The organism is Cyclonatronum sp. (assembly GCF_022565315.1).
Taxonomy (GTDB): Bacteria; Bacteroidota; Rhodothermia; order Balneolales; family Cyclonatronaceae; genus Cyclonatronum.
In genome coordinates this window covers 1-57,671 of the sequence record NZ_JAIUMX010000003.1, presented here as the reverse complement: position 1 = coordinate 57,671, position 57,671 = coordinate 1, and the positions used below count along the sequence as shown (strand labels likewise).

The 57,671-nt window shown below is 54.4% G+C and carries 41 protein-coding genes (1 of these 41 running past the window's edge); 19 read left to right on the top strand and 22 right to left on the bottom strand.

Annotated features, from left to right (window positions below; all coding sequences use genetic code 11):
- On the bottom strand, positions 1–534 hold the 5' portion of the coding sequence (gene pyrR / locus LAT75_RS01335; protein ID WP_363320498.1) for a bifunctional pyr operon transcriptional regulator/uracil phosphoribosyltransferase PyrR. Its footprint begins 27 nt before the window's first position; 534 of the gene's 561 nt are visible here — the first part of the coding sequence; its start codon is at positions 532–534; the stop codon falls past the left edge of the window.
- Between the two features lie 218 nt (positions 535–752).
- Here pyrR and LAT75_RS01330 point away from each other — a divergent pair, with 218 nt between their 5' ends.
- Positions 753–1,391, top strand: coding sequence for a chromophore lyase CpcT/CpeT (locus LAT75_RS01330; protein ID WP_291480813.1), 639 nt, complete (start codon positions 753–755; stop codon positions 1,389–1,391).
- A gap of 25 nt (positions 1,392–1,416) precedes the next feature.
- On the opposite strand, the gene LAT75_RS01325 is transcribed toward LAT75_RS01330, so the two are convergent.
- The 5 genes from LAT75_RS01325 to porQ form a co-directional block, all read right to left on the bottom strand.
- Complete coding sequence (locus tag LAT75_RS01325; protein WP_291480812.1) at positions 1,417–2,184, bottom strand: CPBP family glutamic-type intramembrane protease; 768 nt, start codon at positions 2,182–2,184, stop codon at positions 1,417–1,419.
- On the bottom strand, positions 2,181–3,437 hold the full coding sequence (locus LAT75_RS01320; protein WP_291480811.1) for a LysM peptidoglycan-binding domain-containing protein: 1,257 nt from the start codon (positions 3,435–3,437) through the stop codon (positions 2,181–2,183). Before LAT75_RS01320 ends, LAT75_RS01325 begins: the two co-directional genes overlap by 4 nt.
- A gap of 154 nt (positions 3,438–3,591) precedes the next feature.
- Positions 3,592–3,927 carry a tetratricopeptide repeat protein gene (locus tag LAT75_RS01315; protein ID WP_291480810.1) on the bottom strand — a complete coding sequence of 112 codons (336 nt, stop codon included), beginning with the start codon at positions 3,925–3,927 and terminating at the stop codon, positions 3,592–3,594.
- 17 nt (positions 3,928–3,944) lie between these two features.
- Complete coding sequence (gene aroC, locus LAT75_RS01310) at positions 3,945–5,141, bottom strand: chorismate synthase (protein ID WP_291480809.1); 1,197 nt, start codon at positions 5,139–5,141, stop codon at positions 3,945–3,947.
- Positions 5,142–5,356: 215 nt separating this feature from the next.
- Positions 5,357–6,361, bottom strand: a complete 1,005-nt coding sequence (gene porQ, locus LAT75_RS01305; protein WP_291480808.1) for a type IX secretion system protein PorQ — start codon at positions 6,359–6,361, stop codon at positions 5,357–5,359.
- Between the two features lie 149 nt (positions 6,362–6,510).
- Between porQ and LAT75_RS01300 the strand changes: the two genes are divergently transcribed.
- The 8 genes from LAT75_RS01300 (at position 6,511) to LAT75_RS01265 (ending at position 15,487) form a co-directional block, all read left to right on the top strand.
- The gene (locus tag LAT75_RS01300; protein ID WP_291480807.1) at positions 6,511–7,248 is read left to right on the top strand and encodes an ABC transporter permease; all 738 of its coding nucleotides are present in this window, start codon (positions 6,511–6,513) and stop codon (positions 7,246–7,248) included.
- 1 nt (position 7,249) lies between these two features.
- Positions 7,250–7,984: an ABC transporter ATP-binding protein gene (locus LAT75_RS01295; RefSeq protein ID WP_291480806.1), complete on the top strand. Its 735-nt coding sequence runs from the start codon at positions 7,250–7,252 to the stop codon at positions 7,982–7,984.
- A gap of 32 nt (positions 7,985–8,016) precedes the next feature.
- Positions 8,017–8,940, top strand: a complete 924-nt coding sequence (locus LAT75_RS01290) for an MlaD family protein (protein ID WP_291480805.1) — start codon at positions 8,017–8,019, stop codon at positions 8,938–8,940.
- A 278-nt stretch (positions 8,941–9,218) separates the two neighbouring features.
- Positions 9,219–10,979 (top strand): SurA N-terminal domain-containing protein, encoded by a 1,761-nt coding sequence (locus tag LAT75_RS01285; protein WP_291480804.1) that lies wholly within the window; start codon positions 9,219–9,221, stop codon positions 10,977–10,979.
- Between the two features lie 136 nt (positions 10,980–11,115).
- A complete protein-coding gene (ribD, locus tag LAT75_RS01280) occupies positions 11,116–12,237 on the top strand; it encodes a bifunctional diaminohydroxyphosphoribosylaminopyrimidine deaminase/5-amino-6-(5-phosphoribosylamino)uracil reductase RibD (RefSeq protein WP_291480803.1) in 1,122 nt (373 codons plus the stop codon).
- A 151-nt stretch (positions 12,238–12,388) separates the two neighbouring features.
- Entirely contained in the window at positions 12,389–13,003 is a 615-nt protein-coding gene (locus LAT75_RS01275) for a riboflavin synthase (protein ID WP_291480802.1), read from the top strand.
- Positions 13,004–13,066: 63 nt separating this feature from the next.
- Positions 13,067–13,525 (top strand): hypothetical protein, encoded by a 459-nt coding sequence (locus LAT75_RS01270; protein WP_291480801.1) that lies wholly within the window; start codon positions 13,067–13,069, stop codon positions 13,523–13,525.
- 102 nt (positions 13,526–13,627) lie between these two features.
- The gene (locus LAT75_RS01265) at positions 13,628–15,487 is read left to right on the top strand and encodes an ATP-binding protein (protein ID WP_363320497.1); all 1,860 of its coding nucleotides are present in this window, start codon (positions 13,628–13,630) and stop codon (positions 15,485–15,487) included.
- 97 nt (positions 15,488–15,584) lie between these two features.
- Here LAT75_RS01265 and LAT75_RS01260 read toward each other — a convergent pair whose 3' ends face one another.
- Complete coding sequence (locus tag LAT75_RS01260) at positions 15,585–17,123, bottom strand: T9SS type A sorting domain-containing protein (protein ID WP_291480799.1); 1,539 nt, start codon at positions 17,121–17,123, stop codon at positions 15,585–15,587.
- Positions 17,124–17,215: 92 nt separating this feature from the next.
- The gene (locus LAT75_RS01255; protein WP_291480798.1) at positions 17,216–22,414 is read right to left on the bottom strand and encodes a T9SS type A sorting domain-containing protein; all 5,199 of its coding nucleotides are present in this window, start codon (positions 22,412–22,414) and stop codon (positions 17,216–17,218) included.
- Positions 22,415–22,722: 308 nt separating this feature from the next.
- Here LAT75_RS01255 and LAT75_RS01250 point away from each other — a divergent pair, with 308 nt between their 5' ends.
- On the top strand, positions 22,723–23,490 hold the full coding sequence (locus tag LAT75_RS01250; protein ID WP_291480797.1) for a hypothetical protein: 768 nt from the start codon (positions 22,723–22,725) through the stop codon (positions 23,488–23,490).
- Positions 23,491–23,514: 24 nt separating this feature from the next.
- On the opposite strand, the gene LAT75_RS01245 is transcribed toward LAT75_RS01250, so the two are convergent.
- Both LAT75_RS01245 and LAT75_RS01240 read right to left on the bottom strand, forming a co-directional pair.
- Entirely contained in the window at positions 23,515–25,095 is a 1,581-nt protein-coding gene (locus LAT75_RS01245; protein ID WP_291480796.1) for a T9SS type A sorting domain-containing protein, read from the bottom strand.
- Positions 25,096–25,357: 262 nt separating this feature from the next.
- Positions 25,358–26,425 carry an LLM class flavin-dependent oxidoreductase gene (locus LAT75_RS01240; protein ID WP_291480795.1) on the bottom strand — a complete coding sequence of 356 codons (1,068 nt, stop codon included), beginning with the start codon at positions 26,423–26,425 and terminating at the stop codon, positions 25,358–25,360.
- A gap of 375 nt (positions 26,426–26,800) precedes the next feature.
- On the opposite strand from LAT75_RS01240, the gene LAT75_RS01235 reads away from it, so the two are divergent.
- A complete protein-coding gene (locus LAT75_RS01235) occupies positions 26,801–29,692 on the top strand; it encodes a hypothetical protein (RefSeq protein WP_291480794.1) in 2,892 nt (963 codons plus the stop codon).
- 185 nt (positions 29,693–29,877) lie between these two features.
- Complete coding sequence (locus LAT75_RS01230) at positions 29,878–31,200, top strand: alpha/beta hydrolase-fold protein (RefSeq protein WP_291480793.1); 1,323 nt, start codon at positions 29,878–29,880, stop codon at positions 31,198–31,200.
- A gap of 317 nt (positions 31,201–31,517) precedes the next feature.
- Here LAT75_RS01230 and LAT75_RS01225 read toward each other — a convergent pair whose 3' ends face one another.
- The 3 genes from LAT75_RS01225 to LAT75_RS01215 all read right to left on the bottom strand — a co-directional run bounded on the left by LAT75_RS01225 (position 31,518) and on the right by LAT75_RS01215 (position 35,413).
- Positions 31,518–32,936: a hypothetical protein gene (locus LAT75_RS01225; protein WP_291480792.1), complete on the bottom strand. Its 1,419-nt coding sequence runs from the start codon at positions 32,934–32,936 to the stop codon at positions 31,518–31,520.
- Entirely contained in the window at positions 32,918–33,559 is a 642-nt protein-coding gene (locus LAT75_RS01220; RefSeq protein WP_291480791.1) for a thiamine diphosphokinase, read from the bottom strand. The genes LAT75_RS01225 and LAT75_RS01220 overlap by 19 nt, the downstream gene beginning before the upstream one ends.
- A gap of 90 nt (positions 33,560–33,649) precedes the next feature.
- On the bottom strand, positions 33,650–35,413 hold the full coding sequence (locus LAT75_RS01215) for an AarF/UbiB family protein (RefSeq protein ID WP_291480790.1): 1,764 nt from the start codon (positions 35,411–35,413) through the stop codon (positions 33,650–33,652).
- 250 nt (positions 35,414–35,663) lie between these two features.
- On the opposite strand from LAT75_RS01215, the gene LAT75_RS01210 reads away from it, so the two are divergent.
- The 3 genes from LAT75_RS01210 to LAT75_RS01200 all read left to right on the top strand — a co-directional run bounded on the left by LAT75_RS01210 (position 35,664) and on the right by LAT75_RS01200 (position 44,059).
- Positions 35,664–35,924 carry a hypothetical protein gene (locus tag LAT75_RS01210; protein ID WP_291480789.1) on the top strand — a complete coding sequence of 87 codons (261 nt, stop codon included), beginning with the start codon at positions 35,664–35,666 and terminating at the stop codon, positions 35,922–35,924.
- 286 nt (positions 35,925–36,210) lie between these two features.
- A complete protein-coding gene (locus tag LAT75_RS01205) occupies positions 36,211–37,782 on the top strand; it encodes an AbgT family transporter (protein WP_291480788.1) in 1,572 nt (523 codons plus the stop codon).
- A 244-nt stretch (positions 37,783–38,026) separates the two neighbouring features.
- The gene (locus LAT75_RS01200; protein WP_291480787.1) at positions 38,027–44,059 is read left to right on the top strand and encodes a PAS domain S-box protein; all 6,033 of its coding nucleotides are present in this window, start codon (positions 38,027–38,029) and stop codon (positions 44,057–44,059) included.
- Positions 44,060–44,089: 30 nt separating this feature from the next.
- On the opposite strand, the gene LAT75_RS01195 is transcribed toward LAT75_RS01200, so the two are convergent.
- From LAT75_RS01195 to LAT75_RS01160, 8 genes are all read right to left on the bottom strand, one after another.
- A complete protein-coding gene (locus LAT75_RS01195) occupies positions 44,090–45,319 on the bottom strand; it encodes a tetratricopeptide repeat protein (RefSeq protein ID WP_291480786.1) in 1,230 nt (409 codons plus the stop codon).
- Positions 45,320–45,396: 77 nt separating this feature from the next.
- Entirely contained in the window at positions 45,397–46,281 is an 885-nt protein-coding gene (locus LAT75_RS01190) for an alpha/beta fold hydrolase (protein ID WP_291480785.1), read from the bottom strand.
- Complete coding sequence (locus LAT75_RS01185) at positions 46,278–47,255, bottom strand: pseudouridine synthase (RefSeq protein WP_291480784.1); 978 nt, start codon at positions 47,253–47,255, stop codon at positions 46,278–46,280. The genes LAT75_RS01190 and LAT75_RS01185 overlap by 4 nt, the downstream gene beginning before the upstream one ends.
- 59 nt (positions 47,256–47,314) lie before the next feature.
- Positions 47,315–47,941 (bottom strand): SMC-Scp complex subunit ScpB, encoded by a 627-nt coding sequence (scpB, locus tag LAT75_RS01180; protein WP_291480783.1) that lies wholly within the window; start codon positions 47,939–47,941, stop codon positions 47,315–47,317.
- Positions 47,942–47,947: 6 nt separating this feature from the next.
- The gene (locus tag LAT75_RS01175; RefSeq protein WP_291480782.1) at positions 47,948–48,685 is read right to left on the bottom strand and encodes a peptidylprolyl isomerase; all 738 of its coding nucleotides are present in this window, start codon (positions 48,683–48,685) and stop codon (positions 47,948–47,950) included.
- A 112-nt stretch (positions 48,686–48,797) separates the two neighbouring features.
- Complete coding sequence (gene priA, locus LAT75_RS01170; protein ID WP_291480781.1) at positions 48,798–51,275, bottom strand: primosomal protein N'; 2,478 nt, start codon at positions 51,273–51,275, stop codon at positions 48,798–48,800.
- Between the two features lie 139 nt (positions 51,276–51,414).
- A complete protein-coding gene (locus tag LAT75_RS01165; protein ID WP_291480780.1) occupies positions 51,415–51,975 on the bottom strand; it encodes a hypothetical protein in 561 nt (186 codons plus the stop codon).
- Positions 51,976–52,117: 142 nt separating this feature from the next.
- Positions 52,118–53,974 (bottom strand): SLBB domain-containing protein, encoded by a 1,857-nt coding sequence (locus LAT75_RS01160; protein ID WP_291480779.1) that lies wholly within the window; start codon positions 53,972–53,974, stop codon positions 52,118–52,120.
- Between the two features lie 439 nt (positions 53,975–54,413).
- Between LAT75_RS01160 and LAT75_RS01155 the strand changes: the two genes are divergently transcribed.
- From LAT75_RS01155 to LAT75_RS01140, 4 genes are all read left to right on the top strand, one after another.
- On the top strand, positions 54,414–55,292 hold the full coding sequence (locus LAT75_RS01155; protein ID WP_291480778.1) for an NAD(+)/NADH kinase: 879 nt from the start codon (positions 54,414–54,416) through the stop codon (positions 55,290–55,292).
- A gap of 71 nt (positions 55,293–55,363) precedes the next feature.
- Entirely contained in the window at positions 55,364–56,323 is a 960-nt protein-coding gene (gene mdh / locus LAT75_RS01150; RefSeq protein WP_291480777.1) for a malate dehydrogenase, read from the top strand.
- Positions 56,324–56,551: 228 nt separating this feature from the next.
- Positions 56,552–57,022, top strand: coding sequence for a type II toxin-antitoxin system VapC family toxin (locus LAT75_RS01145; RefSeq protein ID WP_291480776.1), 471 nt, complete (start codon positions 56,552–56,554; stop codon positions 57,020–57,022).
- 3 nt (positions 57,023–57,025) lie between these two features.
- Positions 57,026–57,232 (top strand): hypothetical protein, encoded by a 207-nt coding sequence (locus LAT75_RS01140; RefSeq protein ID WP_291480775.1) that lies wholly within the window; start codon positions 57,026–57,028, stop codon positions 57,230–57,232.
- A gap of 202 nt (positions 57,233–57,434) precedes the next feature.
- Here LAT75_RS01140 and LAT75_RS01135 read toward each other — a convergent pair.
- On the bottom strand, positions 57,435–57,671 hold a 237-nt coding region (locus tag LAT75_RS01135; protein WP_291480774.1), incomplete at its 5' end, for a DoxX family protein.

Here is a 57,671-nt window from a genome sequence, read left to right as displayed (position 1 = left end):
ACGTTTTACGATGTACACCGAATCTTCGTTGTCGATTTCGGAGAGCATCACCTGAACTTCTTCCGTTGTGTGCGTTGGCACGTACATGCCGGTGTAGTCCGGCGCAAGAGGCAGCTCGCGGTGCCCGCGGTCGATGAGGCAGCAAAACCGGATGCTTGCCGGGCGCCCGAAGCTCATGAGGGCTTCAAGGGCGGCGCGAACCGTACGGCCGGTGTAGAGCACGTCATCAACCAGTACAATGTGGCGGCCGTACAGGTCGAACGGAATATCAGTAATCTGCACCTCCGGCATCTTCATAGCGGTGCGGAAGTCGTCGCGGTAGAAGGTTACATCGAGCACGCCAAACGGTATTTCGGTGCCCAGCTTTTCCTGAATGATGCGCCGCACCCGCTGCGCTATAAATACGCCCCGGCGCTGCATGCCGATGATCGCAATCTGCGCTGGGTCGTCGTACGGCTCGGTGAACTGAAAGGCAAAGCGCTCAAAAATACGCCTGAGCTCGGTTTCGCCCAGTAGCTTGGAAGTTTTGTCCATAGTAATACGGTGGTGGAAGGCTGAGGTGGCTTGGCTGCAAGTTAAGGAATCCCGACCTCAAATTGGGGGCGCTTTGATGATTTGCAGGTCAGCCGCTGATTGCGTTATTTTAGCAGATATACCATGCCTCCGATACATTTAACGGTGCACCTGCCAAAACACGCCTTATTAAATTGCCTGCACCACAATCCTGCCTCAAAAAATCAAATTGCGCTAATATGAGAAAATTGCTGCCCCTTTTTCTGGCCGTGGCGGCCTTTGCCGCTGTCACGTTCTCTTCATCGTGCAGCACAGAAAGCGGTGAAGCGGAAGATGCCGGGCTCAATGAGCTCTTCGGTTTTATGCAGGGCACCTTCAGCTCTGAGGCACAGGCTGAAGCCGACGAAGCTTTTTTCCCCATCATCCTGCACATGGCGCAGATATGGGAAGATCGCGGCCGCTGGCTTTATGTGGAGCAGGCCATGATCGGGCGCGAAAATGAGCCCTACCGGCAGCGCGTGTATCACGTTTTCAGGGATGATGAAGGCCGGCTTGTGAGCGATGTCTTCACCCTGATTAACGAGCAGGATTTTGTAGGTGCGCACTTAAGCCCGGAGCTGTTTGATGCCTTTGATGCTGATATCCTGAGCTACCGCAGCGGCTGTGCCGTTTATCTCGAGGCTGCCGGACCCGGCGAATTTCGCGGCAGCACCCTCGAAGATCAGTGCCCGAGCAGCCTTCAGGGGGCGAGCTTTGCCACAAGCGAGGTCACGATTACCGAAGCCGGCATGGAAACCTGGGACCGCGGCTTCAGCGCAGAGGGCGAGCAGGTTTGGGGCTCCGTTAGCGGGGGCTACGTTTTCCTGCGGATTAACTGAATGCGTTTTTTAGGGTGATGTGATCTCAGCCCTGCCAGAAAAACATCACCAGAATAACATCATACATGGAGTGCGTCCATGCGGTGATGCCGAAGCCCCGGAACAAAAGCAGCCCGTTCAGCGCAAGCCCGAACAGCATGCGGAACATAAACGAGGGCAGGGTGAAGGGATCGCCGAAAGTGCCCACATAGTGCACCAGGCTGAAGAGTGCGGCGCCGAGCAAAATGGCAGCCGCAAAGGCCCCGTTCCTGCTCATGAACTTCGAAAAAATCCACAGCAGGCTGTACACGAGTACCACGCGGAAAATCAGCTCCTCATAAAGTCCGGCACCGATAGAGAGGGCGAGCATCTGCAGCCGGGTGAAGCTTCCCGGGCCGGTCGCATCGGCGGCAAGGAGCGTATGCATCCCAAACAGTTCCCCGTCCGCTGATACGGCTGCCATCCCGAACATCACCCCGACGAGTTGGGAAACCAGCATCCAAAGCAACAGTGCCCAGATAACCGACTCAGCGACCATCCCCAGAAAATAACTTTGTTTGAGGGTGTACTTCTTGTTTCGCTCGAGGTAGAAAATAACCCCGCCCAACACGAGGGTTAGGGCAAGAGTAAGCAGCAGGGTGTTTTCGCCAAAGAGCAGCAGCAGGCTGCGAATCCAGATATCGGCCGAGAGCCGGACCATAGCTTCCGAGTCCGGCTGAGAGATAAAAATCAGCAGCTCATACAGCGCAAGCAGCGGCAGGCAGGCAATGAAGCTGTAGGTGAGCGAGGCGGTGTATTTGTGGTAGGTTTTCACGAATCAGCATCGGTGCGGGTATCGATAAGCACACGCGGGGATTCGCTCTCGGCAAGGCGCAGGGCACGGAAAGCGGCATCGCTGAGCCGGATTCGGCTGTCGGTGGTTCGGTCGTTGATCAGCACGAAGATGCCCAGATTTTTATCGGGGTTGTGCAGGTGTACCACGCTGCCCAGCGGCAGCGACGGATGTGCGGCCGTGAGGTGGGCCGGATTGTAAAGCTCGCCGCTTGTGGTAACCATGCCCCGCATGGAGGTGCTGTACACGGTAGCAGGCATGGCATCCCGGGTGCCGTTGCCGTTGGCAGCTGTATCGCGCAGGCGGTACGGGTTACGGTGCGTTACCGTGGGCGGAGCAAGCAGCACGAGCTCGAGTCCGGTGCGGATATCCTGCGCACCAAGCCCCGGATTCAGCGCCTGAAAATCCTTTTCATCCATTTGATGCACCCGCAGAATGGCGGCGAGGGTTTCGTTTCGCTGCACCGTGTAGGTATAAAAACGGCCCTGCGCGGTTGATTCAACCCCGAGACCGGTTACGCGCGGGGCGCTTACCTCCCGCCCGACAACCAGCCGCTGCCCGATGGAGATCACATCGCCGCGGATGTTGTTCAGGTTTCGGAGCTCTGTGAGGGAGATGCCGTGCTGACGGGCAATACCGCTGAGGGTGTCGCCAGAGCGCACCGTGTGGTAGGTGTAGCGCGGACCTTCACGATCAAGTTCCAGCTGTGTACCTGAAGAATCGGACTCCTGCGGGGCGGACTCCTGCGGGGCGGACTCCTGCGGACGCGGCTGTGCAGGAGGCGCTGCAGGGGCTGAGCGGGGGGCTTCCACAAAAAGCTGCTGACCAATACGCAGATCGGGCGCGGCCAGGCTGTTCCACTCCTGAAGCTCGCTTACGCTTACTCCGTACTGCCGCGAGATGCTGAACATGGTTTGGCCCTGCGCAACGGTATGAACCCGGCGGCCTTCATTTGTGCCGGAACTTGCTGCGGGTGCGGTTTCCGGCCTGATCTGCGGGGCCGTCGGTGAAGTTTCCAAAGGCGGTTCCACAAAAAGCTGCTGACCTTCGCGCAGGGCATCGGTCTGCAGGTCATTCCAGTCGCGCAGGTTTTGTACGGTAACTTCATAACGGCGGGCAATTCCGAAGAGGGTCTCCCTTGCCTGCACGGTATGGGTGCGGCGATCTGCGTTTTGAACCGCCGAAACTTCGGCGGGCAGGGCACTGAGCTGCATTACGGGCTGATAAGACGGCATCACCCCAAAAGATAACACAGCCAGCAAGGCTGTAGCGGGGTTGCAAAACTTCAGCTTCGGGAACATAAACTCAACCATATAATGTGGATAAACCGGCGGATAACAGATAATGAACAGGATTTTTGCACTACTGAGAAGCGGAAAGGGCCGGGTGTTACTCTTCGTCGCCGAGTTCGAGCAGCAGCGCTGCACGGGCCTCGCGGAGCTCTTTTAAGGCGTGAAGCTCTCTGAGCTGTTCACACACCCGGATGCCTTCACCGAACGCAGCCAGAGCTTTTTCGGTATCTCCTGTGTGAAGATACAGCTTGCCGAGATGGTAGTACAAACCCGCATAGCCGGGCTCTTTTTCACGGATTTCCAGAAAAAGGGTGAGGGCATTTTCGGTATCGCCGGTTTTGAGGTATTCAAGGGCGAGGGCGAAGCGGGAGAACATGTCGCGTTCGTCGGCTTCCACAAAAGATTTCAGCTGCGCTATGCGATGGTTGCTCATGTATTCAGAAATTTGTGCTAAAAAAGCTGTTTAAAGCGTGGAAGGATTTCCGCCATGGAGTCGCCGCCGGTTTTCTCGAGAATGGCGTTGGCGATCACGGGCGCAATTACGCTTTCGGCTACGACAACTGCCCGGGGCAGGGCACACACGTCGGAGCGCTCGTAGCGGGTCGGGGCGGGTTCGAGGGTTGCAATATCAACCGTGCCGAGGGGGTCGAGCATGGTAGGGATGGGCTTCATTACGCCTTGGATAAGCAGGGGTTGCCCGGTTGTCATGCCGCCCTCGATGCCGCCGGCGCGGTTGGTTTTCCGGCCAAAACCGCCGGGTGTTGCCGCATCTTTGGTGATGGCGTCGTGAACGCGCCGCCCGTCGCGTTTGCCGGCTTCGAAGCCCATGCCGATCTGCACGCCCTTCATGGCCTGCGTACTCATGATGGCCTGTGCCAGGAGTCCGTCGAGTTTGCGGTCCCACTGCACGTAGCTGCCGAGGCCCGGCGGCAGGCCTGTAACCACAATTTCGTAGATGCCGCCAAGGGAGGAGCCGGCTTTTCGGTACTTTTTGATTTCATCCACCATTTTAGCGCTCAGCTCCGGGTGCAGGCAGCGCACTTCAGATTCGTCAGCGGTTTCAAAGAGGGCCTCAGCACCGTTTCGGCTCGCGGCATCGGCTACCTCGCGAATCTGATCCCAGCCTTCATAGCCGTGCTCCCCGATCTGAAGCACGTGTCCGCCGATTTCCACGCCCAAGGCTTTCAGGAAAAGGCGGGCTGTGCCGCAGCAGGCAACGCGCATGGCGGTTTCGCGGGCACTTGAGCGTTCGATCACGGGGCGGATGTCGTCGAAGCGGTATTTCTGCGTGCCTACGAGATCGGCATGACCGGGGCGCGGCAGGGTAATTTTTTCGATGTCGGATTCATTTTCGACCGGGCCCAGGCTCATGGTTACGGGCCAGTTGGCGGCGTCTTTCTCCCAGGCGCGGTTGGCCAGGCTCATGGTTACGGGGCTTCCCATGGCTTTTCCGAAACGGAGCCCTGAGCTGAAGCGAACGAGGTCTTTTTCCCAGGCCATGCGTCCGCCGCGCCCGTAGCCCTGCTGACGGCGGGCAAGGTGCAGGGATACCCCTTCGGCTGTTATTTCGAGACCGGCCGGAAGGCCTTCAACAATACCTGTAAGTTCCGGGCCGTGTGACTCGCCCGCTGTTAAATATCTGATCATGCTTTGATTTTGTCAGTTTAGAAATGGTGCCCGCTAAAATAAATTAAAAAAGCGGACAAGCCGCTTGTAACTCGTGAGAAACCAAATTATAAAGGTTTCAATTCAGCAAAAAAACGATTTACCTCCGCCCTCTTTGAAGCAGGAAAGATGAGTAATGAAGATGCCGGGCAGGGCCGGGTACCATCACCCGAAAAACAAACCCCGCTGTGCTACTGCTAAAGCCAGGTCTGAATACCGATTCGGGTAACGCCGCCGAGTTCTGAAAAGCTGCTGCGGCTGAAATCAAACACAAAGCCCCTGAACTGAATGCCCGCGCCGAAGCTGAAGCCGGCCGTATCGAGGCGGGTGTTTACCTTGAGGTCTTCGTTAGTGAAGTGATCGTAGCCGAGCCTCACCTGGAAATTTTCAGAAAACAGGATTTCGGCTCCAAAAATCATGTGCCGCAGCAGGTTAGTTGAAAAACCCGGGGTTTCGCCTTCATCGAGCGCGAGCGGCATTTCCCAGCGGTCGAGCGAGTGCAGGGTGAGGTTAAGGCGGATGGGCACGTACTCCAGCCGGCGGTTGAACCCCAGCCGGATATCGAGAGGCAGGTTTTCTGTGCGCCCGTCGAACGAGGAAAGCTGCGTACCAAGATTAGCAACAACGGCGCCGATATGCAGGCGGGCGCTTTCCCAATAATAATAGATGCCCGCATTTACGGCCACCGCTGAGGAGGAAAAAGTATCATAGCCGGAATGGATAAAGGAGGCGGCAGCTCCGGCCCGAAGATTCGGGGCAAGCGTACGACCGAGGCCGGCCGTAAACGCGAGGTCATTTGCGGAAAATGAGCCGAGGTCCTGACCGGTATCGCTGGTACGGCGGATGTCGCCGTAATTAATAAAACGGACGCCCATCGCAATGGTGCCGACCGGCTCATAGTGCCATGCCGTGCTTGCCACGCCCATATTTACATCGCTGATGTGATTGAGCCAGCTCAGCGACAGATTGCCGCTGTTTTGCGCATTCAGGTAGGCGGGATTTGCCAGAAACAGGGCGGCATCGGCATCCGGCAGGGCTGCGTGATTACCGCCCAGAGCTGCTGTTCGTGCGGAACCCGGCAGCAGCAGAAAGCGGTACACTGCATCACCGCCTGCGTTTTGCGCAAAGCCCGGACTTGCTGCCGGCAGCAGCAAAAGTGCCGCTGCAAAGAGCAGCAGAACCTGTTTTAGTGGAAACGACAAGCATTTCAGCAAATAGACAAACATCAAAAAAAGCGCTAATAGGCATTAAAACAACAAGCCGGCAAGGTATGCGGCCAAAAAACAATAGCCTTCAAATTACAAGTATTCCCTGTATATTACCACTCACAGAACGAACTCAACCCCACAAGATGCAGGTATTTTACGATTTCGGACGCTACTGTCAGCTGCTCTATCAGGCTATTCGGTCATCATCGGAGTTTAAGTCATATTATCGGAATTTTGTTTCAGAGATGATCAAAACCGGCTATGACTCACTACCCATCGTGATTCTTGCAGGCGCATTTACAGGAGCTGTTCTAACCATTCAAACCTCATATCAGCTCGTTTCGGCTTTTATTCCGAAATCAACCATTGGGGCAATTGTTACACAGTCATTAATTATTGAGCTTGCGGCAGTAATCAGCGGGCTTGTACTTGCAGGCCGGGTAGGTGCCCGCATTGCAACAGAGCTGGGAACCATGCGGGTGAGCGAGCAGATTGATGCGCTTGAGTCGATGGGTTTCAACAGTGTCTCTTTTTTGGTGGTACCGCGTGTTCTTGCCGGCTATGTGATGTTTCCTATCATTTATATCGCTGCTGCGACTACCGGGGTGGCCGGTGGTTTACTGGCCGGCATCGTTACAGGGCAGGTACCAATGGCTGACTTTCTGCTTGGTGCCCGTACGTACTTCCTCCCCTGGGATATCATTTTTGGCATGACCAAATCCATCGTATTTGGGTTTATCATCACCTCCATATCCTGTTTCAAAGGGTATTATGCCTCAGGTGGCGCAGAAGGTGTGGGGAAATCGACCACAAACGCTACTGTTTTGAGCTGTATTTTTATACTGCTGGCCGATTTGCTGCTGGCCATTATTCTGCTGTAATATGATTGAAATCAAGAACCTGAAAAAAAGTTTTGGCAACAATCTGGTATGGGAGAATGTCTCCCTAACCGTTCCGGACGGTGAAACCCTGGCAATTATCGGGAAATCCGGCTGCGGAAAATCTGTGCTGCTCAAACACATCAACGCACTGATGACCCCCGACGAAGGCAGCGTACTGATTGACGGCGTCAACATTTTTGATCTCAACTATGTTGATCTTCGCATTACAAGACAGCGCTTTGGTGTTCTTTTTCAGGGAGCTGCTTTGTTTGATTCAATCACCGCTTATGAAAACGTTGCATTTCCGCTTCGTTACTTCACAAGCCTTAAAGAACCGCAGATACACAACCGGGTAATGACCTGCCTCGACATGGTGAACCTGGCTGATATTGGTCAAAAAGGAACTGCGCAGCTATCTGGTGGTATGAGAAAGCGGGTGGGTCTGGCCCGTGCCATTGTACTCGAGCCGGACTACCTGCTTTACGACGAGCCAACATCCGGCCTTGATCCGGAAACTTCCAATGAAATTAATGAACTGATCAACCATTTTTCAGACAATCTCAACATTACATCCATCGTGATTACGCACGATATGCACAGCGTACTGGAAATCGCCGATTATGCCGCATTCCTGGATGAACAAAAACTGAGCTGGTTCGGCCCGATCGCTGAAATGACCAAAACAAAGCACGACCGGCTCAACAGTTTTATCCGCGCAAGCGAATATCAAATTTAACCCACAGAAAACGAAGCCCGCTTTCTCCCATCATGAAAAACGAAGTTAAGGTAGCCCTTACCATTTTTATAGCAATTATTGTGGCCGTACTGGGCTACCGGTTTATGACGGAAACCCCGCTTTTCAGTCAAAGCTACGAGTTGCATGCACACTTCAATCGGGTGGACGGCATAGTAAGCGGCTCATCTGTGCTTATGCAGGGCGTAAAAATCGGGACCGTGCGCCGTGTCGAGTTTCTGGATGAATCTGACAGCCTCCGGGTTTCCATGAGCTTCAATACCACACGCCAATTGCCGGAAGGCTCTGTCGCCTATATCAGATCCTTTCAGATAGTGGATAAAGCAATAGAAATCGAGCGCTCAGATTCCGGAACCCTGCTTTCAACCGGAGGCCGCATTCAGGGCATTTATGATGAAGGCATAATGGGAACCGTGAGAGAAATCGGAGAAACTTCAGGCCGAAACCTTGAAAACACAACCGAACGGCTCAGCAGTGTACTTACGCAGGTTGATGAGATGCTGCTCGGCGGTAGCCGTTCCGACATAGAGCAGAGCCTCGGAAGCCTCAACCAGAGCCTGCGTGCCGTTGAGCAGCTTTTGGCCGAAAGCAGCGACGATATTAGCGAAACAGTAGCACACCTGCGCAGCACCGCAGCAACAATCGATACCCTCACCAGCGGTGAGCAGGAGCAACTGCAACAGATTATTGCCAATCTGGAAGAAGCTTCCGGCCGTTTTGCAGCGCTAAGCGGTGAAATGGATGGGGTTAGCCGCGATCTGAGCGACGTAATGCGTAAAATTAATGAAGGGGACGGCAGCCTCGGCCGCCTCATCAATGACCCTTCCTTATACAATAATCTTGACAGCCTGAGCTACAACCTCAATACCCTGATTAAAAACCTGAACGAAAATCCCCGCCATTTTCTGAAACATGTGCGGCTTATTGACATCTTTTAGACTCTCAAAAATGGTCTTGTCGCACTCTCAAATGCAGCCTTTGAATTAGGGGTAAAAGGCCTTATTTTTGCAAGCTATACTAAGGATTGCCCTTTTTATACTTGTTAAAGCGGATCAGGTGAAGTAAAAGATGAAATGCATTCCTCATGTTACAGGCGGCACTTCAGACCCAACCCTGATGTAAAGCTCTGTTTAACAGATGCTTATATCCGCACAATAACTTGTTCCGAACGACTCCGATATAAACCTAAACTCGTTTCTTATTCGCAATGGGATTCATGGAAAAAATGAGAGGTGCCACCGGGCCCGTACTTTGGGTACTGGTCTTTGCTTTTGGCATCTTGTTTATGCTTCAGGACACCGACGTTTTCTCTGTACTGCAGGCCGGGCCTCGCAGTATGGGTGAAGTTGACGGCCGCCCGATTATGCAAAACGACTACAACCAACGGCTGAATCAATTCACCGAAAACTATACCCGCCAGACTGGCAATCCGCCTTCAATTGAACAGCGTGCCAATTTCGAAGAACTCGTTTGGAATCAGCTGGTTGTTGAACGTGCGCTTGAAGGAGAAATGGAGCGGCTCGGCATCAATGTTACTGACCGGGAAATCGTGCAGGCGATCCTTGGCGATAATCCCGACCCCATCATACGCCAGCTTTTTGGCAGGCCGGATGGTTCGATCGACCGTGCTACGCTTCGTGCGCTGATTGATCAGCCGGAGACGCAGTCTGACTGGATTCTCATCGAAGATCAGATCCGGGAAAACCGCCGGCAGCAGAAGCTGAATCAGTTCATGCAGTCATCTATCATGGTTACCAACCGTGAAATAGAGCAGGATTTCCTCCGCACCAACACCACAGCTTCTGTGTCATTCATTCGTTTTCCTTACTCTGATATTTCCGATAGCGAAATTCAGGTATCCGACAGCGAACTTCGGGCATGGCACCGTGAAAACGCCAAACAGTTTGAGCGTGAGCGCACCTGGAACTTCCGCTATGTGAGCTTCAGCAAGGCCGCAACGGCTGACGATACCGCGCGTGCCCTTCAGGATATCGCAATATTCCGCAACGACTTTGCAAGCAGCACCAACGACTCAATGTTCGTTGAAATGAACTTCACCACCACGCCTTACTCGGGTTCACTTGTTGAGCGTGATGAAGTTCCTTCAGCTTTCAGCGTTGTTTTGGATATGGAAATAGGCGAAGTAAGTGAACCGCTCATCCGCGGCAACGAAGTAGCGCTTGTTAAGAAAACCGGCAGCGAAGGCAATCGGCTTAGCTTTGCGGTACTTTCACGCGTAATTGCTGCCGACCGAACCATTACGCGTCAGCAGAATAATGCCGAAGATTTCCGTGAGTTTGCCCGCCTCGACGGCTTTGAGCGGGAAGCTGAACAGCAGGGATACACCATTTCTGAAGCAACCGCTACCAAAGGCGCCCCGTTTGTGCCTGGTTTAGGCGAGTCGCGCGTTACCCTCCGCGCGCTTGAGCGCCTAAGCCGCAATCAGATTTCTCCGGTAATTGAACTCGATGACCGATTTATTGTACTCATTGTTGACCGTATCACAGAAGCTGGTGTACGGCCGCTTGATGAAGTTCGTCAGCAGGTGGAAAATGCTGTTCGTGCCGAAAAACGTCGTGACCTGATGATGCAGCGTGTTCGCGATCAGTACTCCGGTGCAGGCAGCCTTGATGCTATTGCAGAACAATCTCAGCGCAACATTCAGACAGCTTCCGGCATACGCATGAACGGCACAACCATTTCCGGCGCGGGCCGTGAGCCGGGCATTATCGGTGCTATTTTCGGAACCCAGCCTGAGGCCCTTGCGGGACCACTGCGCGGCGAAAACGCGGCTTTCTTTATTGTCGTTACTGAAAGAGAAGATGCCGACCTTGCTGACCTCACCTCATCGGAGCGCGATCGCATCCGCACCCGGCTTACGCAGCAAAAAACACGTACCTTCACTGAGCAGCTTGTTGAACGGCTTCAGGAGCAGGTACGCATCAAGGATTTCCGTCAGCAGCTTATGATGCTGTAATATGGCCCCTATCCGCTAAAGATTTAAGGCAGGTTTTCATTTCAGAAAACCTGCCTTTTTTTTGGCTGCAAACTGCTATTTTCGACTGTTACCTTCATTCTGATACCTAAGCCTTCCCCTTAAGTTTATTACTGCCATGGCCTTTACCCCTGAAGATTACAAATTCATGAAGAAAGCGATCCGGCTTGCGGCTAAAGGCACTGGTTTTGTGAGCCCGAACCCGCTGGTAGGCTGTGTAATTACCGACCGGGATGGAAATGAAATTGGCAGCGGGTTTCATGAGCGGTATGGAAAAGCTCACGCCGAAATAAACGCACTTGATAGCATACGGGATAAATCAGCCCTGCTGGGCGCTACCGTTTACGTTACGCTTGAACCCTGTGCCCATACCGGCAAAACACCACCCTGCGCGCTTGCCTTGCGTGAGCTACCGCTTGCAAGAGTGGTAATAGCCCTTCAGGATCCCAACCCTAAAGTAAATGGCGGCGGGATCAGCCTTTTGAGAGAAGCCGGAATTATGGTTGAAACCGGGCTGCTTGAAGAGGAAGTCCGCAAGCAAAACGAGTTTTTCCTGCACTACATCACTACCGGAAAACCATTTGTAACGCTAAAAGTAGCCCAAACACTCGACGGATACATAGCCGCTCCGGACGGCAGCTCGCAATGGATAACCGGAAAAGAAGCCCGTGCCCGTGTACATGCGTGGCGCGCAGCCTATGATGCCGTTCTTATTGGCCGCAACACCGCCCTTACAGACAACCCCCGGTTAACTGTGCGGCATGTTCAGGGCAGGCAGCCCAGGCGTATCGTTATCGACGGCCCCCTAAGCCTGCCGCAAAACCTCAACCTGTTCACCGATCAGTTTGAAGACCGAACTTATGTGGTAACCCACAACGAAAAAGCTTTCCGTGAAAAGGGCGACCCTATGCTGCGTATGCTAAGCCCCAGAAGTTTTCAGGGGCAGACCCTTCTTGTACACGCACGCGAGGGCCACACAGACCTTAATCAGGCCCTGAGCGTGCTGGCACGCGAACAGATAACTTCAATACTCGTCGAGCCGGGCAGCGATCTTGTACGCGCTTTTATCCGGCAGAACCTGGCCGACAAGCTTGAACTTTTCGTTGCTCCGAAGCTGCTTGGCGGGGGTACCCGCGCATTCATCGGGCTTGGAATTGAACGCATTGCAGAAGCCTTAAAGCTTAGTCGTGTAAGCATGGAAACAATAGGTGAGGATATCCTCATTACTGCCTATTTTTAAGTTAATTCCAGCTTAGTGTTCCTGATGCCGAACGTGCGGTGCAGCACGGCTGGTTATCAATCAAAATATCTGATTCGCCTGACCGGCAAATCAGACACAAGTCAGACAAACTTTTTTGCTACGCCAAGCCCAACCAAATCTTTACAAAGCTATGTTTACCGGAATAATTGAAGAAACAGGAAAGGTAATCTCCCTTGAACCACTCAAAGGCGGCCTCGAAATCACTATAGAGTCAGATCTTACTACCGCTTTGGAAATTGACGACAGCGTTTCCATTAACGGAGCCTGCCATACGGTTGTGTACACTTCTGGTAACCGTTTCACCGTGCAGTCAGTTGAAGAAACGCTTCGGAAAACTTCCGTCGGTGATCTGAAAAAAGGGGATATCGTAAACCTGGAAGACTCACTTACCATGCAGAAAAAGCTGGACGGCCACATCGTGCAGGGGCATGTTGATACTACAGGTACCATTAAGCAGATTGATGAGGAGGGTGCCAACTGGCTGATTACCGTCGGTTTCGATGCTTCATTTGCACACCTGCTTGTCCCCCGCGGCAGTATAGCTGTTGACGGCATCAGCCTCACCATTGCACGCCTCCAAACCGACCATTTCACCATTGCCATCATCCCTTACACCTGGGATAATACCAACCTGCATCAGCGCAAAACAGGCGACCGCGTAAACCTCGAGTTTGATATTCTTGGCAAATATGTGCTCCGCGCCCTCGAAACAGGCCATATAACCGCAGAAAAGTACATCAGGTAATACACCGAACCTACGCCTGTTAGATTTGGGCACCCATCAAAATGCTATTGAAACCGATTCCGTATGTATTTAAACAGCCCTGAAGAGCTCCGGGAAACACTTACCTATCACGACGAAGAACATGATCAGTTTTGGTTTGGAGAAGGGCAGATTTTTGAACTTTTTTTTGTGGCCGCAGATGAGGGGCCCTCAGCAGCGCAACTGAGTTATTATCTTAATTTTCAAAATAACTCCGTCGCGTTTATGGATAGAGTTAGAGAAAAAGTAATTGATGCCTGGGAACGCGAAAAAGGGAAAGCACCCGCCAGATTTTATGAGGAGCTGCCTATTGTAGATATAATTACCATCAATCCGGAAGGCAGTAATTCGGACATGGATATGGTGTTAAGTTTCCGTACATTCAAATTCCTTTTTTACAGCAGATGGACTACTTATGTTGCCCGATTTAAAGGCGACAGATTAACACTTCTACAAACGGCACGTTCCTTCGATGCAGAAGAAAACACAGCTTCAGGATATTAAATAAAATTAATATTATTCTCTCTACTAAGGTCATCCCGTAAAGTGATTTTACTGCAAACTATTGGTGCGCAGCCGCTATTACTATCTTTTTAACTCATCAGAATGTCGCTGAATAATTTGCTTACGTGCGGCGGTCATTTCGGAAAGCAACATCCCGAATACCGCAAAGCATTACTGCTTAATATGATTCTGCTGACTCTCATGCCGGTATCTGTCATGTTTATCGGCATCAATACTTTTGTGTTTGATTATATTGAAGTTGTAATTCTGCACAGCATTCTGTTGGTAATAAGCGGCGCTGCTTTTGTGTATGTACAAAAAACGCGTAAACTGAATACAGGCTCCTGGATTGTGGTCATTCTGATCCTTAGTGCACTGTTTTATTTTGTGCCTTACAACGAGTACGATCACTACGGACTGTACTGGATTTGCGTGTTCCCGCCGGTTGCCTATTTTCTGCTCGGCCGCACAAAGGGCCGGCTGTTGACGCTTATTTTGGCTGCCTACGTGCTTACCTATCTGCTCATGAATTATCAAACATGGGAACACCGCGTTTTTGGCTTTGAAGGAATTGTGAATATAGGAATTGCTTCTGTGTTGCTTGTAATACTGATTTCCTATTTTGAACTCTCCAGGGATGAAGCTACGCAGCACATGCTACGCGATCTTGAACTGCGTAAAAAAGCTGAAGAACAAGCTCTCGAAGCCCGGAAAATTGCGGAATCAGCGGATCGGGCCAAAACAGTTTTTCTGGCAAATATGAGTCATGAAATCCGTACACCAATCACATCCATAATGGGCTTTACCGAGCTGCTCCGATCCGCTGATACGGCTTCGCAACGCATGCAGTATATCAATCTGATTGAAAACTCGAGCCGCTCCCTGCTTGAAATTATCAATGATATTCTTGATCTATCAAAAATTGATGCCCATCGCATGGAGCTTGAGCTCCACGAAACAGAACTCGAAGATTTCCTCCGACAGGTCACCAATATTTTACTGTTACAGGCAAGAAAAAAGGGCCTGCTGTTTAAACTGACAGTCAGCCCCGGCTTTCCGCTGGTTTTTATGGCTGATTCTGTTCGCCTCAAACAGGTTCTCATCAATCTGATCGGAAATGCCATCAAGTTTACCGACAGCGGAACCGTACATTTTTATCTAAGCAACGGACACTCTTCAGGGACTGAACAGCAAAACGACAACGCTTTTTCAGCACGTTTTGAAGTTACCGATACCGGAATCGGAATCGCCGCGGAAAATCAGCGGAATATTTTTGATGAATTCCGGCGGGGTAAAGCAGAAGTAAACCGGCAGTACAGTGGTACCGGGCTCGGACTTTCTATTTCAGCTAAACTCGTAGCCATGATGGGAGGTGAAATAAAGCTTGAGAGTACCCCAAAGCAGGGCTCCCGTTTTTATTTTGAAATACCCCTCAGTCAGGCAGGGTCTCAGGTACACAGCGGCTATGATGCCCGTGAACTTAATCAGCAGCCGCTTATTGAAGAAAACAAGCTGAGCAGCCATATTCAGCCTCTTACATCTGCCGGCATACCCCTTATTGAAGCACCAAGAATTTTGGTTGCAGATGATGTACCCATAAACACCCATCTGCTCTCGCTGTTTATCTCCAAGCTCATTCCGGATGCTGAAATGATTGAAGCGAATGACGGGCAAACAGCCCTGCAAAAGTACAAAGAACAGCCTGCAAACCTGGTTTTTATGGACAATCAGATGCCCGTTATGAATGGCCCCGATGCAATCCGGGCTATTCGAAGTTATGAACTCAAGAACGGGCTGAAACCCGTTCCGATTATTACCCTCACAGCGGGCGGAGAAGATGAGGTTGCGCTTAGCAAAGAGGCTGGCAGTAACGATATGATGCAGAAACCCTTCACACTTGCTGAAATTTCCCGCATTCTGAAAACACACCTGAATACCGATAATATTTCGGCAGAGAACTGAAGACTCTTCCGACTCTTTTTTATCAGCCTGCACTAAAATCAAAAGGTCAGCTTCCTTTTTCGGAAAGCTGACCTTTTTTTATCGGCGAAAGCCGTATTTATTTAATGAGCGTCATTTTGCGCGTCAGTACGGTGTTGCCGGCCTGCAGGCGATAGATGTACACCCCGCTTGAAAGCTGCGCGCCGTCGAAACGGACGCTGTGCGTGCCCGCGGCCTGCGCTGCGTTCACCAGCGAAGCGACCCGCTGCCCCTGAATGTTGTACACATCGAGGCGCACATCAGAAGCTTCCGTAAGCTCATAGCGAATGAGCGTGCTCGGGTTGAAGGGGTTCGGGTAGTTTTGGAACAGGCTCAGCTGCGCAGGGAGATTGAGCTCCGGATTGGTGCTTGTGGTCACTTCATCACCCATAAAAGTGACGTTCAGCAGACGCCAGTTGCCCTCCCCGCTGTAGGCGTTGCCGCCCGTGCCCGGCGTACGTGCCCGGTGATAGGCCGTATTCGGCGGGAAGACTTCATCGGGCTCTTCCGGGTTGAAGGCTACCGGCGAGAAAACGGACACCAGACGGATTCCGAAATCAGGATTGTTGTTCACCCCCGGTACCGATGTGAGATTGAACTCAAAATCGTACACCTCATCATGCGGACTCAGCCCGCCGCCGTTGTTGGTGAGTACGTCCCAGTTTGCACCGCCGTCGGTGGTGTACTGAATCTCAGCCCAGCGGCTCATCGTACCCGACGAGCGGTGACCATAGCTGAACATGATGTTTTCAAAGCCCTCGGTGCTTACCATAAACTCAGCCCCGGCCGTACCGGAAGCTTCAAACTGTGCCGGGAAATCGGTGATGCGCCAGCCGTTACCGAGGGTTACCGAGTGCGTGCTCGTTCCGCCAATGAGTGAAGCCGAGCCGCTGCCCTGAACCGGATCAAGGGTGCCGTCGAAGGTCCACAGGGCCACTACGCCCGGCAGCACCGGGTCAGGATCTTCCGGCGCACCGGCTGAAAAGGTTACGTTCAGCAGGCGCCAGTTGCCGTCGCCGCTGTAAGCATTGCCGCCGGTTCCTTCGGTTCGCGCCCGATGGTAGGCCGTGTTGGCTGCAAATGTTTCATCAGGCTCTTCGGGATTGAAGGCTACCGGCGAGAAAACCGAAACAATGCGTACCCCGAAATTCGGGTTGTTGTTCACACCGGCCACATCGCTGAAATCAAATTCAAAATCATACACAACATCGTGCGGGCTTAGGCCGCCGCCGTTGTTGGCCAGCACGTTCCAGCTTCCGCCGCCATCGGTGGTGTACTGCACTTCTGCCCAGCGGCTCATCGTACCCGACGAGCGGTGCCCGAATGTGAGAAAAACATCTTCAAGCCCGACTGTGCTCACCATAAACTGCGCGCCGGCCGTTCCTGTGCCCTCGAACTGATCAGGGAAATTGGTAATCCGCCAGCCGGCGTTCAGGGTCGTTGAGTGGGTGCTTGTTCCGCCAATCAGCATGGCGCTGCCTTCCCCGAGGGAAGGTTCAAGGGTTTCATCGAAGGTCCACTGCGCGAAAATCTCCCCGTTTTCCTGCGCATGAACCGCAGAAAAAGAAAGGGTGAAAACCGCCAGCATCATTGCTGCACTTAGTAGGGTAAATCGCATGACTTGTATGGGTTGTATTGGGATGGAGTTAAATTCAAAAAGGATGACGCATTCCGGCGGGGCCGAAACCCGTCATCCTTAATTAAAGTGGTTTATTTGACCAGCATCATTTTTTTGACCTGACTGAAGCTGCCCGCTTCAATGCGGTACAGGTAGATGCCGCTTGAAAGGTGAGATGCATCGAAGGTCACGCTGTGCCGGCCGGCGGCCTGCATGCCGTTGATGAGCGTTGCTACCCGCTGACCCGAAATGTTGAATACCTCCAGCCGTACCTGCTGCGCTTCAGGCAGGGCAAATCGGATGATGGTCGTGGGGTTAAACGGGTTCGGATAATTCTGAGAAAGCTCCGTTTCCAGCGGGAGCTCTTCCCCCGGAACCGATACAAATAAGCGTGTGGTAAACAGCCAGCTTTCCGACCATTCACCGGAAATCGCTATTTCATCCGTTACCAGCACACCCCGGACGCGCCATGCGTAGATGGTGCCGCCTTCAAAGATGTCTTCATCGTTCAGGTCAATTTCAGTCGTATCGCTTGTGTAGGTGAAGGTGCCGTCCCGCTCATCGGTGTAGCTGAACTCAATTTCGTAGAAATCGGCGCCTTCAGCTGCAAGCCAGGTGAAGAATAAGTCGACGAGATCGGTGGCGCCGTTTTCCGGACTCACAAGCTCAGGTGCCGCGGGCGGTTCCGGAGCATCGGTGAGCTGCAGGAAGAGCGGACTCAGTCCGCCGTTCGGATTCACGGTTGTCGTGCCGCCCCAGATGCCATCCTCCCGGACGAGCAGCTCTATCAGCTCAGCGGTGAGCAGCTCGTGCGCAGTCAGCGCCTGAACGCCGCCGGGCAGGTTGTTGGGGATGAGGCTGCCGAAGAATCCGGCATTGCCTGATACCAGCTCATCGAAGAAGGCGGCGTAGCGGTCGTCGGTTATAGCGCCGGTTGCCTCTACAAACGATGCGGTGAGCGGGCGCCCGGCCGCTTCAGCGTTATCAAAGAAGAGCATCACGCTTTTGGCTTCGAAATCAGAAGCCGCAAAAACGCCGGTCGCTGCTGCTTCCTCAGTACCAAAGCCGATTACCTGAACCGCAGATGGCGCTGTGAGGAAAAAGAACAAATCCTCACCTCCGGCACCGTTGTTCAGAATGACCCGCATCTGCAGTTCGCCGTCCGGCGTGAAGCGCGCGTTGCCGCTCGGTTCGGTGACAAACCAGCCGGTGAAGCTGCCCTCGGAATCGGTGGTGAACTCGGAGTGCCGTACGTCGAGATCCGTCGGACGAAAACGCGGGGCGTTGGTCGTGCGGATAAAATCATTTCCGTCGGTTTTCACGAAGACGGCGTTTCCGGCACCGCTGCTCTCCGGGCCGTCCTCCGCATTTACCACGCGGTTGCCATAGCGGTAGGTCGCCTCCGGCGTGAGGCCCTCAAGGGTGATGCGGTACACAAACGGGATACGGTTGAGGTTGTCGCCGTTTTCATCCTGCTCGCCCTGCATGAACTGCGGCATCACCACTTCGGTGACCTGAACCACCTGCACGGGCGCACTCACCGCCGTTTGCAGGCCTTCTGCGGCTGCCTGCAGGGTGATGGCTCCGAAACCGGTAAAGCTTACATCCTCAAAAAACGCAATACCTTCTGTGGCGCTCAGGCTCAGGGTTCCTTCGAGGCTTCCGCTGCCTTCGGCAATGCTGAGGGTAATTTCACCGCTGTAATCGGTATCGGTGAAACCGCTCTCCGTGAGGGCGCGGATTACCAGCGGACGTGCCGTGAGGCCCGTTTGTGCTGTTGGTGCAATCTGCGTAAATGCAAGCGCAACAGCCTGTTCAGGCAGTTCGGCCTCGTTGCCTTCAAGCGCGATATTGTTGAAGGTCACCCGGTCGCCGTTATCCGCGCTCATGTCATCCCCGATAAAGCGCATCCGGATTTTGAAGTCCGGATTATTGGTGATGGCTTCTATGCCGGCAAAATCGACCAGCACCAGCTGATAGCTCCCGCTGATAGCAAACTCGGTTTGCGGCATGCCTTCGGTCGTCCACTCCGGCTCACCGGCGCTCACGGAGTAGTCAAACACCAGTGCCTGAGCGGCGCCTTCGTCAAGCACCGCCAGGGAAAGCAGTACGTCTTCGAAGCCGAGGGTCGGGAGTTCGAAAATGACCGTGTTCTCGCGGCCGTTATCAGCAAAGGGCTGCTTCACCTGAATGGCGCGCATCACGCTGTTTTCAAAGGGGATGCCGCTGTTGCCTTCCGGGCGATAGTTGACCGGCGTAGGCGCGTTGCGGCGCTCCAGGGAAGCAAGCCGCCAGTTCGGGTGTGATGAATCAAACGGATAGCCTTCCAGGGCTGACTCATAGGCAAGGCGTCCTCCACCCGGCGCAGAAAAGGTCGGGGCGATTTCGGTCAGCGGGGTATTGTTGGGCAGATCATTTCCAAAGAAGAAAAAGTAGGCCAGGGCTTCACGGCTGTCCGGTTCAAAAACAGCGGTGAGGCTTGTATTGGCAGCGGGCATCTCATACACAAATTCCGGCGCGGTACTGAGCACACTGCTGCCGTCGGTCCACTCCACAAAGCTGAAACCGGCATTCGCCTGCGCGCTTACCGTAACGGACTCACCAGCCTGATAGCTGCCTGCCCCGCTCAGAACGCCCGCACCCGCAGGCTCTGAACTCAGGCTGAGGGTGTAGAGCACCGGATCGAGCACGGTAACTTCAACCGAGTAAACCGAGGTGCTGTTGTCCTCGGCGGTAACGGTGTAGCTTACGGGGGCACTGAAGTTCTGAGGCACGCCCGAGGCGGGATCGACGCTTACGCCAGTGATTTCGATTTCGGGCGTGAGGTTGCTCACATCCGTGCCGAAGGGCACGCTCGCGGTGATGAGCAGATTGGCCTCATCGATGGCGGCGGCAAGCGGCGGATCAAAATCCGTAAAGACAAATGAGGTGATGCTTTTCGCGCTGTCCACAAACAAACGGGCGAGCGCAAACTCTCCGAATTCGCTGATATTGAAGCTGCTGATGATGCTTCCTCCGGCGGCCGTACCGCCGTAGTTCTGCCAGGCTTCGCCAACGGTTCCGGCGATTTGCAGCTCCTCAGCCGGAAATGCGAACTCACTTTCGTTGTAGGTGAGGGTGAGAGAAGCCGAAAGCAGCTCATTGTCCCCCTCCCGGAAAATGACGTAGTGATGCCCTTCAACGAGTTCACTCAGGTTGGCAGGCAGCTCAAACCCGGGACCGGTTTCGGCAACGGCACGTACGCCGTAGAGGTTTTCGGCATCGTCGCTGTGGGCCAGGGTGAGCTGCACGGGGCGGAACACGCCGCCTGCTCCGACGGGGAAATCGAGGGTTGCGGCCCCAGCCGTTTCGGTTTCGCGCACCAGCAGTCCGTTCACGTAGCGCTCAGCGGAGGCGCCGGTGATACCGGCATCGCCCTCCACAAAAAGGGCCGCGTTGGTGCCGGTAGAAATCAGGCCTGCGGTAAAAATAAGCTCATCCCTGACCAGCGGATTGCCGGCTTCAATCGTGAGTCCGGCGGCGTTATCAAGATTGAGCACGTCGGTGCGCAGCCCGATGTTTTCGCTCAGCAGCTGCGGTTCCGTTCCGTTGAAGTGCAGTGCTTCGAAGGTATCGATACTGCCGCTGAAACCTTCTTCAACAATAAAATCACCGCCCACAAACAGTTCGTTGTCGTAAAAGCGAAGGCGTCCCGCAGCGCCGCTTTCAACGATGAAATCGCCTTTGATGGTGAAACTATCGGTTGAGCCGTCGCGAAACCGGAACTCGCCCCCGGTATTGGGCACGCGGATGAGCAGATTGTTGAGCGCGGCCGTGATGTTGGTGTTGGCACCCTCCCGCACATTGAAATTGTTGCCCGCTCCGGCCCCGTTCACGATACCCGCTTCGGTACCGGCAAGGATGAAGGTTCCTGTGAAATTGTAGGAGGCCTCGCTTCCGGCGATATTCAGAGAATTACCGGCATAAAAAACGGCGCCGTTATCTGCAAAGGAGGCACCGGCACCGATTGAAAAGTTCATCTGATTGTCAGACGAAAACATGCTTGAAGGCATAACCTGAACCGAGCCCGCAGTTTTGATGAAGTCCAGATTCCAGGAGCGCAGCACGTTTCCGTTAGTCGCAATAAACTGATCCGCGCCGCCGGCAAAACGAATGGTGTACTCAGCTGCACCGCGGGCATCGGGCATATTGACCGTGCCGCTGAGGCTGAGGTTGCCGGTAACCGTAACGGTGCCGTTCCCGCTAAAGACGGGATCAATATCGGAAAGCGTAAGGCTGGGATAGCTGAAATAGGGGATGAGGGTGGCATCATCCGTAAAAATTACTTGGGCTGAAGGCGCAAAATCACCGAACACGGGATAGTTCGGGTTGGTGAACTGTATGATTGCCAGCTCTGCAAGGTCGAGGGTTGCATCAATTTCGCCGTTTACAAAAAGGATGACGGGCTCCGTGCCACTGCCTACTACCAGCCGCGAACCGAGGCCTGAGATAGAAAGGACCTCATCAATGCTTGCGGCTGCCCGGTTTTGAATGGTGAAGGTCGCGTTATCGAGGGCAAATGACGAGGGCGCAGTTCCGCTGCCGTCGGGCTCCGAGCCCCAGCTGCTCAGCTCGGTCAGCTCGCCTTCGGGCTTGCTGAAATAGTCGAGCGGCACAGCCAGCGAGAGGCCTTCAAGCGTCAGGTTATCGATGCGGTGATTTCCGGCGGTTCCGCCGCTGCCTTGCTCAAAGGTGATGCGGACACCGAAATCGGGGTTATCCGCTGCGCCTTCAATCCCCGAAAAGTCAAAAGAAAAGAGAATCGGCGCGCCGTTCGGGATGCTGATGGTGTCGAAAAGGGTGTAGTTTTCCCCGTCGAGGGTGTAGCTGACGAGCTGGAACTCTCCGCCTTGACCGCTGCGCCGGGCTTCGTACAGCAGCAGCGGGTCTTCAAAACCCGTCGTGGGCAGCGGGATAAAAAGCGTAGCGCCAAGCGGATTATTTACGCGCAGGTGCCGGTCGGCCGGATCGCCAAAACGGGCGTTTTCACCGGTGAAATCGTTGCCGCCGCCGTCCTCAATTTCGGCTGAGCCGGTGAGCTCTGTCGTGATCAGCTGCCCGCTCAGCAGCGAAAAGCTGCTGTTCAGCAGGTTAGGCACATCGTTAAAATTCCAATAGTGGATGAGTACCTGCTCGTCATCGGCTGCCGTGGCGGCCGTTGCAAAATCAGTATTGCCCGGAAATAACGACAGGCCAAGGCCTGCAATTAAAACGGTCAGCAGCTTACAGGTTCGTAACAGTCGTTTCTTCATAATCTGGTATTCCTCAAAAGGTTGCAGGTGTCTGTTTTTTCGTGCTGACGGATGCAATTCAAATACAGGCATTAGAATTTAATGAAATTATGTTGGATTCGCAGACAACTTAGCAATTTAATATTAAGCTGATGTTACGCATGCCCTTTTAGGTTCAGCCCATCCGGGAAATTGTTCCGGGTGCCTGCATTTTCCTGTGTTGGTAATATGCTGGTAATATTATTTCCGGATTTTATGCCCTTATTAAAGCTGTCCAACGCAGCTATGCCTCCGCCATTTCTATCCACAAACCAGCTACATCGGTTTTTATGAAACAATGCTCTGCTTCAACCCGCCCCCTTTTTGTGCTGCTGTTCTCTCTGATGCTGCTTGCAGCCTGTGCCGAAAAACTGGTTGATCCGCACACGAGTAACAATACACAGCAACCTGAGCCTGAGCCTCTCCCCGCCGATGCAAGCCTGTACCTCTTCTGGGTTTTTGACGGTCGGGTGCCCAACAATGTGGAGCTTGAGCGCATTGACGCCACTTTCGATCCCGGGGAAACCGGCGCGCATATTTTCTTTAAGTCAGGGCTTCCCAATTACCCGAACACCGGTCGCCTCGGTTCTATGGAGCGGCGCAACTCCCCCACCGACATCAACTACCTGCCTGAAGGCAACAACAATCTCGCTTTTGAAGAAGCCGACGTTCGGGGCGTTCAGATCCGGCAGCCCTTCCGCGGAGCCAACGGCGAGCACGAGCTGTATTTCCATATCCCCATGACCGGTGCCTCGGCTCCGGTGCTCAGCTTTGCGATGATGGATGAAGGCGCCGCCGACGGCATTCAGATCGACTACTCGGTCACCAGCGGATTTCAGCTGTGGACACAAAACGGGATGGAGCAGTCGCAGACCGTCCGCAACCTCATCACCGGAACTTACAGCCGCATCGTTGCGGATTTCTCCGGCGTTGAAGCCGCCGCCAACAACCCCGATTTTATCGTACGCGTGCGTTTTTTGTATGATGACGGCTTTGCCAGCAGCGGCGACCGGGTGACCTTCAATAACGTAGCGGTTTTCGCCGTTGTTGGGGAGTAAGAAACTTACGGGATGCTCTCCGGCTCACTTCACGAGAAGCATCCGCCTGCTCAGGCTTGTTTCCGCGGTTTGCAGCCGGTAAAGGTAGATGCCGCTGGCCAAAGCTGAGCCGTCGAAGCGCACGTTGTTCAGCCCGCTCTCTGCAAAACCATCATAAAGGGTCGCGACCTTTGCCCCCAGCATGTTGTACACTTCCAGCCGCACCGCTGCGGGTTCCGGCAGAACAAAGGAAATAGTTGTTACCGGGTTGAAGGGATTTGGGTAATTCTGGTTCAGCGCAATCTGCTGCGGCAGCGATACCGGTAAAGTTGTAGCCGGTTCCCGCTCCAGAATCACTTCATAAACAGAAGAGGAAGCCGAGGTAAATTGCGTGCGGTTTTGGGTAAAAGGGTTACGCTCCGGGGTGTTTATACCGCCGATGATGTAGCCCAGCCGCAGCGAATGTTCCGATGCCGTTTCGCTGAGCAAAAACACGCCCGTTTCGGTTTGCGGAAGACCGCCTGCCGGAATAAACTCTGCGTTGGTACCTTTCAGGTCGGGCATGCGCTCCGGCATCACAAACTCTGCAAAACTGCCGTCGGTGTAGCGGGTAAAGCGGCTGATGGTATTTACAAACGGCACCCGGTTATCCTGAATGAGCGTACCGTTTTCATAGTAATACTGCGCAAGGCCCCCGAAGAAAATCATGTGCAGCTCACCTTCCGCATCGAGCAGGGAAAGTTTGGGGCTGTGGTAGTGGCTCAGCAGCTGCTCTGTGCCCTCATGCGGAAAGAAACCCGCCTCATCAATTTCCACCGGGTACAAATAGGGCAGCAGCGCATCCTGACGGAAAACACCAGCTGACACCAGGTAGCCTGCACGGCCGTCGGTGAACTGATAGGGCAGCAGGTTGAAATCACGGCGGCGCAGGTGCTGCTCATCTGTGATTTTCGAATGGCTCACCAGCACGGGTGCGGGGCCGCTGTTGTCAATTTCAAAAAACTGCATGTGCGGCTGATACACCTGCACATAGGTTGGATTACCCATCGGGTTATACCTTCCGGTAAAGGTGTTGCCGCCCACCAAAAGCAGCTGCCCGTTAAGGCTCCCCATTTGTCCGCCGGTATTGGCGAAGCGCTCGTCTTCCAGCTGACGAACAGCCGCCGGATCCGCAAAACCCGCCTTCACCCCGGCAATCAGCTGCGAGACCTGAATGGTTGTGAGGTACGGAAAAGTGATGTGATTATCTGCCGAGGGCGCGTAGGCGTAGCCGCCCATAACATACAGCGTATCGGCGAGCTGAAAAAAAATCATGTTGGTTGACTGCAGCTGCTCCCGCTGCGATACCGGCAGGCCGCTCAGCGGGGCGGTCCATACCAGGCCCTGTGCGGGATTGACCACTATCAGCTGCTGATTGTTCGATGCCAGCGGGAATGCAGCAAACGGCTGCCGGGCGTGCAGCCCGTCGATACGTCCGCCCACAATCAGGATGTCATCACCCGATACGGCAAAAGCGTAGGAATGAATGGGCGGCATTTCGGGCACTTCAACCGGCTGCAGCGAAATGCGGAAGGGGAAATCCTCTGCTTCCCCGATGACCTGAGCTTCAGCCGCCGGCTGCAACAAAAGCGGCAGAAGAAAAGCGGTAATGAAAACGCACGCACGCAAACAGCCAAACCATACACTCTTAAAATTTCTCATTTTACTCCCCTTTTTTATGAATCGGAATCGGTATCAAAAACAGATCTTATCTGACAGGCAGCTTCAGTTCCGGATTTGAGCTGAGGTTACCCATTAACTGACACCAGATAATATAATACCAGACTTATATTTTTGACGCGCAACCCGACCAAGGGTTCCTTCCGTTATTGCAAAAATAAAGGGGATTTCAGCCCGGGTTTCGCGTGTGTTTTTTGATTTCCGGCAGAATGACCTCCCCGATGGTGTCGATATTCCGCATCATGCGGCTGAAGGGGACGCCGCCGAAATCCATCTGCCCGATGTAGCGTTGGTTGCCGAAGGTTTCGGTCTGGTAGAGGATTTTATCAATCACCTCCTGCGGACTCCCGACGCACATTACGTTTTGCGGGTGACCGCCCTGCATGAAGGCCGATTCGTGGAAGCCGCGGCCGTTGGTGAGCTTCATGCCTTCGTTGATGTGCGGGTGCATTTCCCGCAGGGCCTGCTGCGTAGTCGGGGCGGTATGGAAGAAGCCGGTGGTGCCCACAGGCAGCTGCGCCGGATCGTGACCCGCGCGCCGGGCGGCCTCCCGGTAGAGGTCGATGGTGCGCTTAAAGGCGCTCACGGGTCCGCCGAGCATGGCGAGCATCATCGGCACGCCGGCCATGCCGGCTTTCACGGCGCTTGCGGGCGTGCCGCCAACGGCGCGCCATACGGGCAGGCTTCCGTTTTTGGGGCGTGGCAGAATCACGGCGTCTTCGAGCGGGGCTCGGTAGGTGCCCTGCCAGTTTACCGGAGTTTCGCCGGCCTCGTTGATGCGAAGTAGCAGCTCAAACTTTTCCTCGAACAGGGCTTCGTAATCGATCAGGTCGAAGCCGAGCAGTCCGAAATTGCCGACCCGTGAGGCCCGCCCGGCAATGATTTCCGCGCGGCCGTCGGAGAGAAGGTCGATGGTCGCAAAATCTTCGAAAACCCGCACCGGATCGAGCGTGCTCAGAATGGTAGAAGAGCTCGAAACCTTGATTTTCTCCGTAGCCTGCGCAATGGCCGAAAGCACAACCGAGTGTGCCTGCGTGGTGAAATACGCCTGATGACTTTCCCCTACACTGAAAAATTCAATGCCCGCCTGCTCTGCAAGCCGGGCAAGTTCGATGATTTCCTTCAGCCGCTGCTGCGCCGGAATGCGCCTGCCGCTTGCGGGATCGGGCAGATGATCGCCCAGGGTGTACAAACCAAATTCAAGGCCGTTGGCCGGATTGATGCGAAATTTTTCCATAAAAAATTGAGACGTTTGATGAACAGCGTAATCGGGGGAGGAACCCTCCCCAGGCAAATTAATTGTTTAAACAACAAATTGCCTGAAGAAAATTTCACCGATTCAAAATTCCGCACTGGCGGCAGGCTGCCTGTTTCTGATTTTGGCAAATAAATAGCGGGATGGAGCGCCTCCCCCAAAAAAAGCAAGGGATTTTCCGTAGGTTTGGGGGCTTTCGGGTTGGCGCGGCAGACCGTGATGCGCACGGGGTTTCACCCAAAAAAACAGGCGGGAACAAACTTTTGCGCATTAAATTATAAAAAACGCCACCCTGATTTTTCATACCCTGCTAAATCGAACAGCAGCTTTCTTTTTTATCCAAATTTTTGTGTCGCGATGTTTATCCGTCAGCTTTTCCTGCCCGCTCTCCTCCTTCTTTTGGTTTGCCTTTCGCCGCATGTGGCTTCTGCCCAGATCTACGAAAACGTGCACCGTCCGGCGCTTGAACTCAAACAGCTCGACACCCCGCACTTCCGCGTCATTTTCCCGGCCGGGGAGGAGTCTGCGGCTTTCCGCACGGCACGGATTCTGGAGGATCAGTATCCGATTATCCGCTCGCTTGTGGGCGGCGAGCTGCGGCGCTTCCCCGTGGTGCTGAACGCGCACAACGACCTTTCCAACGGCTACGTAACGCCCCTGCACTTCCGCACCGAAATTGAAATTCCGGCTATTAAGGGTCCGGCGCTGAACCCCCGCACCGGCGGCTGGCTCGAAAATGTGGCCCCGCACGAGCTCGTGCACGCCCTGCATTTTTCAAATATCCCCCAAAACAGCCTGCCGCATTTTGTTTATACCTTCTGGCCCGACATGGGCCGGGCCATACACGGTGCGGCGCCTTTTGGCATGATTGAGGGCATCGCGGTTTTCCACGAGAGCAACATTGTGTACGGCAGCGGCGGCCGGGGCAACTACAGCCTGTTCCGCGATCAGACCCGCGCCGTGCTCTCGGGTCCGCAGCCGTGGTCGCTGGCGCAGCACCTCAACCCGGCCTTTTACAGCTTGCCCGGCAACCGGCACTATACGGCGGGTTTCGAATTTATCAGCTGGCTGCAGTACACCTACGGCATGGAAACCACCCGCCGCAGCATCGAATACTTCGTGCGCTACCCCTTTTTGGGCTACGGCATGGCGCTGCGGCACGCAACCGGGCTTGCGCCCCGGCGGCTCTACGCGGCCTACCTCGAAGAAACCCGCGCCGAAATTGCCGAAAGCGCGCAGCCGGCTGAGGTAACCGCGGCCGATACCCTGCCCAAAACCGCCGAAGAGGTGCACATTGGCCGGGCCGTTTGGCTCGATAACGAGCGCATCCTGTTCGCGCAGGGCACGCAGTACAACAGCCGGCCCGGTTTTTATGTAACCGACGTTTCGGGGCGCGCACCCGAGCTGCTGCTCGAAACCCGGCAGGTGGGCGACTTCCGCTTTTCGCTCTCGCCCGACCGCCGGCAGCTGCTATACAGCCGCTACCACAGCCACCCCTGGTTCGAAAACACCGCCCTGATGGATGTGCACGCGCTCGACCTCGAAACGCGCCGGCACACCCGCCTCACCGAAGGGGCACGGCTCCACGCACCCGCGCAGCAGGCCGGCAGCGGCCGTTTTTTTTCGGGGGATGTGTTTCCGGGTTTTACCGCGCTCCGTACCGAATCTGAAACGCAGCAGCTGGTGCGCGTTTCCGAAGGGGGAGCCGTAACGGAGCTGCTGAGCCTGAAGCCCGACACCTGGGTGCAGGCCGAGCCTTCGCCCGTGCAGCCCGGCAGCTGGGCCGTAATCGCCAACCGGAACGGCATTCAGGCCCTGTGGCTGGTGGAGGGCGACGACTTCGAAGCAGCCCTCAGCCGCAACCCGGATGTCGGCTTTCGCCAGGGCGTGGTGCTCGATGCCGCCTGGGCCCCCGACGGCCAATCGGTGCTGCTCAGCGGCTGGATGCGCGGCACGGAACCCGCTCAGGTGTACCGCTATTTTCCCGCAGCGGGCGAACTGCAGCAGCTCACGAGCGAGCCCTTCGGCGCTACCACACCCGACCTACGGCCCGATGGCGGGGCCCTGCTCTACATCGCGCAGGAAGGCAGCAACCGGGTGATGCGCGTACTCGATGCAGCCGATTTCGGCAGCCGGAGCTTTCAGCCGGTCGATTTCCAGCCCGAGCTGCGCGAGCGCTTTGCTGCCTCGCGCCTCTCCGACTACCGCGAAGACGAGCTCGGAGACTGGTCGCTCAGCGCGTACCGCACCGGCTTCAGCTGGCTGCGGCCGCGGGGAGTAGTTCCGGTGCTCGAGCTCGCGGAACAGCAGCGCGAATCCCGCTTTGGCGTGCTGATGTCGGGCGGCGATGTGCTGCGCCGGCACTCCTGGCAGGCGGAAGTGACCGTAACAGACAGCCGGCTCTGGACCGAGATGTTCTACCGCAACACCACCTTTTACCCCGGCTGGCAGCTCGAGGCCTTCTACCGGCCGCGTTTTACCAGCATCGGCCTGTACGAGGAGCGCGGGGGCGAGCTCTCCCTGCCCTTCTTCGGCCGCATCGATCACCGCTCCCGCAACAGCTTCTGGCAGTTCAGGCCAGGCATCGCCGCACGGGAAATCCGCTATGCGGACAATCTGTTTCTGCTGCCCGATGCCCCGGGCTTTGACAGCTGGTTCACGGATATTTCCCTCAAAGGCTTTGCCGCCCTGTACTGGCGCTGGCAGCAGAACATCCGCGACATCATGCCGAACACCGGCACGGTGCTGTTTGTGCAGGGCGAGCGCTACGTTTATTCTGACCGCGATGAAGGCGTGGAAGGCCTGCGCTTTGGGCTGAATCAGTACCTGAGCCCCTGGATGAGCCGCAATCACGGGCTGCTGCTCGGCGCCGAAGGCCTCACCCAAACCCGCACCCGGCTCTACGGCACCTCCGGCCTGGTGTACGACGGCTACGAAACCAACATCCTGGCCGGGGTACGCAACGCAGCCGTGCTGCGCGCCCGCTACGTACTGCCCCTGCGCTACATCGACGACGGCTTCATCTCGGTACCCTTTTTCGCCGACCGCGTTTACCTGGCGCTGCAGGCCAATTACATCCTCGATTTGGATGAAACCGGCGGCGCGCCCCTCTCAACCGCGGGCCGCGCGGTGTACGGACTCGAACTCCGCAGCAGCTTCCGCATCTACAACCTGCCGATTGACCTCGGCATCGGCCTCGGCTGGGAGCCCACCCGCGGCAAGCTGCACGTATTCGGGAACACACGGTGATGATGATTAGGGGACTCAAGCGTGCTGTTTTTTACTCAGCTTTTTTCCAACAAAGCTGCATCCCGCCAAAAACCCGCGAACCCCGGTTCGCCCGGTTCGTCTTAGTTCCTGAATTTTCCGCAACCATCCGAAACCATTCCGGTCCGGCCATGACGACACCCGTACCCGAAAACAACACGTGCAAAATGCTACATCCAAATTCCGGCTTCAATCAGCGAGTCCTGAACCCGAAATCTCTTCCTTTGAGCTTCATCCGCGCATTTGAATCCCTGCCGCGGATCGTTTCCTGGTTCGCCGTGTTAATGGCCTTCATCGCATGTCAGGCCATCAGCCCCATCCTCACAGCCGCGCAGCCGCAGCACGGCTGGGTCACGAATCCGGTTGAGGCACCGGGCGTGGTGTACGGCACCTTCTTCAGTGAAGCTGCGGGGCAGGCAGTAAGCTACCATGTGCTGCTGCCGCCCGGCTGGGATGAAAGCGCGAACCTGAGCCGGAGCTATCCCGCCGTGTACTACCTGCACGGCAGCGGGGCCCCGACCACAACGGGCATCCCCATTGTTTCGCAAATGTTCCGCAACGCCATGCTTTCCGGCGAAATGCCCGAAGCCCTGGTCGTTTTTCCCAACGGACTGCCCGAAGGCATGTATGTGGATGCCAAAGACGGCTCACAGCCCGCCGAAACCATCATCATTCAGGAGCTCATTCCGCACATCGAGGCCGCCTACCGCGCCATCCCCGACCGGCAGGCGCGCATCGCAGAGGGCTGGAGCATGGGCGGCTACGGGGCGGGCCGCTTCGCCTTCAAATTCCCGGATCTCTTCGCGGCAGGCTCCATGCTCGGCGCCGGACCGCTTCAGCTCGATCTGCTTGCCGACGGGCCCGGCCTTGTGCCCTTTCCCGTGAGGCTCCGCATCTTCAACGAAGTTTTTGGCGGCGATCAGGAGTACTTCGAGGCACAAAGTCCGTGGCGGCTCGCCGAACAGTACGCGTCCGCCCCCGCATACCCCGTGCGGCTGCGGATTGCCCTGGGCGATGCCGACTTCGTTTTCCCCGCCAACGAAGCTTTCCATGCGCACCTCCTCACCCTCGGCATAGCCCACGAGTGGCACGTCTTTGAAGGGCTTGCGCATCAGGCACCGGCCGTGCTCAGCGCGCTTCAGCAGGCAGGCGGCTGGGCTTTTTACCAGGAAATTTTCGGGGATGCAGTATCGGCCGGGCCCGCCGCGCCGGAGCAGCCCGCACAGCTGATGCTGCTGCAAAATTACCCCAACCCCTTCAACAACCGCACCGTGATCCGCTTTGAGCTTGCGGAGTCAGCAGAAATTACCCTGAGCCTGCACGACCTTCAGGGCCGCCAAATCGGCGTCCTCACCGAAGGCGCCCGCGCCGCCGGCGCGCATCAGCACGCCCTCGATGCAAGCGGCTTCGGCCTGCCGAGTGGCGTGTACCTGCTGCAGCTCCGGGCCGGTCAGCTAACGGACAGCCTCCGCATCACCCTGCTCAAATAAACCCGGACGGGAATGCCGCTCAGACCCCAAAACCGGGCAGCGCTGCAAAAGCGTCCAACCCGGGTTGCTCCGCCTTAGCCCGCATCCTGAGATATTCCTGTCTCCGTTTTTTTTGGGGGGGGAAACTCCGTGCGCATCACGGTCTTTCGTGCCTGTGAACGATCCCAAGCCTGCGGATAATCCCGGGGTTTGGGGGGTTCCTGAGCCGCCATCTTCTTCTGAAGAAGCACAAAAACAGTTCCTTCAAAAAAACGCGCTGATCCCTCTGTATCCGGAAAATTCGCGTGCCAGCGTAGGGTTGCGAGTCAAAAGTGACCTCAGCAAATTGATGGCTGCTTTTGGATGCGGTCAGCTGCAAAAATGAGAACGGCTGCGGCAAGGCCGGGGTAGAAAGGCTCGATGCCCAGCCAGGCGTAAGAGAAGAGGCTGTCGCCGGTTGCGACACCCATTACCAGCCAGAACAGCGACAGGCTGAAAGCTGCGATTATAGCCGCAAGCGCAGCTTTGGGCCGCATCCTGAAAAACGGCAGGTAGATGCCCAGCACCGGAAGCAGCAGCGCAGGGATTATCAGGCTGCCAATTACGTACCAGAGCTCGATCACGCTCGGGAAAACGAAGGCGAGGGCCAGACCAAGCAGGGCCGCGGCTAAGGTCCCGGCACGGATGCGGGCAATGCGGTTGCCCAAAAAGCCAGCCCCTTTCACGCTGCCGGGGAAAACATCCCGCCCGAGCGTTTGCCCGGCGATAAACAGGAAACTGTCCAGGGTTGACATAATCACCGCTACCAGGCCGGTGATGAACAGGCCGAACAGGCCCGCCGGCAGCAGCAGCGCGGCCAGCTCGGGGTAGGCCGCCGCGGGGCTTTCGAGTGCCGGCCCGAGCAGCACCAGCGCGTACAGGCCGGTGAGCACCGTGAGCATATCAAACACAGCCCAGAAACCCACCGAAATGAGGATACCGCGCCTGGCAACGGCCGGACTCGCCGCAGCAGCCGACCGCTGATGAAAGCCCGGATCTACGAAGGTCCACATCGCAATAAAAAACCAAACCAGAATATAGACCGCCGAAAACCCGCCGGTGATGTCCGTGTGCGATTCCGGCAGCTGTGTCCACATTTCAGCCGGCGAACCGGCGGCCTGCCAGGCGAATGCGAGCAGCATCACAAAGCCGCCGTACATCAGCACCAGCTGCAGCAGGTCGGTCCGCACCACGGAAGCAAATCCCCCCAGGCTCACATAAACCGTGGAAAACAGCGCAACGGCCGCGGCAAACCAAAACCAGCTGTCGGCGCCGGTAACCAGCTGCGCGATGATGCCTAACATCAGAATATAGGGTGCCGGATTCACCAGCAGGAACACCCCGAACGCACCGGCGAGGCCGGTTTTGGGGCCGTACTGCTGCCTCAGGGCTTCGGGCAGGGTGAGGGCGCTGCCTTCGCGGATTTTCCCTGCTATGAATACCGCGTAGAGCACGGCAAAAACATAGTAGGGGAAGGCGAACATCAGCCACTGCGAGATCCCGGCGAGATAGGTAAACTCGCCCACCCCGAGTATGCCGCCGTACCAGGTCGCAACCAGCGTAGCCACAAAAGCGGGCAGGGTGAGGCGGCGGCCGGAAAGCAAAAAGCCGGCCTCATCCCCCGCGTGATGGCCGGCATACTTGCGCCGCAGCGTGAGCACACCCAGTAGCGCAAAGTAAACGAAAAGCGGAAGCCAGTCTAAAAGGGCAAAGGCCATTGCGAGGGGAGCATCAGCAGCAGGCTGCCGTTTTCATGGGTGATGTGTACCTCGGTCTCAACCGCTTCGTTGGAGGAGCCGTCGCGCAGGCCGTTTTCCAGCGGCTCGTTGCTGAGCTCGTATTTCAGGCCCCGGGTTGTGATGCCATCCACCCGGCCCGACAGCGGAAACAGCGAAACGATGGTTCCGGCCGCAATGCTGAACCGGAACTCGCGGGGCAACACAATCGTGATGCAGTGATCATCAATCAGCACAATGCGCTCAAAAGCATTGTTGAAGCGTTGCATGCAGCTCAGGTTTTTGAGGGTATGATCGAGCCGGTAACCGGTGCCGCCGACAACGATCACTTCTGTGGCCTGCAGGTTTTTGCTCAGGCTGAGGGCTTTTTCGAGGTCGTTGGTTTCCTGATCGCCCATCCGCAGCAGGGTCGCGCCCGCATCCACCACATCCTGCAGCGGGTTAAAGCTGTCCATATCCCCGATGATGTAATCCGGAGCAATCTGCGCATCCCGCAGGGTGAAAACGCCGCCGTCGGCTCCTATCACTTTTTCGCTCCAGCTTTCCAGCCTGTGCAGCAGCGGCAGCGAGGGGGGCTCGCCGTTACAGCAAATGAGAATTTTCATAGCTTCATTAAATAATTATGACAGGTGTAAGGTGTCTTGGTCAGATGTACTGACCTCTGCGGCCGTAAATTTTGATTTGCAGAACGGGCGCTACTTTCCAAATAAATAAAACAGAAACCCCACGCCAAACAGCAGCAGCCACAGAATGATGGGGCCGTTCATCACAATGGCAATTACGCCGCCCACAATGCAGGAGCCGGTAATGATGGCGCTTTTGAGGCCCTCGAGCGGGTTTTCATTCCGGGGGTTGTTCAGGTTGTAATCGAGCTGACGCATGCCGTCAGCGAAAATTTTGGGCAGGCGCACGGCCATATCGATAAACTCGGGCGCGCCTCGCATCAGCTCACGGGTGAGGGCTTTCACGCTGAACTGCTCCTCAAAAATGCGCGCTACATGCCCTTCGGAAACCTCAGTGACGTCCATTTTCGGATCGAGCATCTGCCCGACGGACTCAAAGGTGATGAGGGCCTTAACCATGAGCGTCATTTCAACCGGGAAAAACACCCGGTGCCGGGCCCCTATGCCCAGCGATTCCACGATAAGCTTACCCATGCTGAAACGCCCGCTCTTGGTCTGCTGGAAAAAGCGCCGCAGCAAATCGCTCACCCCCCGCCTGAAGGCCTGCAGGCTGCCGCCCTTGCCCACGCTCGCCATAGCCGAGAGGTAGCGGGCCGCCCCCTCAATATCGCCACTTACGAGGGCGTGAAAATAATAGAGCATCTGCCGCCGGGTTTTCTCCTCGAAACGGCCCACCATGCCAAGATCAATAAATCCGACTTTGCCCTCCGGCAGAATAAACAGATTGCCCGGGTGCAGGTCGGCATGGAAAAAGCCATCCTTAAACAGCATTCTGATGATACCCGCCGCGCCGTTGTAAATCAGCTTTTGCCGGTTCGTATCGGTGAGGTACTCCATGCGGGAATCACCTGGCTTGAAGCCTTCGAGCAGCTCCATCACCAGCATGTTTTCGTTGCTGTACTCCCGGTAAATTTTCGGGAAAACCACATCCGGGAAATCGGCAAAATTTACGGCAAAGGTATCGGCGTTATCGGCTTCATTCACCAGGTCCACTTCCTTGGCGGTAAAGCTGCAAAACTCTTCGATCAGCCGGTTCGGCTGATACTGCGGGATGATGAGCTCCAGGAAGTAGCCCAGCATTTTCAGCAGGTTAATATCGGTGAGGATGGTGTCGCGGATACCGGGCTTCACAACTTTGATAACGACCTTCTCCCCGTTAAACAAACCGGCCACATGGGTTTGCCCGATGGATGCCGAGCCGAGGGCATCCGGATCGATGTAGGTGAAAACCTGCTCCAGCGGCTCGCTCAGGTTGTAGCGGATGAGCTCCTCCATCACCTCAAATGGCACTTCCGGAAGGCGGTCGAGCAGGTTTTTGAGCTCTTCGGTTATGATTTTCGGAAGGATGTCTTCCCGCAGCGACAGCACCTGACCCAGCTTGATGTAGGTCGGGCCCAGCATCTCGAGGCGCCGCCGCAGCTGCACCGGAAACTCCTGATTGCGAAGGTCTTTCTTTACGAAGGGCGTTACCAGCAGCGAAAAAAACCGGAGCCAGAACGAGCGCAGCCCGCGCTTTCGGTCACGCGGCAAACTATTCCGGAAGGCAAGGAGCCCGCCGAGCAGCAAACCGATCACGTGCCGGTTAATCAGGAAAAACCGCGGGATTACGCCCTTGTAGGGTGCAAGCGGATCAATCTTGTAGGGTGATTTCTTGCGGCCCTCCCGGTGCTGTTTGGCCTGCCGCTTGAGCTCTTCTATGTAGGCTTCGTCGGGGTCGGCAGGGCTGCTTCCGTTTTCCGTATGCTGCTGTTTTTTATTTAAGATACGTAAGCTCAAATAGCGGCTGTTCCCTGAATGGATCGTGAAAGTAAAGTGATGACTCCATAATACAAAAAAAACAGACGCTGTTCTTTGAGTTACAGCCCCGCAGTATTCCTGATTTTATACCTTCTAACCCCATCAAATACCACGTTTTAGCCCAGCCGGCATTAGGACTTAGCGGTTGTAAGGAAAACAAACCGGAACGATCGCCTGTCGTATCCCATTGTTTTAACTGAACCGTTTATTCATAAAATAAAAGGACACTATGTTAGAGAAACTCGCGCATATATCAATGGGACTTGGCTTTGCCTCTATCGGACTTACCGTTGCAACCTGGGCAAGGGAGAAAGGGAAATCAGAACAGGAGCGCGCTCATGCCGAGCGATTCGGTAACTTTGTGGGGCTTTGGGCTCCGACTTTTTTTCTCCTGGGTATCTATATGCTCAAACTCAAAGAACTCGGTTACGACCGGGAAGCCGAAAAACTGGCTGATGAGCTCAAAACTTTAAAAGAAAAGGTTAATTAAGCGTTGAGCCTTTTCCGGATAACAGCCGCTGCAGTTTACTGTATGCGGCTTTTTTTTGCCGTGATGTTTCCCCCTGTGTGCACGGAGCGTTATCGGGCCGGCGCTTTACGGGCAGGTGCCTGTACGCTTCCATCCCTGTTGGCAGAAAAGGGCAATTAATTTATTTAGGCTCAAAAGCCTGTACACAAAAAATAATACTTGAAAAGTGTGGCAGATTTTCAGTATTTCACAGGCTTGTAAGATGCACTCAAAAGCATCGGCCTAAACCTTCTCTTACCAATCCCACATGAACAATCAAACTGACTCATCCGGAAAAAAAAGTACCCTTCAACGCTTTCTGGATTTTATAGAAGTTGCCGGAAACAAACTGCCTGATCCGGCTGCTTTATTCTTTATTCTGCTGCTTATTGTATGGTTTTTCTCCTGGATACTGTCTCCGATTAACTTCGCGGAGATAGATCCGCGCACAGGTGAAGCCCTTCGTGTTCAAAGTCAGATTACCGGCATGCAGCTTGCGGCATTTCTGGCGGGCATGGTTAATACCTTTGTGACGTTTGCACCGCTCGGCATTGTGCTTGTCGCCATTCTTGGGGTCGGGCTGGCCGAAAACTCCGGTTATATCAACGTAGCGCTCAAAAAGCTGCTGGGTATCACTCCTAAAGCGCTGCTCACCCCTATGCTCATTCTCGTAGCAATTGTGAGCCATACCGCTGCTGATGCGGGCTATGTACTGGTAATTCCGCTTGGAGCCGTGATCTTCTACGCTGCCGGGCGCCATCCGCTGGCAGGTATTGCCGCCGCCTTTGCCGGGGTGAGCGGGGGCTTCAGCGCCAACTTTGTACCCTCCGGCATTGATCCGCTGCTGATGGGCTTCACTCAAAGTGCCGCACAGATTTTTGACCCCAACATTCAGCTCAACCCGCTCAACAACATCTTTTTTACCGGGCTTTCTTCTTTCCTTATTGTAGGTGTGGGCTGGTATATCACCGATAAAATTGTGGAGCCCCGGCTTCAGGGTGTTGAGGTTGATGCGGACGAAGATGACCTCCCAAAACTGGAATCCGTTTCGCCGAAAGAAAGCCGTGCGTTCTGGGCGGCGACCTTTGCCATGCTTGCTGCTATTGCCGTGCTGGTTTTTTGGGCTATCCCCGGCGACTCCGCCCTGCGCGGCCCTGATATGGCCAACCCCGATCAGATGTCGCTGGTTTCTTTCTCAGCGCCCCTCATGCAGATGATTGTGCCGCTTATCTTCATCTTTTTTGCCCTGCCCGGTATTGTGTACGGCTACATGTCGGGCACCTTCACCAAATCGAAAGACGTGATTGACAGCATGAGCAAGGCGATGGGTACTATGGCCTACTACATGGTAATGGCCTTTTTCTGTGCCCTGTTTATCGACGCTTTTGCGCAATCCAACATCGGAATTCTGATTGCCCTGAAAGGCGCCAATTTCCTCCAGGAGCTTCAGCTGCCGGGAGCAATCACTATTGTGGGCATCATTTTACTTACAGCTTTTGTGAACCTGCTCGTAGGTTCGGCTTCGGCCAAATGGGCGCTGATTGCTCCGATTTTCGTGCCCATGCTCATGGGTCTTGGCATCTCGCCTGACCTTACACAGGCCGCCTACCGCGTGGGTGATTCGGTATCGAACATCATCACTCCGCTGCTGCCGTATTTCCCGCTGGTGGTGGTTTTCTGCCAAAAATACGTGAAGTCAACCGGTATCGGCACCCTGGTTTCGATGATGCTGCCGTACTTCTTCATCTTTCTGGTAACCTGGACCATCTTCCTGCTGGCGTACTGGGCCATCGGCATACCACTCGGCTTGCAGGCAAGTTTTGTGTATCCGGCACCCTGAGCGCCCTAACCACAACGAAACACAAAAGGCATCCGCGCAACAAAGCGCGGATGCCTTTTTTTTGGGCTTGTTTACAGCTCTATGCTAAACGAATTATTTTCCGAATCCGATTTTTACAAGCATGAATATTTAAGTGCTTTTACTTAGATTGATAGACTAAACAAGCCTCTTTTTTTATTTAAGACCAGCTTCTTCTCCAAAAATAATGGTTTATACGTAGCATCCTGCTATAAAGAAATTAAAAATGAATCACCCGGATAAAGAGCCTGCACACCTTAGCACTGATTGCAGCGACATTACCTCCTTATTGTTCGACCTTACTTTTGACGGTATCTGGATTTGGAATCCTGAAAACAAAAACGACCTCCGGTTCAGCAGCACCTTCTGGCAGTGGCTTGGATACGGGGAAGCTGCGAAAGTACAGGACCTTCCGGAATGGACCGACATTATTAATCCGAACGACCGCCGAATTTTGCAGGCTGCTCTTGATTCATTTTTATCCTCTGGTACAGATGATCCTTTCGTTTTCGAAGCCGCTTTCATTTCCGCTGATCAGGTTTGGCAGCGTTTCAGCTTTAAAGGCAGGATGCACCCCACAGCTGACCCAAACGCGCCACAGCTGATCGGCTGTGTACGTAAGGCAACCGACCGCGGTGCCGCAACACCCGGTACACAAAAGCAGCTGCAGCTTTTTGAAACCCTTTATGCTGCCTCCCCCATCGGCATTGCGCTCAATGATTTTGAGACCGGTGCATTCATATTTGTGAACGACAAACTGCTCGAACCCACCGGCTACAGCCGTGAAGCATTTTTGCAGCTTTCCTACTGGGATACAACACCTCCCGAATACCGCCCGCTGGAAGAACGTGCGCTGGAACAGATGAAAGAAAGCGGGCGCTATGAAACCTTTCGCAAAGAATACATCCGGAAAGACGGCAGCCGCTACCCGGTCGAGCTGAGGGGCTTTGTAACCGAAAATGAAGACGGGAAAAAGCAGATATGGTCGTTTATTGAAGATATCAGCGAACGGGTTAAAACGGAAAATGAGCTTCAGGCAAGCCGGGATCAGCTTCACTCCCTGATGGAAAACATCCCCGGGGTAGCGTTCCGCTGCCGGTACGATCAGCCGCGGGAGTTTCTCTTCCTCAGCGACGGCATGCAGGAACTCGTCGGAGTTGATCAGGAAGTTTTCTTAGGCGCAAATCGCAGCGCTTTCGACACCCTCATCCCCGCTGATTCGCTTGAAGCCACACAAATCAAATTACACAAGGCCGTACAGGCCGGCGGCAGCTACGAAATAAGTTATCCCGTAATGCATAAAGATGGCAGCATCAGATGGCTGCTTGAAAAAGGCAGGGTTCTTCACCCACAGAGCAACGACCCGCTTATCACAGACGGCATCCTGTTCGACATCACCCGGCAGCACAACGACAGCAAAAAACTGGATATGGTGAGGGAACAGGTAAGGCAGGTAAATGAAGAACTTGACGCCGTACTTCAGGGAACCGGCATCGGTATCTGGAAAATGGATGCCAAAACCCGAAACATCGTATGGAGTGATTACCTGCTAAAAACACTTCAAAGCGATAATAAACCTTGCTTTCAGTATGAAAACTGGGTTTCCATGCTCCATGCTGACGACAAGGCCGCTGTGGAAACAGCTCTTGAAAAATTCCTCTCGGATAACGTGCCCTTCGACATCGAATACCGGGTTCTTTTACCCGACGGTTCCAAAGAATATCACCACAGTAAAGCGATAAAAATTTTCCAGGAAGGAGCATTCATCCGTGTTATCGGTACAACAGAAGTTATTACGGCCCGGAAAAAATCTGAGGCAGAGCTGCTTAGCACCCGCCGCTTTCTGAATGAAACCAACCGCGTTGCAAGGGTTGGCGGCTGGGAATTCCTGCCGGAGCATGATGCCATCATCTGGAATGAAACCCTTTATGATCTGTTCGAACTCGAAAGGGACACCCTTATCGATCAGCCTTTCATGCTCTCCTTATTCACCCCGGAAAGTCAGGAAAGGCTGCTGAAAGCCTCTGAGAAGTCCGCTGCCGAGCTCGTGTCTTACGATTTGGAGCTTCAGATCATTCCACAAAAAACCGGTGAAACAAAATGGGTTCGGGCAACCGGCACACCGGTTACGGAAAACGGCCGGATTGTACGCTATTACGGCATCGTTCAGGATATCGACCAAAGCAAACGCCTGCTGCTTGAGCTGGCTGATTCACGTGAAAAGCTGCGAAGTGTTTTCAATGAACTGACCGATGTGGTATGGTCTGTAACCCTGCCCGACTACAGCCTGCGCATGATCAGCCCCTCTGCGGAAGCATTATTTGGCTACAGTACCGATACCTGGTACAGCCGCCCGCAGCTCTGGGCCGAGTGCATTCACCCGGAGGATGATGAAGCCCATAGCCGCATCATGGCAGATCTGGAGCAGCGGGGTACCTACGACCAAACCTACCGCATAAAAACAAAGAGCGGAGCGGTAAAATGGGTCCGGAATCAGGGGCGGATCATTCTGGACGGGCACGGGCAGGCCCTGCGGCTCGACGGCATTATTTCAGACATCAGCCCGCTCAAAGATGCCGAAGAGAAAGCCCTGCAAAGCGAACGCCGCCTCAAAGCCCTGCTTGAAACACAGAACAGCTTCATCGTGCGCATGGATGCCTCGGGGCGCATCACCTATGCAAACCGGAAATTCATGGCCGTATTCGGCAATCAGTACCGCGTATCCGAAACAGCTCAGCAAGTGGCGGGGCAGGAATTCAGAGTGTCCGTTGTTGAGGAAGATGTCCCGAAATATCTCGAAGCTTTGGAAACACTCCGGCAAAAACCCGACAGCGTGATTCAGCTCGAGCTTGCCAAATCCCTTTCGGATTCAGGCAAGGCTTCCATCCTGTGGGAGTTTTCCAGCATTCAGGATGAAGCAGGAAAAGTACTCGAAATTCAGTGTAACGGGCTCGATTTCACCGAGAAAAAAGCTGCCATGCGCGAGCTTGAGCGCACCTCCATTTTACTTAATGATGCACAAAGGCTTTCAGGCCTCGGTGCCTGGGAGCTGGACCTGCAAAGTGAACGGCTTTCATGGACCGACGAAGTGTACCGGATTCATGAAGTAGAAAAGGGCACCGACATCATGCTGCTGGATGGCATCAGCTTTTATCATCCGGATTATCAGCCCCGAATCCGCGAATGTGTGCGCAAGGCCATTGAAGAAATGGAGCCCTACGACGAGGTATGCCGGTTTATTACGGCTAAAGGCCGCGAGCGCTGGGTACGGGCATCCGGCTATCCGATCGTAAAAGACGGCAACGTAACGCACCTGATCGGCGCTTTTCAGGACGTAACCGATTTTGAAGCCGATAAGGAGCGCATCCGGCAGGAACAGCAATTTTCCAAGCAGGTACTGGCAAATATGTCAGACGGTTTTTCGCTCGTTGATGCCGGCAGGGTTCAGCTTGAAGTGAACAAAGCTTTTTGTGAAATGACCGGATTCAGCCGTGATGAGCTCATCGGCCGAACACAGCCCTTCCCTTACTGGCCGCAAGAGCACACAGAGCACATTACGGCCGTACTGCAGCAAACCCTGGTACCACACAGCAGCGGCAAAACGTTTGAACTCAGCTTTTGCCGAAAAGACGGAAGTCAGTTTCCGGTACTCGTTTCTTTCAGTAAGCTCACCGACAGGGAAAACCGGGTGCGATTTACCTTTGCAAACATCCGCGACATCACCGAAAGAAAACAGTATGAAACGGCCCTCGAAGCCAAAGAAAAGAAATGGAAATCCTACATACAGTCGGCGGCACATGGCATTGTGGTTATCAGCCGGCAGGGTAAAATTCTGGAAGTAAACCCAGCTGTTTCATCCATCACCGGGTACCCAAACAGTAAGATTCCGGGCCTGACTGTATTTGAATTTTTGCCGGAAAGCGAAGCAGAACGCATCACGGAATCCATCAGGGAAGTTTTCAGCAATAAAACGATTATGCTGGAGCTGGACATCCGCACCCGAAACGGTGCTGTAAAAACACTCTCTGTTTCTGCTGTAGCCCTCGACAGCGGAAACATCCTGCTGATTCTTACAGATATTACCCAACAGAAAAAAGACGAGCGTAATCTGATCCGCAATCAGGAAATGCTGCAGGCTATTGCTTTAGCCACAGCCGGACTGCTCTCCAACCCGGATACCCAAACAGCTTTTCGCGACTCTTTAATGCTCGTGAGCAAAGCATTACAGGCAGAGCAGGCCTATGTGTTTGACCTTCATGAAAACGAACAGGGGCTGTTTGCCCGGCACACTTTTGAGTGCTACACCGATGGCCGCCCCCCGGTAAACGGCCATGCACATCTGCAGCAGGTCCCTCTAAAACTCCTTGGGGAAGCTGCCCTGCTCCTAAACAGCGGCAAAACCTATCAGGTACTCAGAAACAGCTTGCAGGGGGATGGCATCTTAGCCGATGTGATGGATCAGCAGGGTATCAAAGCGATGATACTGGCACCAATCGTGATCGACGGCATAACCATATCCATTATTGGTTTCGACCGGCTTCATGTGAGTGAGCTCTGGAACCGGAACGAGCAGGCCCTGCTGCTGAGCTTTGCAGGCAGTATCGCGAGCGCACTTCAGCGCAGCCGCCTGCTGGAAAGCCTTCAGGAATCGCGCAAGCTTGCAGAAGTGGCAAACAAAGCCAAATCCGAGTTTCTGGCCAATATGAGCCACGAAATACGTACTCCTCTCAACGGTATTATCGGCTTCACCGAACTGCTGCAGCGCACAACGCTGGATACCGTACAGCAGCAGTACGCCCGGAACGTACAGCTTTCCGGAAAAGCTCTGATGGAAGTTATCAACGACATACTCGATTTTTCGAAAATCGAAGCCGGCAAGCTTGAGCTCGAAATCATCAAAACAAGCCTGCGCAGATGTGTGGAAGAAAGCTGTGATATCGTCAGTTATCAGACTGCTGCCAAAAAGCTCGAACTCATTCTCAACATTCAGCCCGGTCTTCCGGAAATGATCGAAACCGACCCGGTTCGCCTGAAGCAGATCTGCATCAACCTGCTCAACAATGCGGTCAAATTTACGGAAAGCGGGGAAATCGAACTTACTGTAACCCATGAACCAACAGGGAGCGGTCGTGCCCGCTTCGAAATATCCGTTCGCGACACCGGTATTGGCATCAGCCCTGAACAACAGGAAAAGCTGTTCAAAGCTTTTTCACAGGCCGATACCTCAACCACGCGCAAATACGGCGGCACCGGTCTGGGCCTCAAAATCAGCGCACTGCTTGCCGGAAAACTGGGCGGCTCTCTTAAAGTGGAAAGCGAAGCCGGCAAGGGCAGCAGGTTTTTCTTCACCTTCGAAAGCAGCTGCTCCCTGCCTGAGATGTACCAAAAGGCGGTATTCGGGAACACTATATGCAAAAACGTTCTGGTTGTGTGCCAACATGCAGCCAACCGCAGCCTGTTACAGCAGTACCTGCAGTACTGGAATATTGATGCTGAATGTTCCCCAAACGGTTTCGAGGCAATGAACATGATTGAAAGCAAAAATTACGGCCTGCTGTTTGTGGATTACGATATGCCGTACATAGACGGCTTCGACACGGTTCGCATCATACGCCACAAAATGAATATAGACGCGGACAAGCTTATTGTTGTGATGCTTTACAACGGTCCCCTTGGCCCGGAAAATGAGCAGCAGCAGCAGGAACTTGGAATCCGCTACCATCTGAGCCGGCCCGTTAAAAAGCAGGAACTGCTTGATATCCTGCTGCGCATTGAAAACGAAACCGAAGCCACAGATTCGCCCGTTTCAGGCATAGCCGTAAAAACAGCTGCGGCTGAAGCACCCCGGGATCCGGATCTGTACGGTGAGGCAACTTTAGTATCGGGGAAAACAAAAATCCTGATTGTTGATGATGTACCAATGAACATCATCCTGCTCAGATCACTGATAAGCGGCTTATACCCGAATGCCGCCATCATAGAAGCAGGCAACGGCCGTGAAGGGGTGGAGCTTGCCGCCCTGCACAAGCCGGATATCATTTTTATGGATGTGCAAATGCCGGAAATGGACGGCCTGGAAGCCACCCGCACTATCCGCAAATATAACAGCAAGGTGCCGATTATCGCCCTCACGGCCCGCGTACTGAAAGATGAGCAGGCCTATACAATGGAAAGCGGGATGAACTACTTCCTGAGCAAACCGATAGAAACCGCCGAACTTAGCAAAGTGCTAAAAATGTGGCTGCCGGATGTAAGGTAAAAGGAAATATGATACACACCGGAAGCAAGATCAATCAAGATGGCGCCGGGCCTGCTTTTTAACCGGTGAATCCGTTCGGAGCGAAACAATATGGCGGAACTGCTGCTGCGCCTCGTCGCGGCGGCCCAGCCGTTCATACAGCCGCCCGAGCTGATAACGTGCACGCAGCTGCTGCGCGCGGGTATCGCCTTTTTCAAGCTGCGGCGCTAACGCAAGCGTTTTCAGGAAACAGGACTCCGCAAGATCAAGGCGCCCTCTTCGGTAGTAGATAAAACCACGCATGGTGTACACTTCTTCGAGTGTTGCGGGTGCCGTAGAGGGGTCGGCGCGCTCCAGGATCTGCTCACTGAACTGCAGGGCTTCATAAAGACGCCCCTGCCGGTAATAGCTGCGTAATAAGAGCCGGTTAAAGAACAGGTTGTGCGGGTATTCCTCTAAAAGGCGGTTCAGGTACAGCTCTGCCACTTCAGGCTGCTGCTCGTAGTGCAGGTAAATATGAGCCAGAAAATAAACGGCTTCCGGAATCATAAAGGCACTTTCGTCCGCAGCCGTTTTCAAACGGCTTAACCCTTCCTGCATATCACCGGCAGGAACCATCCATGAAACAACCCGCACAAGGCGGTACTGTTCATGGAAATACGCGGTGAAATAGCTGTAAAGCCCTAAGCCGAACTGTATGTCCGGCAGTTCGGGGTAAAGCTGTTCAATACCGTTCAGCAGATTGATGGCCTGCCTGCCGTGTACCAGCGAGCGGTACCATGAGCCCCGGTTTGCGTGAAGACGAGCAAGAAAACCATTGGCAAGCGTTTTCACAACCAGGGCATCGAGGTTATGCCGGTCCCGGCGCAGCATCAGATCTGAAGCCCGGATAGCCTGCTCCATCTTCCCGACAAAGGCATCGTCGTGTTGTTGTGCTTCAAGGTCGGAGAGGATTTGCCACCACAGCGGCAGCGCATCCCAAAGCAGGGCAAGCGGCCGGGCCTGTTCGGATGCGAACCACGCAGAAAGCAGGGAGGATGCTTCATCGAACTGCTGATTGTACAGCAGCTGCGTTGCCTGCTGTACATCACTGATAAAATCCTGCCTGAGCAGCAGAAAGCGGTACTGATCAGGTTCTTCCTCCTGAATGGGCTGCACTGCTTCAGCAACAACATGGGGTATTCCGGCAGCCGCAGCAGGCACAAGCGGGCCGGACAGCGTTGCCTGCCATTCAGCCGGTGCTGATAGCAGCAGGAAAATCAGTACAGGTTTCAGAAACATGCGGACGTCTCCGGTACAGGTGCCGCCGGGCGCGGCAATGCCGGCTTACCAACAGCCGGGGTGCCTGCCCGGCTGGTTTACAGGTTGTGGCTGATAAAATAGGTTTCCAGCCATTCCACCGTTTTATCGACTACCGTGAGGAAGTGCGCCGGGATGTCGTCTTCATTCCAGGGGTGGCTGCAACCAAAGGTATGGTCGGCACCGTTTATCATAATGCGCTCTTTTTCAGGGCTGCGGCACACCTGATACAGCAGCTCACTGTTACGCATGGGCACCGCCTGATCCTGCGTACCGTGTATGAAACAGCAGGGAATCATCAGGCTTTGCACCCGGGTTGACGCCACGAGCTGACCGGAATTTTCCATGAGGTCGTCAAAAACAATTTTATCAACCCGCATGGTTTGCCCGGTCCGCGTATTGAGAACCTCCGTGTACCCTTTGGTTTGCCAGTCTTTTTTCATTTCTTCGGTGAAATGCTTGGTATAATCGGCTACAGCGGCCCAGGTTATCACTGTGCTCACCTCCGTAAACTCGGCAGCGGCGGCAATGGCGGTGTGCCCGCCCCTGGAATGACCAATAATGGCTACTTCATCCGTTTCGAGAGTAGCTGAGCCGGTTTTAATTTTTTGGGTCTGAAGCGCATCAATAATAGCGCGCACATCTTCGAGATCCCGCGAGAAAGTCTCTTTTGCAAATAAATCAAGCCGGGTAAACTCATCGGAGTGCCCTTCTGTGCCATTATGCGAAAAGTTGAAGGCAATTACCGCACAACCGCTTCTGGCCATTTCAAAACAGGCATCCGGGAAAGCGCCCCAGCTCTTAAAGCCTTTGAAACCGTGAAGGAGTAAAACTACGGGCAGAGAGTTAACTGCGTTTGAAGGAAGATACATATCATAAGCAATCTTCAGGCCGTCTGCTGCGGTTATTGCGCCTGATTCCTTTTTTATCGAGCTATATTTCATAAATTCAGCGTTTTTTTATCCAGTAATTTAACCAGCTGACGCAGCTGAAATATTTCCTTGCGGGAAAGACTGCGCCATTTACCTGATCTGAGGTCATCTATTTCCAGGCCGGCATATATAACTCTTTTAAGGGAAATTACTTCCGCGTTAACAGCCGAAATCATGCGCTTAACCTGGTGGTTGCGTCCTTCAATAATAGACATTCGTATGACATTTGCAAGTACGGGATGACGATCAACCCGATAAGCCCTTGCCGGGCCGTCTTCGAGCTGCACGCCGTTGCGTAAGGCCGTGATTTGCTCATCCGATAAAACCATGTTGGTTTCAACCTGATACACCTTGCGGATTTTGTAGCTGGGGTGCATCAGCCGGTGGGCGAGCTCGCCGTCGTTTGTGAGCAGCATCAGCCCTGTTGTGTTGCGGTCGAGGCGGCCCACGGGGTACACGCGCTTGCCGGTGGCTTTTTCAATTACATCGAGCACGGTGCGCCGGTCCCGCTCGTCGTCGGTGGTGCTGATGGTGTTTTTCGGCTTGTTGAGCAGAATGTACACAAACTCTTCCGGCCGCACTTCCTGGCCGTCAACCAAAATTTTGTCTTTCACCATCACTTTCTGGCCCATCTCACGGATTACCACGCCGTTAACGGTTACTTTGCCCTGCTCAATGAGGGAATCGGCTTCCCGGCGGGAACATACGCCGGCAGCGGCGATATACTTGTTCAGACGTACGGGCTCGTTTTTGTCGAAGCGGACCTCGTGGTCGTAGATTGGCACCGGTTCATGCTTGCGGCCGCGGCTTTTACCGGCTTTGGAATCGCCCCGGCGGCGCATCTGGGGCTCGTCATCATCCCGCTTAAATACCCGTTTCCGGTCAGCGCTTTGCCGCTTCGTGCCTCCCCCTTCTTTCTTAGGTCCGGGCTTGGGACCTGATTTTCGGGTTCTGTTGCCGGAACCTCTCGGGGATTTTTCATCCATACTAATTCACCTTTTAAAAAAATTACATTACAGATTGAAGCCCCCTGTAAGGGCTTCATCTAAGATTTATCGTCATCATCTTCCATCCCGGCTTTCAGCTCCAATATAAGCTGTCTGTGCTTAGCCATATCATCATCCTGCAAAATTTCCTCAATTTCGCGCGGTTTCGGGAGTTCACTGATGGCAGTGAGCCCGAAATGCCTGAGGAAGCCGTTGCTTGTTTTGTAGAGCAGCGCCCTGCCTGGGCCGTCGTTTCGGCCGGCAATCGCAATCAGCCCTTTTTCCAGGAGCTGCTTCACCACGTATCCTGAATCCACGCCGCGGATGTGATCCACTTCCGGCTTGGTGATCGGCTGCTTGTAGGCGATAATGGCCAGGGTTTCAAGGGCCGTCTGCGAAATTTTGCGCAGCGTGTTTTCGTGCTGAATGTGTTCGAGCCAGGGGTGATAGGCACTTTGGGTGGCAAAAGCGAAACCGCCGCCAATTTCCCTGATACGGAAAACGCGGCCGGTTTCATCATAAACTGCATTCAGCCCGGTAATTGCTTCACGCACTTCTTCATCGCTCACTTCCAAGCCTTCGGCCTTAGCCGCAACAATACTGCGGATACTCTCCGTCGAAACGGGCTCCGGACTTGAAAAAACCAGGGCCTCAATAACATGTGCTAATTCAATATCGGCTTCCATAGGCGTTTATTGCCGGAAAACTTCAATACGCTCAATAATCATCGGCTCAAGGGGATGATTGGAAAGGCGCGGGTCGTCGCGGTGTGTCGGCTGCGCTGCGATGGCATCAACAACTTCCATGCCGGTAACGACCTTGCCAAACACGGTGTATTCACGGTCGAGGCGAGGCGTATCGGCGTGCATGATAAAAAACTGCGAGCCTGCACCCATACTCTTATCGCTTACACGGGCCATTGAAAGCACCCCGCGTGTGTGGCTGATTTCATTGAATTCATGAGGGATGGCGTTTACAGGCCCGCCCGAACCCATCTGCAGCAAATCGCCATCACGGCTGTTCGGGTCCCCGCCCTGAATCATAAAGCCGGGGATGATGCGATGGAAGCGTGTGCCGTTATAAAATCCGCTTTCGGCGCGGGCTACAAAATTGAGCACGTGTATGGGCGCAGCATGCGGATAAAACTCCACCTCAATCACGCCCTGATTGGTGTGCAGCCGGGCCCGGACGCCATGCAGAAAATCACCAAGCTCGTCGAGCACCGCCACATCACTGCGTGCCTGATCCACTTCGGCCTGCATTTCGGCCAGCTGCCGCTCATAGCTGCGGCGCATCTCGGCATTCTGCCGCCCCAGCTGACTCACCTGTTGTGTGAGGCGGTCAACTTCGGCATTGCGGCATCCGAAAAAAAACATGCTGCTGATAAACAGCACAAAAACAAGGGATACGGAAATACTGCTCTTGTACATTTACTTTTGAAGAATCGGGTTCCGGGTGTTAATAATTTGGCCTAAATATAAGGCTTACGGGCATCTTTCAAAGCGGGAATAGCAGCCCGATGCGGGGGCGGGGGCTGCGGTCTCAGAGCATCTCATGACTTAGTGTGATGCGTACCGTGCTCGAACCTTCGGGCCTGTTTTTTTCAAACCACTCCCAAAAATAGCCGCACACTTTCTCCAGCTGCGCCGTGCCGATGCCCGGCGGAAGCTTCATGAGCGTGAGCCAGCGGAATTCATCGTTCATGCGCTCGATGGCGTCAGGGGCAGGGCCGAGCACGGGCCAACCGGTCTTTGCGCCCTGCATTACAGCGGTAAAATGCTCGGCGGTGCGGCGGGTGTAGGTTGCATCCTTCCCCTTAAAACTGACCTGCAGCAGCCGCGCATAGGGCGGATAGTGCAGCGGTTTGCGGCCGGCCAGCTCGGCGCGCGCAAAGCCTTCATAATCATGATTCTTAGCATGGCGGATAGAAACATGATCCGGCTGCTTGGTCTGCAAGTACACGATGCCTTTTTTCCCTGCCCGGCCGCTGCGGCCCGCGACCTGACTCAGCAGCTGATACATGCGCTCGTTGCTTCGGTATGAAGGGAAGGCGAGCTCGGTATCGGCGTTCACCACACCTACTACGGTCACATTCGGGAAATCCAGCCCTTTGGCTACGAGCTGCGTGCCGATCAGAATGTCGGCTTCACCCCGGCCAAAAGCCGTAAGCAGCTGATCGTGTGCGTTCTTCCGGCTTGTGGTGTCCTGATCCATACGCATCACCCGAAGTTTCGGGAAGAGTTTCCCGAGCTCTTCCTCCACCTGCTGCGTACCGCTGCCCTGCATCTTGAGTCCGCCCGGTTCGCCGCAGGAGCGGCAGCTGCCCGGCACAGAGGCTGCGAAACCGCAGTAGTGACAACGCAAATGCTGCTGTGCTTTGTGGTAGGTGAGGCTCACCGAGCAGTGCGGACACTGCGGCACTTCCCCGCAGGCTTCGCACTGCATGAAGCTGGCAAAGCCGCGGCGGTTGTACAGCAGAATGACCTGCTCACCCCGGCCAACCGCTTCATGGATGGCATTGTACAGGGGCACGGCCAGCGGACCTTTCATAGCGAAGCGGTACTCGGTGAGGTTGAGCACCTTCACTTCGGGCAGCACCGCACCGGCATGGCGGGCGGAGAGTTTCAGCATGCGGCTCCTGCCCCTGCCGCTTTCCACCAGGCTCACCAGACTTGGCGTAGCCGAGCCCAGCACCAGCACGGCACCGGCCCGGTAGGCACGCATAGCGGCCACTTCACGGGCATGGTAGCGGGGCGCAGGGTCACTTTGATAGTAGGAAGTATCGTGCTCCTCATCCATGATGATGACGCCCAGCTTTTCAATCGGTGCAAAAACCGCAGAGCGGGCGCCGATCACGATGTTCTTCTCCCCGCGCCGCAGCGCCTGCCAGGCTTCGTAGCGCTCGCGGTCGCTGAGCCGGCTGTGCAGGATGGCGATTTTAGGACCAAAAATGAGATAAAAGCGGCGGACCGTCTGCGGTGTAAGGGCAATTTCGGGAACGAGCACCAGTGCGCCACTACCCAGCTCGAGTGCGCGCTTTATCAGGTGTATGTACACCTCCGTTTTGCCGCTGCCGGTTACGCCAAACAGCAGGAACTTGGCATACTGCCCGGCTTCCAGCGGTTCAATCAGGGTTTGGGTCATTTGCTGCTGCTCCTCATTGAGGGCGGAAATCTGCTCCGGGCGGTAGGCGAACGCCGGCTCGGGCAGCCGCACCTCCCGCATCTCCCGGCCCAGCACGCCTTCTTTTTGCAGACGGCTGAGGGTGTAGGCAGTAAGCACCTCGGGCATGGCGGCTGTGAGGGCGGCGGTCGTTGCCGGAAGCGGATCGGTCTCGAGCAGCTGCAGCCAGGCTTCTTCCCATTTGTTAAGCCGGCCCGTTACCGCCCGGCGCGCAATTTCTTCCCGCTGCGGGTTGGCCCATATCCAGCAGTTTTCCATGCGCGGCTGAAGATCGAGCGAGGGCTCATCCCACAGCTGCAGCAGCCCTTTCTTTTTCACCGAATCGAGGGCACGCTCCTCATTCGACCACCGCTGCCGCGCTTCACGCCAGCTCAGGCGCTTTACCTCGCGGATTTCATCATAAATCCGCTGCTCCTGCCGCGTTAAGGGGATCACGGCTTTTTCCTGTGGTGGCACGGCCCGCACAAAAGTCTGTGCCGAAAAGTTGAGCCCGGAGGGCAGCGCCGCCTGAATCACTTCACCCCAGCCGCACACATAAAAACGCTGCATCCATTCCGTGAGGGAAAGCAGCCCGGCATCGAGCACCGGTTCGGTATCGAGCACGCGCGCTACGGGCCGGGTCTTGAATGCGGGTTTTTCGCCGTGCACCTTCACCACCATGCCGATGTTCATCCGCCCTCTGAGCGGCACCCACACCCGCATCCCCGGCTGTACCGAAGCGGCAAAAGCAGGCGGCAGCGCGTAGGTAAACACTTCCCGCACCGCTATCGGCAGGGCGATGTCGGCGTAGCGCTCTGCTGAGGAGCCGGTTTGGGGTTGTATTTCAGGAGATGACATGCGGTAAGTTTAATTGGCCGGGAGAGGCATTTCGGGGCAGAAAGCCATCACCCTAAACATAAAAAAGCCGCGCCCCAAAAACACGGAAGCGCGGCTCCAAAAAATCGGCTGCTAAGGTTCCTTCAGCCGGAAACAGCGGTCAGAAGCGCAGCTGCAAGCCGAAAGCCCAGGTGCCGTAGCTGCTCGGCATGAAATCGCTGCCGGAAATGCCACGGTAGCGGTACTCCACAAAAGGCCTCACAAAGGGGATGGCCGAGATACCGGCGCCAATCGCACCGTAGTAATACAGGCCGGAATCATCACCGTCGGGATCTTCTATACCGACACCGGGCACACCTAACAAGGTACTTGTACGGTCGAAAACTTCATAGCCAAGCCCTACGCCGGCGTACGGCGCGATGAGTCCGACACCAACCGTTGCAATCAGGCCGAGGCCAAAATCGTAGGAAGTGTCTTCTCTTTCAAAGGAAATACTTTCGGTGCTAAAGCTGTATTTCTCGTTGTAGAAGCTCGTCTGAAAACGGATGCCGACATCAAGCAGCATGGGAATGACAGAAAAGTTGTTCTGAAAGTGCAGGCCAAAGCCGGTTGTGGGCTCATCGCTGCGCACTTCGTAGGAAGCGCCAAGAATGTACTGTGCCTGCGCCTGAGAGTAGCCGAATGCGCCAAGGAGAAGCAGAATCGTAACTATTTTTTTCATAACAGTTTATTTTAATGGATGATAGCTGAGCTGTTTTCGAATCACATACCTTTGGAAAGGTACACAAAGGTTTGCACAAAAACAGCCACCGGACCAATAACAGCCCGGGTGCCGTGAAAAGTATGAAGCCGTTTTGTGATTTTTAACGGGTGATGGCTACATAGGCCGTAATCACACTGGTGATGGTCGCAAGCCCGCTGAGCACCAGCTGAATATTCCGGTTCCGCAGCTCGCGGCGGCGAAAATCATTTTCCCGAACCATGTCGAGCGATTCGAACGGCTGCCGGTCCACAAAAATGAGGTCGCCGGACTGAAGCGTGGTTTCGGAGGGTCGCATCCAGGCGTTGCTGCCAGCTTTGATTACGAATACCCGGTCTGGATCAGAAGCCAGTGCGAAGCCGCCTGCACGGCGGATGTACTCCTGCACGCTTGTGCCCTCAGTGAAGGTGTAAAAACCGGAGTTCATTACCTGACCGAACACGAAAACACTCTGCTGATCGCGCGGGATGTGCAGCACATCGTTTTCGTAAATCTTTACGGTCGCAAGCTGCTCCGGGTCGGAGAGGTCAATAAACACAAAATTCTGCCCCAGGCGGTCTTCGAACTCAAGGTACTCGAAGCCTTCGACGAGCTGATCAGAAGCCCTGCGGATGCGGTCAGCATTGTACGCGAAAGGATTGAGTTCGTCGGGCAGGCGCTCCCATGAGGCTCTGTTTCGGGTGAGGCGGGCCGCGCCGGCATTGGCTTTGGGGCTGAGTCCGCCGGCAAGTTCAAGCAGATCGGCAGCGGTTGTTACCCCGCGCTCAATCGGGAACACGCCGGGCAGATTGGCCTCCCCCTCAACGCGGGCCGAGAAATTGGAACGGCGGTCCGCATCGAAACCCACTACGATGCGGTCGTTTGGCAGCAGCGGGAAACCAGCGGGGTCGCGGACTTCAATTCGCTGCATGCCGTTCATGGTGAAGCGGTGCACCTGAACGGCTTCGGTATCGGCATCGAAAGTGAAGCCGCCGGCAATGGCGATGAGGCTTTCGATGGTGTCGTCAGCACGGAATTCAGCTGTAAACGGACTCACAACCGATCCTGAAACGGAAACCTGCGGGGCAAACTCCTGCTTTTTACGAACCAGAACGACATCACCGTGCTTGAGCTCGGGGTTGCCGGTGAGCAGGCCGCCTACGGTGTAGGAAACCAGATCGCCATGCACGGTATCGCCGCCGGCTCTGCGGATCTCAATGTTTCGGAAGGCAAACCGCCCGTTCAGGATGAAATCGCGGCTGAGGTTCGGCAGCTCGGCCGGGTTGCGCACATTCACCCGGCTTGCATCGGGCTGAGGCCTGGTGCTGATCCGTGATGAGGAAGGGGCAGCCGGTGAAGCTGATGCTGATCCTTCTTCACCATCCTGCTCCCGCTCAAAAAAGGCGGGCAGCACAGCCTGATCGAGCCGCGTGTGTGCCGGCATAAAGTAAGAGCCGGGATTGGGAACGTCACCGGCAATGTGAACGGTGATCTGCCGGGGGCGCTCAATCGTGAAGGTAGCCTGCGTATCCCGGAAGGAGCGCCGCACGAGCTCGTTAACAGCGGCCTGTGCTTCTTCTATGAGCATATTATTCACCAGCACCGAACCAACATTCGGCAGGGTTACCATTCCCTGAGGGTTCACGTGCAGACCACGAAAGGTGCCGCTTTGGTTGCCTGTAAGCACAATGGTGACCAGATCGCCGGGACCCACGCGGTAGGTTGCCGGGTCGATGGCGTCGCCCGACATCCGGCTCATGCCCAGATTAATCCCGAACTGATCCAGAAAATAAAAGCTGCCGGCTACCCCGCTCATATCGAAAGAGGGCGTCTGAACCGGGTTAACCTGCTGAGCCCGCCGCTGCATCAGATCCTGGTTTTGCCGGGCATGCATGGGTTCGGCAAGGGGCAGCATAAAAAGAAGTACGGCAAAAAAGGAAATAAACCGGGTATGAAGAGCGGCAGAATAGAACGTAGTCATTAAAATAAAAGGTGTTGTGGTTACAGAAGATCAGCAGGAGCAGAATAACATCAGGTTCGTTTCACTTCCACAGGCATCTAACAGTTCCGGCCTAAATGGCATTTTAGGGATTGTTACGGAAACAGATTAAGCTTACAAATATACCCAAACTCAATTTTTCATAAAAACTTAAGTTGGCCCAGCTGTGCTGCCGGCGGAATCCGGATAATTATCAGTAAATAAGTTAACCGGTTTCCGCGAGCCCCGTTTTCAGGCTTTAGCACCCTGTTTATGCAGTCTGCACGATTATCCCCAATTGCGGCATGAAGTTGCAGCATATAGCTGTGTTAAAGCTCAAGCGCAGCTGCATTCTTTAAATACCTTCGTGCCCCATTTGTTTTCGCAGGCTCTTATTTTTCCGTATATTCCCACAATTCATATTACAATATAAAGCTTTGAAATGAACATCTGCCTGATCGTGAACTCGAACCTGCCTGAGCGCCTCACCGCGACGCGTCAGATTCGGGATATTCTGGTTCGCGAGGGTCAGCAGGTGTTTGCGCAGGAAGGCATCATCACGCTGCTTGATGCCCCGCCATCTGATCAGGTACAGGCTTTTGAAACCGAACAGCAGGCCATCGCAGCCTGCGATGTGGTAATCTCGGTAGGCGGCGACGGTACCATTCTGCACACGGCCCGCCTTACCGGGCCGCTCGGTAAACCCATCCTCGGCATCAATGTCGGAAAGCTCGGCTTCCTTGCCGATACACAGCTTCCGGAAGCGGAAGCCGCCATCCGGCAGCTCATCACCGGTAACTGGCAAACCGAGAAACGCTTCACCCTGAAAGCTACAAACGGGGATGATGCCGATTGCGAACCTGTTTTTGCCCTGAACGAGTTTTTGTTCACGCGGCAGTCGGCCGTTTCGATGATTACGCTCGAAGTGTACTTCGACGGCGAGAAAGTAAACAAATACTGGGCAGACGGCCTTATTGTGGCCACACCCACCGGATCAACGGCCTACAACCTTTCGGCCGGCGGCCCCATCCTCCTGCCGGAAGTTTCGGTAATGGTGATCACGCCGGTTTGTCCGCACGCGCTCACAACCCGCTCGCTGGTGCTGCCTGCCAACCGCAGCGTACGCATCACGGCTGTACCCGCAGATCAGCAGATTTTATTTTCGAATGACGGTAAAATTTCTAACCTTAATGAAAATAAACCGCTGGATATTCAAATAGAGCGAAGCGATTTTGATATTCAGCTCGTTAAACTTCCCGGCCGCAGCTATTTCGAAACCCTTCGGGAAAAACTCATGTGGGGCATGGACCTTCGTGAGTGAGCCCGGCAGGCGGCCAATATGTCAATACAACCCTTCAACCAAAGTATTTACCTTAAACCTCAGTTAATATTATGAAAATTACAGTAGTCGGAGCCGGCGGAAACGTAGGCTCAACAGCAGCCCTCACCATTGCCCAGCGTAACTTTGCCAAGCAGGTTGTAGCAATCGACCTTGAAAGAAAAGACGGCGAGAAAACCTTTTACCCGGCCAAAGGCCGTGCCCTTGATCAGTGGCAGACTGCCCCGATTCACGGGTTCAGCACCCATCTTTTCGGCAGCAGCAACTATGAGGACACCAAAGATTCTGACATTTGTATCATCACTGCCGGCGTGCCGCGACGTCCCGGTATGAGCCGCGACGATTTGCTGAGCATCAATGCCAATATCGTGAAAAGCGTAACCGAGCAGCTTGTAGCCTACTCGCCAAACACCATCATCATTGTGGTTTCCAACCCGCTTGATATCATGACCTACGTAGCTTGGAAAGCTTCCGGGCTGCCCTCAAGCAAGGTTATGGGTATGGCCGGTATTCTTGATACCGCCCGCTACAGCGCGTTCATCGCCGAAGAGCTCGAAGTTTCTCCGAAAGACATTCAGTGCCAGATTCTCGGCGGTCACGGCGATACCATGGTGCCCCTGCCGCGCTACACTACCGTTTCCGGTATCCCTGTGCGTCAGCTGATCAGCGACGAGAAGCTCAATGCCATCATCGAGCGCGCCAAAGTAGGCGGCGGCGAACTCGTCGGCCTTATGGGCACCTCAGCATGGTATGCCCCCGGTGCAGCAGCTGCCCAAATGGCAGAAGCCATTGCCCTCGACGAAAACCGCATCTTCCCGTGCTCTGCATGGCTCACCGGTGAGTTCGGTCACGAAGATATCTACATCGGCGTGCCTGTGAAGCTGAACCGTGAAGGTATCAGAGAAATCGTTAAAATTGAGCTCGATGCCGACGAGCAGAAGCTGTTCGACGATTCAGTTGCAGCCGTACGCAGCGGTCTCGAAGACCTCAAGCGCATTCTGAAGGAAGACTAAATTAATCCTTAGTCTGTTGAGCGGGAGTTAATGGCCTCAGCGCCTGAATCCATCCCGCCCGAAAGTATAAAAGCCCGCCGGGAGTCTGTCTCCTGCGGGCTTTTGTTATTGGATTATGTATCTCCGGATATAATCAACTTTCTTTTGCATAGTTGGCTAAGTCCATCTAATTTCAAAGCAGGCAAAAAACCAAAGCACCTGGCATGAACGGAATCTTACTAAGTTCTGATGAAGCATTCCATTTATATTGAAACTTCTTTTGTAAGTTACCTGACGAGCAGAAGTTCAAGAGACCTCGTGACAGCTGCACGACAGCAACTTACTCAGGATTGGTGGGAAGAGTATCGGCAAAACTATAAACTATATATTTCGCAGCCTGTATTAATTGAAGCCGCTGGAGGAGATTCAATCGCGGCAAAAAGGCGATTACAAATTTTAAAAAGAATTCCAACTTTAGCTGTTACTGATGAAGCCCGCATTTTTGCAGAATTTCTTGTGAAGGAAACTCCGTTTCCAACCCAAGCAAAAATTGATGCATTACACATAGCTATTGCGAGCGTTCATAAACTTGATTTCATTATCACCTGGAACTTCAGGCATATTGCTAATGCATCAATCCGCTCAAAGCTTGAAGTCCTTGCCCAAAGCAAAGACTTATCACTCCCAACAATTTGTACACCCGAAGAATTAAAATACTGACCAATGGCAGAAGATGAAGTAATCACAGAAGTACGTAAGGCACGTGAGCAAATATCAGCCCGATTTGATAACGACCTGGAAAAAATAGTTGCTTTCTTTCAGCGGGAAGAAAAAAAATCACGGGCAAAACTGTACAACTATCAGGATAAAAAGAAAAAAAACTCGCCCTCTTCCGGAGAGAACACTGCCGGCAAGGGTGATAATCCGTGACTTTGCCACGACTTAATCAATTAAGGCAAGCTTTATGTCTATAACACATGAACAGTCAGGCATACAAAGCCCAAAGTCAGGATATTGCAAAATTAATGCAGACCTTACCGCATTCGTGCAAAGCAAGACTTAGGGCCCTGAATCAGTGGGTTGGTGTCATCACGAAATCCAAATATTCCGCGTTTCAACCAATCCGCTTCCCTCAGTTCAAAAAAACAACCAGCAGCGACAGCCCTAACATGGCCAGAGCAGGGACCGACTTATTTACCGGGTCGCTCACCTTCACATGCATCAGCAGGGCGCCGACCATGAGCAGCGCCATGCCGCCTGCGGCAGGTACTGCAAGGGCAGGCGACCAGATGCTGAGCAGCAGAACCGTAGCCAAAGCGATCTTCAGGAAGCCCACAATTTTCATCATGACCGGCGGCAGACCGTAGGC

Bases quoted from the DNA above. Each gene is read 5' to 3' on its own strand.
- LAT75_RS01145 (WP_291480776.1), top strand. From the start codon at position 56,552: ATGAAGCATTCCATTTATATTGAAACTTCTTTTGTAAGTTACCTGACG.
- LAT75_RS01185 (WP_291480784.1), bottom strand. From the start codon at position 47,255: ATGGATGAAAAATCCCCGAGAGGTTCCGGCAACAGAACCCGAAAATCA.
- LAT75_RS01190 (WP_291480785.1), bottom strand. From the start codon at position 46,281: ATGAAATATAGCTCGATAAAAAAGGAATCAGGCGCAATAACCGCAGCA.
- LAT75_RS01220 (WP_291480791.1), bottom strand. From the start codon at position 33,559: ATGAAAATTCTCATTTGCTGTAACGGCGAGCCCCCCTCGCTGCCGCTG.
- LAT75_RS01210 (WP_291480789.1), top strand. From the start codon at position 35,664: ATGTTAGAGAAACTCGCGCATATATCAATGGGACTTGGCTTTGCCTCT.
- LAT75_RS01275 (WP_291480802.1), top strand. From the start codon at position 12,389: ATGTTTACCGGAATAATTGAAGAAACAGGAAAGGTAATCTCCCTTGAA.
- ribD (WP_291480803.1), top strand. From the start codon at position 11,116: ATGGCCTTTACCCCTGAAGATTACAAATTCATGAAGAAAGCGATCCGG.
- LAT75_RS01155 (WP_291480778.1), top strand. From the start codon at position 54,414: ATGAACATCTGCCTGATCGTGAACTCGAACCTGCCTGAGCGCCTCACC.
- LAT75_RS01320 (WP_291480811.1), bottom strand. From the start codon at position 3,437: ATGCCGTCTTATCAGCCCGTAATGCAGCTCAGTGCCCTGCCCGCCGAA.
- LAT75_RS01260 (WP_291480799.1), bottom strand. From the start codon at position 17,123: ATGCGATTTACCCTACTAAGTGCAGCAATGATGCTGGCGGTTTTCACC.
- LAT75_RS01235 (WP_291480794.1), top strand. From the start codon at position 26,801: ATGTTTATCCGTCAGCTTTTCCTGCCCGCTCTCCTCCTTCTTTTGGTT.
- LAT75_RS01195 (WP_291480786.1), bottom strand. From the start codon at position 45,319: ATGTTTCTGAAACCTGTACTGATTTTCCTGCTGCTATCAGCACCGGCT.
- LAT75_RS01230 (WP_291480793.1), top strand. From the start codon at position 29,878: ATGCTACATCCAAATTCCGGCTTCAATCAGCGAGTCCTGAACCCGAAA.
- LAT75_RS01330 (WP_291480813.1), top strand. From the start codon at position 753: ATGAGAAAATTGCTGCCCCTTTTTCTGGCCGTGGCGGCCTTTGCCGCT.
- LAT75_RS01200 (WP_291480787.1), top strand. From the start codon at position 38,027: ATGAATCACCCGGATAAAGAGCCTGCACACCTTAGCACTGATTGCAGC.
- LAT75_RS01255 (WP_291480798.1), bottom strand. From the start codon at position 22,414: ATGAAGAAACGACTGTTACGAACCTGTAAGCTGCTGACCGTTTTAATT.
- LAT75_RS01140 (WP_291480775.1), top strand. From the start codon at position 57,026: ATGGCAGAAGATGAAGTAATCACAGAAGTACGTAAGGCACGTGAGCAA.
- LAT75_RS01265 (WP_363320497.1), top strand. From the start codon at position 13,628: ATGTCGCTGAATAATTTGCTTACGTGCGGCGGTCATTTCGGAAAGCAA.
- LAT75_RS01160 (WP_291480779.1), bottom strand. From the start codon at position 53,974: ATGACTACGTTCTATTCTGCCGCTCTTCATACCCGGTTTATTTCCTTT.
- LAT75_RS01295 (WP_291480806.1), top strand. From the start codon at position 7,250: ATGATTGAAATCAAGAACCTGAAAAAAAGTTTTGGCAACAATCTGGTA.
- scpB (WP_291480783.1), bottom strand. From the start codon at position 47,941: ATGGAAGCCGATATTGAATTAGCACATGTTATTGAGGCCCTGGTTTTT.
- LAT75_RS01290 (WP_291480805.1), top strand. From the start codon at position 8,017: ATGAAAAACGAAGTTAAGGTAGCCCTTACCATTTTTATAGCAATTATT.
- LAT75_RS01250 (WP_291480797.1), top strand. From the start codon at position 22,723: ATGAAACAATGCTCTGCTTCAACCCGCCCCCTTTTTGTGCTGCTGTTC.
- LAT75_RS01300 (WP_291480807.1), top strand. From the start codon at position 6,511: ATGCAGGTATTTTACGATTTCGGACGCTACTGTCAGCTGCTCTATCAG.
- LAT75_RS01285 (WP_291480804.1), top strand. From the start codon at position 9,219: ATGGAAAAAATGAGAGGTGCCACCGGGCCCGTACTTTGGGTACTGGTC.
- LAT75_RS01205 (WP_291480788.1), top strand. From the start codon at position 36,211: ATGAACAATCAAACTGACTCATCCGGAAAAAAAAGTACCCTTCAACGC.
- mdh (WP_291480777.1), top strand. From the start codon at position 55,364: ATGAAAATTACAGTAGTCGGAGCCGGCGGAAACGTAGGCTCAACAGCA.
- priA (WP_291480781.1), bottom strand. From the start codon at position 51,275: ATGTCATCTCCTGAAATACAACCCCAAACCGGCTCCTCAGCAGAGCGC.
- LAT75_RS01175 (WP_291480782.1), bottom strand. From the start codon at position 48,685: ATGTACAAGAGCAGTATTTCCGTATCCCTTGTTTTTGTGCTGTTTATC.
- LAT75_RS01315 (WP_291480810.1), bottom strand. From the start codon at position 3,927: ATGAGCAACCATCGCATAGCGCAGCTGAAATCTTTTGTGGAAGCCGAC.
- LAT75_RS01270 (WP_291480801.1), top strand. From the start codon at position 13,067: ATGTATTTAAACAGCCCTGAAGAGCTCCGGGAAACACTTACCTATCAC.
- LAT75_RS01240 (WP_291480795.1), bottom strand. From the start codon at position 26,425: ATGGAAAAATTTCGCATCAATCCGGCCAACGGCCTTGAATTTGGTTTG.
- LAT75_RS01165 (WP_291480780.1), bottom strand. From the start codon at position 51,975: ATGAAAAAAATAGTTACGATTCTGCTTCTCCTTGGCGCATTCGGCTAC.
- aroC (WP_291480809.1), bottom strand. From the start codon at position 5,141: ATGATCAGATATTTAACAGCGGGCGAGTCACACGGCCCGGAACTTACA.
- LAT75_RS01225 (WP_291480792.1), bottom strand. From the start codon at position 32,936: ATGGCCTTTGCCCTTTTAGACTGGCTTCCGCTTTTCGTTTACTTTGCG.